This window comes from Variovorax sp. CF079, assembly GCF_900101545.1.
Classification (GTDB): domain Bacteria; phylum Pseudomonadota; class Gammaproteobacteria; order Burkholderiales; family Burkholderiaceae_C; genus Variovorax.
In genome coordinates this window covers 112,028-167,702 of the sequence record NZ_FMZU01000012.1, presented here as the reverse complement: position 1 = coordinate 167,702, position 55,675 = coordinate 112,028, and the positions used below count along the sequence as shown (strand labels likewise).

Sequence of the window (55,675 nt, the reverse complement as noted above, 5' to 3'; positions counted from 1 at the left end):
CTTCGGGCGCCCCGCCGCTTCGCTGCCGCCGCCTGCTTTCCAGGCACGACAACAGCAGCAATTCCAGTTCGAGCAGGCACGGCAACAGCAGCAGGCACAGCAAGCGCAGCAACAGCTCCAGCAGCGCGCAGCACAGGCGCAGGCGCAGCAGCAACTTCAGTCGCAGCAGGCACAGCGCTTCCAACAGGCCCAGCAGTTGCAACAAGCACAACAGGCGCAGCAACTCCAGCAGGCGCAGCAACTTCAGCAGATGCAGCAACGCGACGGGCTGCGCCAGCAGCAACAGGAGCGCGCCGCGCAGGCACAGGCACAGGCACAGGCACAGGCACAGGCACAACAGCAGATGCAGTTGCAGGCCATACGCCAGCAGCAGGAGATGCAGCAGCGTGCCGCTACCCAGGCACAAGCCCAACAGGCCCAACAGTTGCAACAGCAGCAGGCCTTGCGGGCACAGCAGCAAATGCAGGCGCAGCAACAGGCTCAACAGATGCAGCAGCTGCAACAGCAGCAGGCCCTGCGGGCACAGCAGCAGATGCAGGCGCAGCAACAGGCCCAGCAGATGCAGCAGTTGCAACAGCAGCAGGCCTTGCGCGCGCAGCAGCAGGTGCAGGCGCAGCAGCAGGCCCAGCAACACAACGCGATGCGCCAAGCGCAGGAAGCCCAGCAGCGTGCCTTGCAACAGCAGCAGTTGCAGCAGCGCGCCGGCGATCCGCGTGTGCAGCAGCGCTGGACGTCGCGGGACTCCGCGCAGCAGGGCGATCGCCCCTGAGTGAGCCGCGGCCGATCACGAAACCCGCGCGCAGCAGCCGCTCCTTCGGCCGGCTACAGTCGGCCGCAAGGAGCACCCATGCGCACATTCGACTTCGACCTTTTCGTGATCGGCGGCGGCAGCGGCGGCGTGCGCGCGGCGCGCATGTCGGCCCAGCGCGGCGCTCGCGTGGCGCTGGCCGAATGCGCCGAGCTGGGCGGCACCTGCGTTAACGTCGGCTGCATTCCCAAGAAGCTCTACAGCTATGCGGCCGGCTACGCCGAATCCTTCGAGGAAGCGGCCGGCTTCGGCTGGCAGGGCGGTGAACCGCGCCTCGACTGGAACCGGCTCAAGGTCAATCGCGCACGCGAAATCACGCGGCTCAACGGCGTCTACCGCAGCCTGCTCGAAGGCGCCGGCGTCACGCTGATCCAGGGCTGGGCGCAGCTGGCCGACGCCCACACGGTGCAGATCGGCGAGAAGAAGTACACCGCGCGTCATGTGCTCGTCGCCACCGGCGGCATGCCCTTCGTGCCCGAGGTGGCGGGTCGGGAGCACTTGGTGGTCTCCGACGCGATGTTCGACCTCGACCCTTTTCCGAAGCGGCTGCTGGTGGTGGGCGGCGGCTACATCGCCTGTGAGTTCGCCTCCATCTTCAACGGCCTGGGCGCACAGGTCACGCAGCTGTACCGCGGAGCGCACCTGCTCAACGGCTTTGACGAGGACCTGCGCCAGTTCCTGGCCAAGGAGATGACGCGCACCGGCATCGACATCCGCTTCAACTGCGAGATCGACATGATCACGCGCACGGACAGCGGCCTGTGCGCGCTGCTCTCGCGCGGCCAGCGCGTCGAGGCCGACAACATCCTCTACGCGACCGGCCGCGTGCCCAACACGCAGGGCCTGGGCCTCGAAGCCGCGGGCGTTGCGCTCGACGAGCGCGGCGGCGTGGTGGTCGATGCGCACTACCGCAGCTCGGTGCCCTCGGTCCTCGCGGTGGGCGACGTGTCGACGCGCCAGCAGCTGACGCCGGTGGCGCTGGCCGAGGCCATGGTGGTGGTGGACACGCTCTTCGGCAAGGGACCGCGGCAGCTCGACTACGAATTCACGCCGACGGCCGTCTTCACTCATCCGAACATCGGCACCTGCGGCTACACCGAGGCCGCGGCGCGCGCCAAGTTCGGCAAGGTCAGCGTATTCAGCAGCGAGTTCAAGGCCCTGCGCCACACGCTCTCGGGGAGCGGCGAGCGCACCTTCATGAAGCTGATCGTCGAGCACGCCAGCGACCGCGTGGTCGGCCTGCACATGGTGGGGCCCGACGCGGGCGAGGTGGTGCAGGGCTTCGCGGTCGCGATGCGCGCCGGCGCCACCAAGGCGATGTTCGACAGCACCATCGGCATCCACCCGACCGTTGCAGAGGAGTTCGTCACGATGCGGGAACCCATGCCAGGATAGCCCCGCGCAAGTCGCCGCCGGCACGCTGCACAATGAGCGGATGCCCTACATGCCCGCCTTCGTCGCACCCGCCCGCTTCACCGACCCCGACGCAGCCCTCGAACAGGTCCGGCTCATCTACAACGGCGGCCTGCAGCACCTGCGCGACGCGATGCAGCGCTTCGTGGCCGGCGACCGCCTGGCCGGCCGCGTGCGCGCCTGCTACCCCTTCGTCCGCGTTCATACGCACACGGTCTCGCGCCGCACGCCGGCGGCCAACGCCTGGCTGAGCTACGGCTTCGTCGCCGGGCCGGGCCGCTATGAAACCACGCTGACGCGGCCCGATCTGTTCCACCGCTACTACCGCGAGCAGTTCCGGCTCTTGCTCGAGAACCACGAGGTCGAGCTCGAAATCGGCACCAGCACGCAGCCGATCCCGGTCCACTTCTCCTTCGCCGAGAACGACCACATCGAAGGCACGATGAGCGCCGAGCGCCGCGCCCTGATGCGCGATGTCTTCGACCTGCCCGATCTCGGCGCCATGGACGACGGCATCGCCAACGGCACCTTCGAGCCCAAGCCCGGCGAGGCGCAGCCGCTCTCGCTCTTCACCGCGGCGCGCGTGGACTACTCGCTGCACCGGCTGCGCCACTACACCGGCACCGCGCCCGAGTGGTTCCAGAACTTCGTGCTCTTCACCAACTACCAGTTCTACATCGACGAGTTCGTGCGCCTCGGCCACGAAGCGATGACCGACGAGCAGAGCGAATACATTGCCTTCATCGAGCCCGGCAATGTGATCACGCGCCGGCGCGGGCTCGCGGCGGGTTCGAGCGGCACCTTCGGTGTGCTGCTCGACGGTACGCAAGGCACGCCGCCGGGGCGCCTGCCGCAGATGCCGGCCTACCACCTGGTGCGCGAGGACTACAGCGGGATCACGATGGTCAACATCGGCGTCGGCCCGGCCAATGCCAAGACCATCACCGACCACGTGGCGGTGCTGCGCCCGCACGCGTGGATGATGCTCGGCCACTGCGCCGGCCTGCGCCAGGGGCAGCAGCTCGGCGACTACGTGCTGGCCCACGCCTACGTGCGCGAGGACCACGTGCTCGACGAGGAGCTCCCGCTGTGGGTGCCGATCCCGGCGCTGTCCGAAATCCAGCTCGCGCTCGAGAAGGCGGTGGCCGACGTCACCGGCATGCAGGGCACGCAGCTCAAGAAGATCATGCGCACCGGCACGGTAGCCAGCACCGACAACCGCAACTGGGAGCTTTTGCCCGGCAACCAGCCGCAGCGGCGCTTCAGCCAGAGCCGGGCGGTGGCGCTCGACATGGAAAGCGCCACCATCGCGGCCAACGGTTTCCGCTTCCGCGTGCCCTACGGCACCTTGCTGTGCGTGAGCGACAAGCCGCTGCACGGCGAGATCAAGCTGCCCGGCATGGCCAACCAGTTCTACCGCGAGCGTGTGGAGCAGCACCTGCGCATCGGCATGGCCGCGATCGACGTGCTGCGCAGCGAAGGCTCGAGCCGGCTGCACAGCCGCAAGCTGCGCAGCTTCGCCGAAGTGGCCTTCCAGTAGGCGAAGCGCCGCTTTTCGAGATTTTGTTGGCGCGAGACTGGCGTTTCCTCGCGACAGTCGTCACCGAACTCTGCGGATCGTGGGCTAGGATTCCGCCTGTCAGAAACAAAATGACACAGCTTGTGTCCCCACTCCACCATGGTTGACCCGACGCGGCGCATCTTCACCTCGTGGCTTGCTGCCACCGCAGCCGGCGCCCTGCCGGCATCCGCATGGGCCCAGGCGGCGCGGCCCGCGCCCGCAGCAGCAGCAGCAGCAGCGACCGCCGCAGCAATCCCGCGCCTGCGCATCGTCATCCCGGCCAACGAGGGCGGCGGATGGGACCAGACCGGCCGCGCCCTCGGCGCCGCGCTGATCGCCGCTGGCGCGGTCGGCCAGATCGAGTACGAGAACGTCGGCGGCAAGGGCGGCACCATCGGCCTCGCGCGCTACGTCGAGAAGTACGACGCCGACCCCGACACCCTGCTGATGAGCGGCATGGTGATGGTCGGTGCCGTGGCGCTGCAGAAGCCGCCCGTCGACATGAGCCGCATCGCACCCGTGGCGCGGCTGACCAGCGACTACGAGATGGTGGTGGTCAAGAGCGACTCGCCGATCAAGACCGCGAAGGACCTGATCGCGAAGATGCGCGCCGAGCCCACCAGCGCCGCCATCGCCGGTGGCTCCGCCGGCGGGGTCGACCACATGTTCGCCGGCCTGCTGGCACGCGCGGCCGGCAACACCGCGGCACTCGTCTACCAGCCCTTCCCCGGCGGCGCCCAGGTGGTGTCGGCGGTGGAGTCCGGCCAGGCCGTCGCCGGCATTTCGGGCTACAGCGAGTTCAGCGAGCACATCGCCAGCGGCAAGCTGCGCGCGATCGGCGTGTCGTCGAAGAGCCCGTTCCAGGGCATCCCCTCGGTACGGCAGCAAGGCGTGGACGCGGATCTCGCCAACTGGCGCGGCGTCTTCACCGGTCGCGCGGTGCCGCCGCAGCGCCAGGCCGCGCTGCTCGAAGCCGTGCGGCGCGCGGTGGCCACGGACGCCTGGCAAAAAACCATCAAGCGCAGCAACTGGGACAGCTACTGGATGGAAGGGAAGGACTTCAAGTCCTTCCTCGAACTGGACGTGGCAACGGCCGGCGTCCTGACCTACATCCTCAAGCTCAAAGCCTGAAGAAGTCCCTCAGGCCAGGCCGAAGAGTTCCGGCATTTCGCGCTTTGCCTTGGGCGTGAGCGCGAGGGCCCGGCCGTCCAGTTCCTGGCGCACCCAGCCGCGCCGCAGCGACAGTTGCAGCCAGGCCGCGCCCAAAGCGCCGCCCAGGTGCGGTCGCCGCTCGCTCCAGTCGAGGCAGGCGCAGGCAAAACGCCGGCGCGAACTGCGCGCGCTCTCGATGTCCAGCCCCAAGCTTTCTAGCGCCATCGCGCCTTCGGCCGTGAGCTCGTAGGCGCCGCCCTCCGCCGTGGCCTGCAGCCAGCCCTGCGCATGCAGCCGGTCGTGCAGCGCGACGCCGGCCGTGCCGGCCATGTGGTCATAGCAGGTGCGCGCCGCACGCAGGCGGCTGGGTGCGGTCGGCTGGAATTCGCTGCGCGGCGCGCCGGCGACCACCAGCAGGCCTTCGAGCACGGCGGCGACCTCGCTGCCCGCGAGCCGGAAATAGCGGTGCTTGCCCTGCGCCACCGACTCCACCAGCCGCTGCTCCTTGAGCCGCGCCAGGTGCGCGCTCGCGGTCGAGGCCGCGACCTCGCCCACGGCCGCCAGCTCGGTCGCGGTGCGGGCGTGGCCGTCGAGCAGGCAGCACAGCATGCGCGCGCGGGCCGGTTCGGCGATGGCGCCGGCCAGGCGCGCCAAGTGAGTGTCGGCCGTGGATGCATCCATACTTCGATGCTAAGCGAAGTGTGTGCGTGCGGGAAGCATCACACTTCGGACATGAACCACGACATCGCCCCGCCAGCCGACGCCATCGCGGCCGTCACGCATCCCGACCCCTACCCCTGGTACGCCGTACTGCGCCAAGGACCCGCGCTGATCTACGACGAAGGCCTTCGCCTCTGGGTCGCGAGCCGTGCCGAGACCGTGCGCGAGCTGCTCGCCAACCCTGCGCTGCGCGTGCGGCCCGCGGCCGAGCCGGTGCCGCGCGCCATCGCCGGCACGCCGGCCGGCGAAGTGTTCGGCCGTCTCGTGCGCATGAACGACGGCGCGCCGCATGCCGCGCACAAGCCGGTGCTTCAGCGCGCGCTGGCCGGGCTCGATCTGCAGTCGGCGCACTCGGGCGTTCTGGAAGTCGCGACGCGAATGCCCGCCGCGTCGCTGTCCGACGCCTGCTTCGCGTTGCCGGTTGCGGGCGTTGCGCACCTGTTGGGCTTCGCCGACGAGGAGTTGCCGCGCATCTCGGACTGGATGCGCGACTTCGTCTCCTGCCTGTCATCGCTGTCCACCGCGGCGCAGCTGCAGGCCGCGAGCGAGGCCGCGCAAGCGCTGATGGCGCGCTTCGAGCAGCTCGTCGCCGCGCAGCCCGCGCGCGACGGCAGCTTGTTGGCTGCGGTGCGCGCCCAGGCGCCGGACGACAACTCGCGTGCCCTGCTGGCCAACCTGGCCGGCCTGCTGTCGCAGACCTGCGAGGCCACGGCCGGCCTGCTGGGCAACAGCCTGGTGGCGCTCGCACGCGAGCCGGGGCTCGGCCGAACGATCGAATCGCAGCCCGAGCTGTTGAACGCCCTCGTGCAGGAAGTCGCGCGACACGATCCCTCGGTGCAGAACACGCGCCGCTTCGTCGCCGAAACGACCCTCGTGGCCGGGACTGCGCTCGCGCCGGGCGATGCAGTGCTTTTGGTGCTGGGCGCCGCGAACCGCGACCCGGCGCTGAACCCCTCGCCGGCGACCTTCGAATTGGCGCGCCCCGATCGCCAGACCCTGGGTTTCGGCCATGGCCTCCACAACTGCCCCGGCCAGGCCCTGGCCTGCACCGTGGCAGCGGCGGGCGTGCAGGCGCTGCTGGCAGGCGGCGCCGACACCGCATCGCTGCGTGAACGCGGCTGGGATTACCGGCCCTCGGTCAACGCCCGCATCCCTGTCTTCCACTGAGCTGCTTCACGCGGGCGCCGGCCAGCGTCCCGTCGCCTCCAGATGCGGCGACAGGGCCGCGGGCCCGAAGCGCAGCGGCAGCGCGGCCGGCGCATGCTGCGCGGCCACCACCTGCATGCGCAGCAGGCGCTCTGCGCCGGCGAATACAGCGACCTCCGGCCCGTCCCAGACAATCTCGGCCTTGACGAAGAGCTGCAGCAGATCCCCGGTCTCGAAATCGATAAACAACAGGCCGGCGACCGGATTGATCGCGATGTTGCCCAGGGTGTTGAAGAAGGTGTTCCCGACGAAGTCCGGCACCGTGAGCGTGTCCTCGCCGCTGAACTGCACGAAGCCGGGGCGGCCGCCGCGGTGCGAGACGTCGATGCCATGGGCCGGCGAGCCTGCATCGCCGGCCGAAGGATGCGCAGTGGCGATGAAGAAGGTGTCGGCCGCGCGCACCATGCGCTGCGCCTTCATATCGAGCCGGTCGCTGCGGGGCCCGACATGCGCGTCCTGCGCACCGCCGACGAACAAGGGCTCGCGCGCCTGAATGTACTTGGGGCAGTTGCCGAAGCTCTGGCCCACCGCGACCGAGAAGCCCCGCGCGTCGAGCGCCTCGACCACGCCGTTCATGCGATTGCGCCGGCGCGTGTGCGGCTCGATGCCGAGCAAGCCGATCGGCGCGCCGGGCGCGAGCGCGGCGCCCAGCGGGTCGTCCCGCAGCGGCCGCGCATCGATACGCAAGTGCATCGGGTCGGGCGCATGCGCGAAGCCCGGCGGCGCCGCCAGCACGCTGGCCCAGGGACGGCCTTCGGCATCCAGGCTGCCCGCGATCAGGAAGGGCAGCTGCGCGAAGAAGCTGCGGTGCTGGTCGGGCATGTGATCGCGCACCACGCGCGGGCCGATCTCGGCCATGCGTTGGCCGATGCCGGCGCGCGACTGCAGCGCACGCTCGCCCTCGTGCCAAGTGGCGGCAGCGGCGTTCATGCTCTCAGCCCAATGCGCGATGCCACCATCGGCACGAAGCCCGGCAGCGCCTCGATGCGTGCCAGCCATTCGCGCACCTTCGGATAGGGCTCCAGCGACACATTACCTTCGGGCACATGCGCGACGTAGCTGTAGTTGGCGATGTCGGCGAGCGTCGAAGAGTCGCCTGCGAGGAAGGGGCGGTCGCAGAGTTCGGCCTCCATCACTTTCAGCAGGTTGTGGGAGCGCGCGATCACGTCGGACGGGTCGGTGGCCAGGCCGAACAACACGATCACGCGCGCCATCGAAGGGCCTTGCGCCAGCGGCCCGGCCGCGACCGAGAGCCAGCGCTGCACCCGCGCCGCGCCGAGCGCGTCGCGCGGCAGCCAGCGCGATGGATCGGGTGCGTAGCGTTCGTTGAGGTAGAGCAGGATCGCGTTCGAATCGGCCAGCGTGACCTCGCCGTCCTCGATCACCGGCACCTGGCCGAAGGCGTTGCGGCGCAGGAACTCGGGGCTGCGCTGCGCGCGCGCGGCGAGATCGATCTCGATGACTTCGAAAGGCAGCCCGAGCAGCCCGAGAAACAGACGCACGCGGTGCGAGTGGCCGGAGATCGACGAGCTGTAGACCGTGATGGGGCGGGCGGGACGGGTGGGCATGGCTTTCTCCTGTCGGGTGGGTGGATGAAGCCGATTCTTCTTTGATACGTCCTTCGGAGTAATAGGCTTTCCTGTATTTCACTGCTGCGATTTCCGGTCTAATCGCCTCATGGACCGACTCAAAGCCATGCAGACTTTCGTGCAGATCGCCGACCAGGGCAGTCTGACCAAGGCCGCCGATGCGCTGGACAGCTCGCTGCCCGCCGTCGTGCGCTCGCTGGCTGCGCTCGAAGCGCACCTCGGCGTGCGCCTGTTCCACCGCACGACGCGGCGCATCTCGCTGACCGAGGAAGGCCGCCGCTACCTCGACAGCGCACGCGAGGTGCTGGCTGCGGCCGATGCCGCCGACCGCGCGCTCACGGTCGATGCGGCTGAGCCCGCCGGGCAGCTCACGGTCACTGCTCCGGTGTTGTTCGGCCACATGTACGTGGCGCCGGCGATCGTTCGCTTTCTCCAGCGCTACGACAAGATGCGCTGCAGCGTGCTCTTGCACGACCGCAATGTGAACCTGCTGGAGGAAGGTATCGATGTCGGCATCCGCATCAGCCCGCTCGAAGATTCGTCGCTGGTCGCGCAGCAGCTCGGCAGCATCCGCCGCGTGGTGGTTGCGAGCCCGGCTTACCTGCGGCAGCACGGCATCCCGCGGCATCCGCGCGAGCTGCTGAAGGCCAACTGCGTGCGCATCCATCCGAGCGCCCCGGTTCACTTCCGGGAGAACGGCCGGAGCTTCGCGGTCGCGGCCAAGGGCAACCTGGAGTTCAACCACATCGCGCCCGCGGTCGAGGCCTGCGCCGCGGGCATGGGTTTCGGCATGTTTTTCTCCTACCAGGTGCAGCCCTTCGTGGCGCAGAGGCGGCTTGCGATCGTGCTCGAGGAGTTCGAGCTGGAGCCGAGGCCGGTGAGCGTGATCTATCCGCACGCACGGCTGCTGCCGGCACGCACACGCGCCTTCATCGACTGGATGAAGAAGGAGTTCGAGGGGTTGCATCTTTGATGCGCGAAGGCGCCGCCCGCTTGCGCCACAATGCCGCGGTGCCCAGCCCTGCTTCCCCTCTTTTCCACGCCAGCCACCTGCACAAGCGCTACGGCGCGACCACCGTGGTCGACGACCTGTCCTTCGAGATCGCGCCCGGCGAGTGCCTCGGCGTGATCGGCCCCAACGGCGCCGGCAAGACCACCACCATCCGCATGTGCCTGGGGCTCACCACGCCCGACGGCGGCACGATCGATGCGCTCGGCGGGCTCTCGATGCCGCGCGATGCGCGCGCCATCAAGGCGCAGCTCGGCGTGGTGAGCCAGTTCGACACGCTCGACCCCGACTTCAGCTGCGCCGAGAACCTGATGGTCTACGCGCGCTACTTCGGCATGCGCCGCGCGCAGATCGCACCGCGCATTCCGCAGCTGCTCGAATTCGCGGCGCTCTCGCACAAGGCCGATGCGAGGCCGGGCGAGCTGTCCGGCGGCATGCGGCGGCGCCTGTCTCTCGCGCGCGCGCTGGTCAACGATCCGAAGCTGCTGATGCTCGACGAGCCCACCACCGGCCTCGATCCGCAGGCGCGGCACCTGATGTGGGAGCGGCTGCAGCTGCTGCTGCAGCAGGGCAAGTCGATCCTGCTCACCACGCATTTCATGGACGAGGCCGAGCGCCTGTGCTCGCGCTTGCTGGTGCTCGACCACGGCCGCAAGATCGCCGAAGGGCGGCCGCGCGACCTGATCGCCGAGCACCTGGAGCCCGACGTGGTCGAGGTGTACGGCAACGGTGCGCTCGGGCTCGCGCATTCGCCGCTGAAGGAGTTCGCGGCCCGCGTCGAGGTCAGCGGCGAAACGGTGTTCTTCTACACGCAGGATGCGCGCGGCCTGCTGGCAGCCTTGGCGAGCCACAGCGGCTTGCGCACCTTCCATCGACCTGCCAATCTGGAGGACCTGTTCCTCAAATTGACCGGCCGCCAGATCCGCGAAGACGGCTAGTCGGAGCACATCATCATGTCGAGTCCAGCTTCTTCTCTGCCGGGCGCTTCCTCCGCCCCTCGAGCGCCGTCGGTCTGGCGACCGCCCGAGCTCTCGATGCGCTGGTGGCCCGTGTTCCTGCGCAACCTGCTGGTATGGCGCAAGCTCGCGATCCCGAGCCTGATCGGCAACATCGCCGAGCCGCTGATCTGGCTGGTGGCCTTCGGCTACGGCATGGGCGCGCTGGTCGGCCAGGTCGAGGTGGGCGGCAGCAGCGTGCCTTACATCCTGTTCCTCGCGAGCGGCTCGATCTGCATGAGCTCGATGAACGCGGCCTCCTTCGAGGCGCTGTACTCGGCCTTCTCGCGCATGCACGTGCAGAAGACCTGGGACGGCATCATGAACGCGCCGGTGGGGCTCGACGACGTGGTGCTGGCCGAAATGCTGTGGGCCGGCTTCAAGGCCATCTTCACGACCACCGCGATCCTGTTCGTGATGCTGGGGCTCGGCATCAGCCACAGCCCCAGGCTCCTCGTCGCCTGGTTCGTGCTGGCCGGCGTGGGGGTCACCTTCTCGTGCATCGCGCTGATCTTCAATGCGCTGGCGAAGGGCTACGACTTCTTCACCTACTACTTCACGCTCTTCATGACGCCGATGATGTTTCTCTCGGGCGTTTTCTTTCCGCTGGAGCAGTTGCCGGGGGCGGTGCGCGCAGTGGCTGGCTGGCTGCCACTCGCCAGCGCGGTGGAGCTGGTGCGACCGCTGTTCATGGATCAATGGCCCGTGGATTGGTGGCGGCATGCGGTGGTGCTTGTGGCCTACACCGTGGTGTCGTTCTGGGTGGCACTGGCCTTGACGCGCAAGAGGTTCAGGGCCTGATCCTGCCCCGGCGACCAAGAAAAGGAGACAACACATGCCCCGAATCCTCGACGCAGCGCTGCTCGCCTCGCTACTCATCCTCGGCGCCTGCACCACCACCGCCCCGCCCACCCGCCCCACGGGCTGGGCTCCACCCGAAGCGCTGGTCGCCCCCTCCTCCTTCAGCGGCGTCCACGGCCTGGCCGTCGACCGCCAGGGCCGCTTGCTCGCTGGCTCGGTGGTCAGCAATACGATGTGGGAAGTCGACCGCAACAGCGGCGCCACGCGGGTACTGATCGAGGGCCTCGAAGGCCAGGCCGACGACATCGCGGTCGGGCCCAAGGGGGAGCTCGCGTGGACCAACTACCTGATGGGCATGGTCCGCTACCGCGAGAACGACAGCGCTCCGATGCGCGTGCTCGCCAAGGACCTGCCCGGCATCAACTCGCTCGACTTCGACCGCCGCAACGGCAAGCTCTACGCCTCGCAGGTGTTCCTCGGCGACGCCCTGTGGGAGATCGACATCGCGGGCCAGAAGCCGCCGCGCCTGATCAAGAAGGACATGGGCGGCTTCAACGGCTTCGAGGTCGGGCCGGACGGCATGCTCTACGGCCCGCTGTGGTTCAAGGGCCAGGTCGCGAAGATCGATCCGGCCGACGGCAGGCTCACGGTGATCGCCGAGGGCTTCAAGATCCCGGCGGCCGCCAACCTCGACGGCAAGGGCAATCTGTGGGTGGTCGATACGAGGAGCGGCGAACTGGTGCGCGTCGATCTCGCGACCGGCCGCAAGACGGTCGCCAAGCAGCTCAAGCCCTCGCTCGACAACCTCGCCATTGCGCCCGACGGGACGATCTACGTCTCGAACATGGCCGACAACTCGGTCGAGGCCTTCAGCCCGGCGACCGGCGAGGTGCGCATGCTGACCAGCGGCAAGCTCGCGGTGCCGGCCGGCCTGAAGATCGACGGCAACGACTTGTGGGTGGCCGACATCTTCGGCTTCCGCCAGGTCGACGCGAAGACGGGCGCGGTGCGCGACATCTTCCGCATGCAGCGCGATCCGGAGCTCGAATACCCGTTCGGCGTGGGCCTGTCGGCCACCCACTTCGCGCTGTCGTCGTGGTTCACCGGCTCGGTGCAGCTGGTCGATCGCAAAACCTTCAAGACCACTGCGATGCTGCATGGCCTCAAGGCGCCGGTGGATGCGATCCCGATGCCCGACGGCAGCCTGGTCTATGCCGAGATCGCGACCGGCAGCGTGACGCGCGCGAGCGGCCCCAAGTTCGAGACCCGGCAGGTGCTGGCCAGCGGGCTCGGCGGGCCGGTGCAGATGATCCTCGGGCGCGACGGCGCGCTCTACGTCACCGAAGCCGCGGGCAAGCTGACGCGCATTCCGCTCGACGCCAGCGCGCCGCTGCGTGCCATCGCCGACGGGTTGGCGCTGCCCGAAGGCCTGGCACAAACGCCCTGGGGCAGCTTCATCGTGGCCGAGAGTGCGGCGCGGCGGCTGGTGGAAATCGATCCCGCGAACGGCACGCGCCGCACCGTGGCCCAGAACCTGCCGATCGGCCTGGTCGGCGGGCCCGGCATGCCGCCGCCGTACGTGCCGACCGGGGTGGCGGTGGGCAGCGACGGCACCATCTACATGACGGCCGACCGCAACAACGCGCTCTACCGGATCCGGGCGCAGCGCTAGAGCGGGCGGCCTTCACCGCCGCTGCAGTAGGCGGACAGCGCTTTCACCAGGTGGCCGAAGGTCGTGCGCACGCGCCGCACGCGCCGCAGGTCCTCGTGCATCGTGACCCAGGTTTCGAGATCGTGGGTGAACAGCTCGGGAAGCACCGGCACCAGCGCCGGGTCGCGCCTCGCCAGCGCCTTCTGGCAGATGCCGATGCCGAGTCCGGCCCGGATGGCGCCCAGTTGTGCCAGCTGGTTGTCGGCGCGGCAGCTGAACATCGCGCGGCGCAGATCCAGGCCCCGGGCTTGCAACGCGCGCAGGACACCGGTGTCGCGGTCGGGCCCGATCAGCGCGAAGCGGCCGAGCTCTTCGAGGGCGCGCGGCGTGCCGTGCTTCTCCAGATAGGCGGCCTTGGCAAAGAGGCCGAGCTGCACCGCGCCCACGTGCGTGGCGACGACCGCCGCCTGCGTGGGCCGCACCATACGCACCGCGATGTCCGCCTCGTGCCGCAGCAGATCTTCGGTGCGGTTGGTCAGGCTGAGTTCGAACACCAGCCCCGGCTGCGCCTCCTGCAGCTCGGCCAGCACCGCGGGCAGCACCTCGGCGCCCATCACATCGCTCGCGGTGATGCGCACCGTGCCGAAGGCAGCATCGGTGTCGGCCGAGGCCGCTCGCGCGAAGGCATCCGCGGCGGCCGCCATGGTTTCGGCATGGGCGCCGAGTTCGCGTGCGGCTTCGGTCGGCGAAAGACCGCTGGGCGAGCGCGTGAACAGCGCGACCCCGAGGGAGCGCTCCAACGCATCGAGCCGCCGCCGCACTGTCGGTTGAACGACGTTGAGCGCTCTTGCCGCCGCGGAGAGGCTTCCTTCGCGCAGTACGGCGAGGAAGGCGCGCTGATTTTCCCAGTCGAGATGACTTGTGCTCATCCATTTGATACTAGCCGATAGCACTGCTATGACAATTGTGTTTAGCGCGAGCCGCCTCAAGAATCGAGTCCTCGACATGAAAGGAACAGCGAAATGGAACAAGGTACGGCATTGGTGCTCGGTGCGACGGGCGGTATCGGCGGCGAAACGGTGGCGGCCTTGCTGCGGCGCGGCTGGCAGGTGCGGGCGCTGGCCCGCGACCCGGTCCAGGCTGCGGCGCAATGGCCGGCCGGCCTGGCACAGCCGGAATGGGTGGCAGGCGATGCGCTCGACGCCTCGAGCGTGGTGGCGGCGGCGCGCGGCGCGGCGCTGATCGTCCACGCGGTCAATCCGCCCGGCTACCGCAACTGGGAGACGCTGGTGCTGCCGATGCTGGAGAGCACGATCCGGGCGGCCGAGGCTTCAGGCGCCCGCATCGTGCTGCCGGGCACGGTCTACAACTACGGGCCGGATGCATTCCCCGACATCGCCGAGAGCGCACCACAGCGTGCGCTGACGCGCAAGGGCGCGATCCGCGTGCAGATGGAACAACGGTTGCGCGAGGCAGCGCAGCGTAGTGTGCGCACACTCATCGTTCGCGCCGGCGACTTCTTCGGGCCCAGGGCCCGCAACAACTGGTTCTCCCAGGGGCTGGTGAAGCCCGGCCAGGCGCTCGCGGCGATCAGCGACCCCGGACGACGCGGCGTCGGCCACCAATGGGCCTACCTGCCCGACGTGGCCGAAACCATCGTTCGCCTGGTCGAACGCGAAAGCGCGCTGGCGGTGTTCGATACCTTCCACATGAACGGCCACTGGGACGCGGACGGCACCCAGATGCAGGCCGCCATCCGGCGCGCCAGCGGACGGCCGGAGTTGCCGGTCAAGCGCTTTCCCTGGTGGCTGCTGACGCTGAGCTCGCCCTTAGTGCCGATGTTTCGCGAGCTGCGCGAGATGCGCTACCTGTGGCAGCAGCCGGTGCGCCTGCGCAATGCCCGGCTGCTGTCGGTGCTGGGGACCGAGCCGCATACGCCACTCGACGTTGCGGTAGGGGCCACGCTGGCCGGGCTGGGCTGTTTGCGCGGCACAGCCGTCCACGTTCAAGCGCCGCAAAAAGCGGAAATAAGTCACACGTCGGCATCGATCTGAGTAACAAGCGCTTAATTTACTTACAGAAATGGCTGTTACAGACTGGCGCAGCCCTCGGGCGCCGCGTCGGTCTTCTCATGTAGACCGACCTTTCTTGGTTTTTCTTGAAAGGAAAGTCATGGACCCCCTCATCGGCCAATTGCTGACCCCGAAATACGCCCTCGGGACGGTGGTGCTCTCCTACGTGATTTCGTTCTTCGGCTCCTTGCTGGCCCTGTTGTGCGCGAGAAAGATGGTCCGTGCCGACGGCACGGTGGACTTCGCCATGCTGGCCTCCGGCGCCGTGGCCCTGGGCGGCATCGGCATCTGGTCGATGCACTTCATCGGCATGGTGGCCTACCGCCTGCCCATTCCCATTGCCTACAACGTGCCGCTCACCGTCATTTCGCTGGTGGCTGCAATCGTCATCTCCGGCGTCGCCCTGTACCTGGCGGGCGGCAAACGCTTCAACGCCAAGGGCTGGGTCGCCGGCAGCCTGCTGGCGGCGGTGGGGGTCTGCGTGATGCATTACATGGGCATGTTCGCGATGAGCATGCGCGCGACGATGAGCCTCGACTGGAGCATCGTGGCGGGCTCGTTCGCCATCGCCGTCATCGCCGCCGCCTCGGCGCTGTGGCTGGCCTTCAACCTGACCGAGCTGACGCACCAGGTGGTGGCCGCGGCCGTGATGGGCGTGGCCGTCTGCTCGATGCACTACGTCGGCATGACGGCGGCCAGCATGGTTTGCATCGCGCCCACATCCCCCAGCGCCTTCGCCGTCGGCGGCAGCAACATCGGGCTGGGCGTGTTCGGCATCGCGGGCATCGTGCTGATCTTCATCCTCTGGGTGGTGACGGGCCGCGCGATCGACAACTCGCCACGGGCCACGGCGCACGCATAGCCAGTTGGCGCAAGCGGCGCGCCGCGCGGCGCGCCTAGAGTGGGGCATGCAGTACACCCACGAACACCTCGAGATCCAGAAGACGCTGCGGCGCTTCATCGACGAGGAGATCAACCCGCATGTCGACGCGTGGGAAGCGGCGGAGAGTTTTCCCGCACACGAGGTGTTCAGGAAGCTCGGTGCGCTGGGCCTGCTGGGCCTCAACAAGCCCGAGGAATACGGCGGCGCTGGGCTCGACTACTCCTACGCGATGGCGCTGGCCGAGGCGCTCGGCCATGTGAGCTGCGGCGGCGTGCCGATGGCCATCGGCGTGCAGACCGACATGTGCACGCCGGCGCTCGCACGCTTCGGCAGCGACGCGCTGAGGCGCGAGTTCCTCGCACCCGCGATCGCCGGCGAGACGGTGGGCTGCATCGGCGTCAGCGAACCCGGCGCCGGCAGCGACGTGGCCGGGCTCAAAAGCCATGCGCGCAAGGACGGTGGCGACTACCTGATCACCGGGCAGAAGATGTGGATCACCAACAGCCTGCAGGCCGACTGGATGTGCATGCTCGTCAACACCAGCGACGGACCGGCGCACCGCAACAAGTCATTGGTCATCGTGCCGATGGACAGCCCCGGCATCGAAAAGGCGAAGAAGATCAAGAAGATCGGCATGCACTCGAGCGACACCGGCCTCATCTACTTCGACAACGTGCGCGTGCCGCAGCGCAACCGCATCGGCGAGGAAGGCCAGGGCTTCGTCTACCAGATGCAGCAATTCCAGGAGGAGCGCCTGTGGTGCGCCGCCAGCTCGCTCGAACCGATGGAAGCCTGCATCGCCGACACCATCGAGTGGGCGCAGCAGCGCAAGCTCTTCGGCGGCACGCTTTCAGACCAGCAGTGGGTGCAGTTCAAGCTGGCCGAGCTCCAGACCGAAGTGGAGGCCTTGCGCGCGCTGACCTACCGCGCCTGCGACCTCCATGTGCAGGGCGAAGACGTGACCGCGCTGGCCTCGATGGCCAAACTCAAGTGCGGGCGCCTCACGCGCGAGGTGGCCGACACCTGCCTGCAGTTCTGGGGCGGCATGGGCTTCACCTGGGAGAACCGCGTGTCGCGCCTGTACCGCGACGGCCGGCTGGCCTCGATCGGCGGCGGCGCCGACGAGGTGATGCTGGGCATCCTGGCCAAGACCATGGGGATCGCAAAGCGGCCACCGCAGTCATGATGCGGATGCCTTGGCCGCCCTCAGCTTGTCTTTCTTGCTCGGCCTCTTTCCCTTGACGCCGCCGTTGCTGTCCGGCGCTCTTGCAGGCGCTTGGGTTTCCACCGGCTCGAAGCCCGCCACCCGCTCCCGCGGCACGTTCAAGCCCTGGCGCTTCTCGATGAGCCGGAAATGCGCCTCGCTGTCCGCGCTCACGAAGCTCAGCGCCACGCCGCTCTCGCCCGCGCGTCCCGTGCGGCCGATGCGGTGCAGGTAATCGACGGCCGAGCGCGGCAGGTCGTAGTTCACCACCGCCGGCAACTGCACCACGTCGATGCCGCGCGCGGCGAGGTCGGTGGCGACCACCACCTGCACCCTCGAAGCCTTGAAGTCGGTCAGCACCTGCGTGCGCTTGCCCTGGCTCAGCACGCCGTGGAAGGGTTCGGCATCGATGCCGGCCTTGCGCAGCTTGTCGGCCACGATCTCGGCCGCGTGCTTGGTGGCAACGAAGACCAGCACCCGCGCCCAGCCCTCGTGCTGGACCAGGTGGCGCAGCAGCTGCGTGCGCCGTCCGGCATCGACCTCGATCGCGCGCTGCAGAATGGCGGGCGCTTCGGCCGGTTCGGCCTGCACCTCGACGCGCACCGGCTCGCGCAACAGCCCCTCGGCCAGCGAACGCACCGCCTGCGCGAAGGTGGCCGAGAACAGCAGGTTCTGGCGCTCTGCCGGCAAGAGCGCGAGGATGCGCGCGAGCTCGTCGGCAAAACCGAGGTCCAACAGCCGGTCGGCCTCATCGAGCACCAGCATCGACACCGAGGAGAGCTTCAGCGCGCGATGGTCGACCAGGTCCAGCAGCCGGCCCGGCGTGGCGACCATGACATCGGCGCCGCCGCGCAGCGCCATCATTTGCGGGTTGATGGAGACACCGCCGAATGCCACGGCAATCCTGATCGGCGCCGACAGATGCCGCGCAAGGCCGCGCATCGATTCGCCAACCTGCGCCGCAAGTTCGCGCGTCGGCACCAGGATGAGCGCGCGCAGCCGGCGCAGCGCGGCCGGGCGCTCGCTCGCGAGCCGCTGCAGCAGCGGCAGCGAGAAGGCGGCGGTCTTGCCGGAACCGGTCTGGGCCGCGCCCAGGATGTCGCGGCCCTGCAGGATCGGCGGAATGGCCGCGGCCTGGATCGCGGTGGGCACCGCATAGCCCTTGTCGGCCGCGGCGCGCGCCATGGCAGGATCGAGGCCCAGAGAGCTGAATGGCATGAATGAGGAAGTTGGAGAGAGTGAAGGAGCATAGCCAGCATGAAGCCCGATGACCTCGTACGCTTGGTCACGCTCGAAATGCCCTTCGGCAAGCACAAGGGCTGCGTAATCGCCGACCTGCCGGGCAACTACCTCCAGTGGTTCGCGCGCGAGGGCTTTCCCAAGGGCGAGATCGGCCGCCTGCTGGCGCTGATGCACGAGATCGACCACAACGGGCTGAAGGGCCTGCTGGATCCGCTGCGCAGGCCGCGTTAACCCTTAAAAAAGCATTTCTGACAAATTCGGAATAGTGAACGACAATACCGGGACGTCCTGGCATTTTTTCTGCCAAAGACGTGATCCGGTGATCGGTCAGTTTCGCGCCACAGCGCTGCTTTAGTTTGTTGTGATACAGGGACTCCATCGCTTTGTTTTGTTGGTTTGAATTAGGAGTCCTTCTATGGGCAAGAAACTTTACGTAGGCAACCTCGCTTACTCCGTGCGCGACGACACACTCGAACAGGCTTTCGGCCAGTACGGCTCGGTCGCCAGTGCCAAGGTCATGATGGAACGCGACAGCGGTCGCTCCAAGGGCTTCGGCTTCGTCGAAATGAGCAGCGACGCGGAAGCGCTCGCAGCCATCGAAGGCCTGAACGGCCAATCGCTCGAAGGCCGCAGCCTGACCGTCAATGAAGCCCGTCCGATGGAGCCCCGTTCGCCCGGCGGCTTCGGCGGCGGCGGTGGCCGCAGCGGCGGCGGTGGTTACGGCGGCGGCGGTGGTGGCGGTTACGGCGGCGGCGGTGGCAACCGCAGCGGCGGTGGCGGCTATGGCGGCGGCGGCGGTGGCCGCGGCGGCTACTAAGCACACAGCTCACGCTTCACAGCGTCGATGAAAAGGCTCCTTCGGGAGCCTTTTTCGTTGCGGCCGCGACAGGGAGAGAAGGGCCGATACGTGGAAGTCCGTACAGTACTGGTCAGCAAGCAGTCAGGCACGGGCGACGACCCTCGGGTGCACATCAACGAGGGTCGAGACAATGCGCATCAAGAGTCAGGCTGACTTCTATTCGGGAGTCATGTTCACCGCGGTGGGAGGGGCCTTCGCCATCGGCGCCACCACCTACAACATCGGCGACGGGGCCCGCATGGGGCCCGGCTACTTCCCCCTCATGCTGGGAATCCTGCTGGCGATCCTGGGCGCCGCGATCATATTCCAGGCGCTGGTGGTCGAGACCAACGACGGCGACAAGATCGGCAAGTGGGCCTGGAAGCCGCTTGCCTTCGTGCTCGGCGCCAACCTCGCCTTCGGCGTGCTGCTGGGCGGCCTGCCCAGCATCGGGCTGCCGGCGATGGGAATGATCCTCGCAATCTACGCGCTGACCATCATCTCCAGCCTGGCCGGCGCGCATTTCAAGCTGCGCGACGTGCTGATTCTTTCGACCATCCTGGCGGCCGGCAGCTACGTGGCCTTCATCTGGGCGCTCAAGCTGCAGATCCAGGTCTGGCCCACTTTCATTTCGGGCTGAGGACCGGCGCACCATGGATCTAATTCACAACCTGGCGACCGGCTTCGGCGTCGCCTTCACGTTCACCAACCTGCTGTACTGCCTGGTGGGTTGCATCCTGGGCACGCTGATCGGCGTGCTCCCCGGCATCGGCCCGGTCGCCACCATCGCGATGCTGCTGCCGGCGACCTACGCGCTGCCGCCGGTGTCGGCGCTGATCATGCTGGCCGGTATCTACTACGGGGCGCAGTACGGCGGCTCCACCACCGCGATCCTGGTCAACCTGCCGGGAGAGTCCTCGTCAGTCGTGACCTGCATCGACGGCTACCAGATGGCGCGGCAGGGCCGTGCCGGTCCGGCGCTGGCGGCCGCGGGCCTGGGCTCCTTCTTCGCGGGCTGCGTCGGCACGCTGATCCTTGCCGCCTTCGCGCCACCCTTGACCGAGCTGGCCTTCAAGTTCGGCCCGGCCGAGTACTTCTCGCTGATGATCCTGGGCCTGATCGGCGCCGTGGTGCTGGCCTCGGGCTCACTGCTCAAGGCGGTCGCGATGATCGTGCTGGGCCTCCTGCTCGGCATCGTCGGCACCGACGTCAATTCGGGCGTGGCGCGCTACAGCTTCGACATCCCCGAACTAACCGACGGCATCGGCTTCGTGGTGATCGCCATGGGCGTGTTCGGCTACGGCGAGATCATCGGCAACCTCTCGCAGCCCGACGACGAACGCGAAGTGTTCACCTCCAAGGTCAAGGGCCTGTGGCCGACCAAGGAGGACTTCAAGAACATGGCGCCCGCTGTGCTGCGCGGCACCACGCTGGGCTCGGCGCTGGGCATCCTGCCGGGCGGCGGCGCGCTGCTGGCGGCCTTCGCGGCCTATGCGCTCGAGAAGAAGATCAAGATGCGCCCCGGCGAAATTGCCTTCGGCAAGGGCAACATCCGCGGCGTGGCCTCGCCCGAATCGGCCAACAACGCCGGCGCGCAGACCTCCTTCATCCCGCTGCTCACGCTCGGCATCCCGCCCAATGCGGTGATGGCGCTGATGGTCGGCGCGATGACCATCCACAACATCCAGCCCGGCCCGCAGGTGATGACCAGCAACCCCGAACTGTTCTGGGGCCTGATCGCCTCGATGTGGATCGGCAACGCGATGCTCATCATCCTGAACCTGCCATTGATCGGGATGTGGATCAAGCTCTTGACCGTGCCCTACAAGTTCCTGTTCCCGGCCATCGTGCTGTTCTGCGCGATTGGCGTGTACTCGACCAACAACAACACCTTCGATGTCTGGATGGTCGCGATCTTCGGCTTCGTCGGCTATCTCTTCCTCAAGCTGCGCACCGAGCCGGCCCCGCTGCTCTTGGGCTTCATCCTCGGGCCGATGATGGAAGAGAACCTGCGCCGCGCGCTGCTGCTGTCACGCGGAACCTGGAGCGTGTTCGTCACGCGGCCGTTGTCGGCCGGGTTGCTGGTGGCGGCGCTGGCGCTGCTGGGCATCGTGCTGCTGCCCTCGATCAAGGCGAAGCGGCAAGAGGCTTTCGTCGAGGACTGAGCAGTCCCAGCAGTTGCAAGGCCCGCCGATGCGTTGGCGAGTGCGGGTCCGCCAGCTCGTTGAGCACGTCCATGTGGTTGCGCTGCGGAACGCGTTCTGCAGCGATGACGACGCGCGGACCCCAAGCCTGCGAGATCAGCGCCGCCTGCCGCAGAAACTCCTCGCTCTCGTCGCCGCCGACCACCGTCACCAGCGATCCGCGCGACGGCGGTGGCATCGCGGCCGGGCTCAGGCGCTGCGCCGGTGCTGCGCTCAGGCATAGGTCTGGAGCCAGGAAGGGCGCGTGCCGCAGCGGTTCGAGCTCGTACAGCCCCGAGATGGCCAGCGCCGACTTCACCAGGTCCGCAGGCAGGTCGGGCGCCACGGCGCGCCAGTCGCAGGCCAGCAGCATCGTTGCCAGGTGTCCGCCCGCGGAGTGGCCGGCCACCACGATGCGCTCGGGATCGCCGCCGTGTTCCGCCGCATGCCGATAGACCCAGACCAGTGCCTGCACGAGCTGCAGCAGGATGTGCTCGATGCTGACCGCCGGGCACAGCGCATAGTTCGCCAGCACCACCATCGCCCCGGCATCGACGAAGGGCGGGGCCACGAAGCTCTGGTCGCGCTTGTCCAGAGCACGCCAATAGCCGCCGTGGATGTACACCAGCACCGGCGCACCGGGACAAGGCGCCGCCGATCGAACGCTATTCACTGAACGCCGCGGCAGAGGCGCACGCGCGGCTCGAATCGCGCGCCACCATCGGCGCGCTGGTGTTGCTGCCATGAACAAGGAGAGAGCGAAATGATCGTCGGGAGAATCACTTCACCGTCACGGCCGAGGACGAGAAGAAGACCCTGGATTTCTACACGGGCCTGCTCGGGCTCACCATCGGCCATCGACCGGACCTCGGCTTTCCCGGCGCATGGCTCTACGGCGAGGGGCCGCAGGCGGTGCTGCACCTTTACTTCGAGCGGCCGGTGCCGGCGCAGCGCACCGGCGTCATCGACCACATGGCTTTCACCGCACGCGACCTGCGTGCCGTGAAAGCCCGCTTCGACCAGAGCGGCACGAAGTACGAGCTGCGGCAGCAGGCGGGTGCGGGCACCTGGCAGCTGTTCTGCCACGACCCCAACGGAGCGAAGGTCGAACTCGACTTCGACGCCTCCGAGAAGCCGTAGCGGCAATCGCGTTTTGGCAAGGCTTGTCAATGAGACTAAAGTCGAGTCTTCCCAAATCTCGGAACCAAGGTCAATGACTCAAAGCTACAAGCAGATCCAAAAGCAAATCGAGACTCTCCAGCGCCAAGCTGAGAAGTTGCGCAAGCAGGAGGTCGATGGAGTAGTTGCGCGCATCAAGGTGGCCATCGCCCACTACGGGCTCACTCCAGAGCAGTTGGGCTTCGGAGCGACTGCCGGCAGTGTGAAGGCGAAAGTAGGAAAGACTGCCCCAACTCGGTCAACGAAGTACAGCGACGGTCAAGGCAATTCCTGGTCAGGCATTGGGAAACGCCCGTACTGGCTGCGCGACGCTCTCAATGCCGGCAGGGCGCTTGAAGAGTTCGCCACCGCGGCTTCGTCGTCGGGCACGTCGAGCGCAAAAAAGCTCAATAAGTCCAAGAAGCGGAAGTCCAAGGTTGTGTATCGAGATGAGGCTGGACACACATGGTCGGGAATGGGCCCACGGCCGCGCTGGTTGAAAGAGGCGCTGGATGCGGGAAAGACACTCGATGAGATGACTGCCTGAGACACGGCTGACGCGCCGCACCGGGTGTCTGCAATGCAGGTTCTGAGGAGTTTCAATGGCAGTGTTCGTAGCGACCGACCCTGAGGGCTATGAAGCATATGTCGGTCGAGGAAGCCAACGCCTTGCACCGTCCGTTGTTCGATTCGCAGGTGTTTCGGCAAACGAGGCCGTCCTTGACGTGGGTTGCGGCACAGGCCATCTGACGCGTGCCATATCGCTCGCCGGGGCGCGCGCAACCGGGGTCGATCTGTCTCCCTCTTACGTTGAATTTGCACAGCGTGTGACCGCAAGGCAGGACGTGGTCTTCGAAGTCGGCGATGCCCTTAACCTTTCGTACCAGGATGGGGTTTTCGACCGCGCCCTATCCATGCTCGCGCTGGACGTGCTTCCGGACTCCGCCCAGGGCCTGCGCGAGATGAAGCGGGTCACGCGCAAGGGCGGCATGGTCACTGTGGTCGTCAACAATTTCCGCTGCGGCTGGACGCCATTCAGCCTGGTTTGGGACGCCGCTGCCGTCCTCGATGCAGACGGCGCTGCAATGCGCGACGAAATGGTCTCGAAGGCGCTCGGTTGGCCCGGAGGACTCGCGGACTTGTTCGAAGCTGCGAGCTTCACCGCCGTCGTGGAAGACCAACTTGCCGCCCTATTCGAGTACCAGTCGTTTGATGACTACTGGTCTACGTTCCTCACCGGGCAAGGAAAGACGGGCAACTACGTGACGCAGCTTGCAATGTCGAAACGCGACGAACTGAAGCATCGTGTCCGAGCAGCGTATCTCTGCGGCTTGCCTGACGGACCACGCGCCCTGACAACGTCGTTTTGGGCTGTACGCGGAGTTGTCTAGGGCGCGTTGCAGCAAGAGCAATGTCTGTTTAGGGCCAGAAGCTCGCCGGCCGCGACCGGCGACAGTCGGCCAACAGATGCTATGTGGACTACCCGAGTCATCCCCGTTTAGTTAGAGTCAAGGCGCAGGCGCCCCTAACTCGCAATCAGGACGCGAACAAGAATGACGAGGAACCCCACAGCAACGAGCGCGGTGACTGCCGCCGTCACGGGGTTGGGCGATCCGTCGTCCGCGTTTTGTCGTGTCGACGTGGCGTAGGCGTGAGGTGTTGACGCGGCCATGTCAAAAGCGGTGCTGAACGGGCTATAGAGCGCGCCGCCATAGCTTGCCAAGCCAGACTCGTCGACCTGGACTTCGACGCCGGCTGATTGTTCGATCCGATCGGCTTCAGTGGAGGAAGGCCGTCGAGCTTCGGCTGCGAACAGCGGTGCACCCGCGGTTGCCGACAGGGCTGCCAGGCAAATACCTGCAAGCGCTAGGCGCGCTCCACGTTGTCCATGCACCACGACGATGTCCTTGGTGTTGGCCGAGATGGCCGTTATTACTTGCTGCCGGTTGCCTGGTGCGCTTGATGAGTGTCGAAGATCAGGACGTTGGCTCGATCGCATCCGGGCACGGCGAAACCACAACGGGGAAGGGCCCCGAGCTTGCCCAGGGTCCCTTGCGACGCGGACTCTTGCTTAGTTGGGACAAGAGCCTGGGATGCTGAAGAAGTTTCTGGAGAAGGTGCCAGTTGGCACAATCGAGACGCCGTTGGTCAAGTCAGTGAGCAGCACGTCTGTGTATCTGACGCATGCGATGATGAGATCTTGACCGGATGGGCAGGCAAAGTTGCCCTCGTCCGGAGGGCCGGCTTCCAGGCTCCCCCTGACTCGGCCGTTCTTGGTGGCCGGGAATGTGCCGTCAGCCCGAACGGCTCCCGTGACGGTGGTCTTGTTGCTGGCGCTCGGATTCTTTCCCCCGTGGTTGATGCACGCGTACACCGCCGTGCCCTGAGCTGTAAGGCTTTCAAGCACTGTTGCATTCCCCACTCCGGCTTCATCAAAACTGACCACTAGGGCCCCATTCGAATTTACGGATGCGTCGGCACTGAAGAAGTGTGCCGCGGCGAGCGCCTGTCCGGCTCCAAACGTCAGCATTGCCGCTATCAGTAGTGTCTTCTTCATATTGAGCCTCCAAGTAAGATTGAAAAATCATCTGTTCTTGGGTGCGTCTCGGTGCTGGCGATGAGGTCAACGTCGCGGCGACCTGAGAACACATGGCATGCTGAACTTAATAATAAAGTTTGACATCGGACAAACGAAATAGGCGCTGGCGGAACTTATCCCCGTTGAAACACGCAACAGATTCCGGACGCAAATTCCTTGCATGCGCAAACTCATTGCCTGCGAGACAGGTATCGTTTCGGTGTACTGCGCTCTATGGGTTCAACAGGAAGCCTTGCAGCTCAATACCCGTTGGCGCCCGGAGCCGGGACGCAGTGCATGTTGGACCTCCTCGGGCCAGTTACACGCGTTGTAGCCGGTTACGGCAGTTTCGTTTTGTCGGTTGCGAATTGATGCCTGCCGTTTCGAAAAGCTACGAGTCGCAGACGCGGTCGTTTACGTTGGCACGTTCGAAAACTCGATTTATGGACGCTGCCTCTTTGCAGCCGCACGGCGACCCTTCACTCTGATGCGTTGGTGCCAGTGACGGCGTACACCTCGACCGGCGCCGCCTTGCCCCGGAACGACGCCGCCCCGAGGGGCTCGACCGGAATGCGTCCACCGAGTGCCATGCAGGTTGCCGGATCGATCAGGATCGTCCGCTTCGCAAGCTTGGTGTGCGCCTCGAGTCGTGCGGCAAGGTTCACCGTGTCGCCGATGCAGGTGTAGGTCGCGCGCTGCTGCGTGCCGGTGTAGCCCGCCACCATTTCGCCGGTGGCGATTCCCACGCCGATGCGGATCGCAGGCTTGTCCGCAGCGATGCGCTCTGTGTTCAGCAGCTCGATCATCTCGACCATGTCGAGCGCCGCGCGCACCGCGGCCGCGCTGTGGTCGGGCAGCGGCAGCGGGGCGCCGAAGATGGCCATCAGCCCGTCGCCGATCATCTGGTTCACCACGCCGCCATGGCCGTTGATCGCGTCGAACATCAGCGTGTAGTACGTGTTCAGCAGTTCGATCGTCTCTTCGGGCGGCTGCGACTCGACCAGCGCGGTGAAGCTGCGAATGTCGGAGAACATCACCGCGCCTTGCACGCGTCGCCCGCCGAGCGCGAAGCCGGATTGCTGCAGGTCCTGCGCGACCTCGGAGGTGGCGAAGCGGCGCACCAGTTCCTTCTGCTGGTCGCGCAGGCGCTTCTTCTCGAGGCTGGCGCCGATGCGCGCCTTCAGCAGTACCGCATTGACCGGCTTGTGCAGGTAGTCCTCAGCGCCGAGCTCGATGCAGCGCACGATGGTGGCCACGCCCTCGAGCGACGAGGTCACGATCACGGGCAGGTCGTGCAGCTTCGGATCGGCGGTCAGTTGCTCCAGCACCTGGAAGCCGTCCATCTCGGGCATTTCCATGTCGAGCAGCAGCAGGTCGTAGGTGTCGCGCCGCAGCAACTCCAGGGCGAGACGTCCGTTCTCGGCGCTGTCGACGCGGTGGCCCTGCAGTTCGAGGCTGCGGGTCAGCAGCAGGCGATTGACCTTGTTGTCGTCCGCCACGAGGAGGCGGGCTGGCGCATGGCGCAAGTCAACCATGAGTCAGCTCCGTCAGAGCCGCGGCGACCCGGGCGTACTCCAGCGCCAGCGCGTCGAGTGCATTCGATTGCTGCGCGGCCGCCAGCCCCCCGAGTTCCTGTTCTCGCGCCATCGCGCCCAGCCTATGCGCGCCGAAGGTGAGACTGTTCGACTTGAGCGAATGCGCCGCGCGGCGGAAGTCATCCGCATTGCCCGAGTCAATCGCGTCGCGAAGCTCCTTCAGCATCGCCGGTGCCTCTTCGAGAAAAGTCTGTACGAGTTCCTTCACGAAGTCGCCCCCCGCGGTGTCCTGAAGTTCCGCGAAAGTCGCGAGGTCGATAGTCGCAGCGCTCATGTCATCGCTCCTTTCATCGGTCCTTTCGTGCGGGCACGCTGTTCAGCGCTTCGACCAGCCGATCGACGCGGATCGGCTTGGTCAGGTAATCGTCCATGCCTGCGGCCATGCACATCTCACGGTCGCCCTGCATGGCGTTGGCCGTCATCGCCACGATGCGCGGCCGTTGCGGCGCCTCCAGCAGCTTGCAGATCTGCCGCGTCGCGTCCAGTCCGTCGAGTTCGGGCATCTGCACATCCATGAGCACCACATCGTAGGCCTGGCGCTGCACCGATTCCACCGCCTCGATGCCGTTGGAGGCGAGGTCGGCCCGGTAGCCCATCTGCTGCAGCAGGCGCATGGCGAGCTTCTGGTTCACCGCGTTGTCTTCGGCGAGCAGGATGCGCAGCGGGTGGCGTGCGGCCATCGTCGGGTCGATCTGCGGCTTGGCCGCATCGGCGGCTGCAGGTTTCGCAGGCGTGTCGTGCGCGAGCAGGCTCGTCAACGTGTCGAACAGGTGCGACTGGCGGATCGGCTTGGCCAGGTACGCATTGAAGAACGATTCGGTGGCATGCGTCTCGTGCCGCCCCAGCGAGCTGAACAGCACGAGTGGCAGCACGGCGTGGCTCGCCCGGATGCGTCGCGCGAGGTCGATGCCGTCCATCTCGGGCATGTGCATGTCGAGGATCGCGAGGTCGAAGCGCTCGCCCTGTTCGAGCCAGCGCAAGGCTTCGAGCGGCGATTCCGTGTCGCGCGAACTCATGCCCCACTTGCCGGTCTGCAGCGAGAGCACGCGCCGGTTCGTCGCGTTGTCGTCGACGATCAGCACGCGCTTTCCCTGCAGTCCGGCCTGCACGCCGACATAGTCGCGGCGCCGGCTCGGCGGCAGGTTCGCGGTCGGCGCCTCGATGGTGAAGAGGAACGTCGAGCCTTTGCCCACACCCTCGCTTTCCACCCACATGCGTCCGCCCATCAGTTCGGCCAGCCGCCTGCTGATCGCCAGGCCCAGGCCGGTGCCGCCGTACTTGCGCGTGGTGCTCGAGTCGGCCTGCGTGAACGACTGGAACAGCCGGCTCATGCCTTGCAGCGACAGGCCGATGCCGGTGTCGCGCACGGCGAAGGTCAGCGCCACCTTGCCGGCGGAGGCGGCCTCCGAACTCACCGTCAACACCACCTCGCCGGCCTCGGTGAACTTCACCGCGTTGCTCAACAGGTTCAGCAGGATCTGCCGCAGCCGCGCGAGGTCGCCGCTCACGGCCGCGGGCACGTCACCCTCGAACACATAGGCAATGTCGAGCTGCTTCTCGGTCGCGCGCGTGCTGACGAGGTCGAGCGCCGCCTCCACGCAGTCGCGCAGGTCGAACGAGTGCGATTCGATGTCCATGCGCCCGGCCTCGATCTTCGAGTAGTCGAGGATGTCGTTGATGATGGTCAAGAGCGCATCGCCCGAATCGCGGATGGTCGCGACGTAGTCCTGCTGCTCGGTGTCGAGCCTCGTGTCGAGCAGCAAGCCGCTCATGCCGATCACCGCGTTCATCGGCGTGCGGATCTCGTGGCTCATGGTCGCCAGGAACGAACTTTTCGCGTCGTTGGCGGCCTCGGCCGCGGCACGCGCCTCCTGCGTCTGATTGAACATTCGGGCGTTCTGTATGGCAATCACGGCCTGGTCAGCGAAGGTCTTGAGAAGTTCCACCTGGTGGCTGGAGAACGGCCCGGCCGCGCTGCGGGTCACGCTGATCATGCCGATGGGAACGCCCTCGTGCACCAGCGGGACGCCGGCCTGGCCGCGCCATCCCCTGCGGCGCGCCAGCTCTCGCAATGCATCCGAGACTTCAGCATTCGCCTCGATGTCTTCCATGACAAGCGGCTTGCCCGTCACCAGGGGCTGGTAGATATAGTCCGACGTCACCGGGGCGGGAAAGTAGTTCTTCAGCGCCTGGTCGCCCTCCTCGCTGGTGGGTGTGTATGCGGCAAGATGGATCGAATCGTCGATGAGCCGCAGCAATGTCGCGGAGAACCCGCCAACCAACTGCCGCGCGCTTTGAACGATGGCGCTGAAGACAGGTTGCACGTCGGCGGGCGAACTTGCAATGACCTTCAGGATTTCCGCTGTCGCCGTCTGCCGTTCCAGCGCTTCCTGGGTCTCACGGAACAGGCGCGCGTTCTCGATCGCGATCACGGCCTGGCTGGCGAAGGTCTGCAGCAGGGCGACAGACTTGGCGGGGAAGGTACCGGGCTGCTCACGCGCAACGCCGACCGTGCCGATGGGGCGGCCCTCGCGCAGCAAGGGCACCGACAGCACACTGCGAAAGCCCGCTTGCCTGGCCTGTTCATTCAGTTCGTAATCAGCGTCCGCGTGCACATCGGGAATCTGCACTGGCGCGCGTTCCATGATGGCGCGGGCGTTGCTGGAGCCGCGCCCGAGCTTCATCGGAAATGCGGCGCGCATGGACGCCTCCGCTTCCGGTGTCGTGCCGTGGTAGCCCACCATGTGCAGCAGTTGGCCGTCGAAACGCGTGGCCGTGCCGATGGTCGCGCCGCACAACGCCCTGGCGCGCTCCGCGATCGCTTCGAACACGGGCTGCGCATCGGTGGGCGAACTGCTCATCACGCGCAGGATCGCCGCCGTGGAGGTCTGCTGCTCCAGTGCCTCCTTGGTCTCATTGAACAGTCGCGCGTTCTGGATCGCGATCACGGCCTGGTCGGCAAAGGTCTTCAGCAGCCCGGCCTCCTGCTCGCTGAAGGGCACGGGCGGGTTGCGGGTCACGTACAGCATGCCGATGCCCCGCCCTTCCCACTGCATCGGCGCGAAGACCTGCGAGTAGTTGCCGGTCCCGAGCATCACCGCGGCGTTGCGCACGCTCTTGGGCGTGTCGGCCCCGTTCATCACGTCGGCGTAGCGCAGCACGCGGTTTTCGCGGATCGCCTGGTGGACCGGCTCCTCGCGCAGCGGGAGCGGAAAGATGCGCGCCACCGCCGGCGCCGACTCGCCGCGGTAGGCCGCGGAGCGCAACAGCTGCTGCTCCTCGTCGATGATCACGATGCCGAGCTCGGAGCTGCGGAACAGGCGGGCGCAGCTCTCCAGGATCTTGTCGAACACCGGCGCGGCGTCGGCCACCGAGCCGCTGATGACCTGCAGGACTTCGGCGCTTGCCGTCTGCCGCTCCAGCGCCTGCCTGGTCTCGTTGAACAGACGCACGTTCTCGATGGCGATCACCGCCTGGTCGGCGAAAGTCTGCACCAGGCCGATCTCCGCTGGCGCAAAAGGCCGTACCTGGTTGCGCAGCAGCGCGATCACGCCGATCGATTCGCCATCGCGAATCATCGGCACGGCCAGCACCGTGCGAAAGCCATTGCGCGCCTGAAGTTCGCGCACGTCCGGATATTCGGTGTCGAGAAGGGGGACGACGTCTTCGACATGCACGCTACGGCGCTCCAGGAACGCACGGCCGCCGATCGAGCTGGCGCGCAGCGGCAGTTCTGTGCCCCGTGAGTCTTCGTACGCCGGCCCGTAGCTCGTCATCGCGCGCAGGTGCTCGCCGGCGGCCAGCCACACCCGGCTGCCGTCGGCTCGACACAACAGGCCGGCGCGCTCGGCCACCGTGTCGAGCACCGGCTGCACGTCGGTCGGCGAGCCGCTGATGACCTTCAGCACCTCGGACGTTGCGGTCTGGCGCTCCAGCGCCTCCCGGGTCTCATTGATCAGCCGCACGTTCTCGATCGCGATCACGGCCTGGTCGGCAAACATCTTGAGCAGGTCGAGCTGCCGTCGCGGCGTCTTGCCGGGTTCCAGCCACGCGGTGACGATCACGCCGATCGGCGCGCCATCCTTGAGCATCGGTGCAGCGATCATCCGGCGCCAGTTTCCGGTCTTCGCCATCGTGCGGTCGTAATTCGGGTCTGACCCCGCATCCTCGTTGCTCAGGGCCCTTCGCTCGATGATGGCGCGACCGCTCATCAGGTGCGAATCGGGAGGCGCCGGGTACCGGGTGCGTGCCGCCTCCAGCGCCGATGCAGCCCAGTTCCGGGTGGCTGCCAGATGAACCAGGCGGCCGTCGAAGCTCAAGATCGCGGAAGTCGGGCTGCCGAGCAGCCGCGTCGCGCAATCCAGGATCGCCTCGAACACGGGAGCCACATCGGTCGGCGATTCGCTGATGACGCGCAGCACCTCACTGATCGCGGTCTGGTACTCGAGGGACTCTGTCAGCTCGGCGGTGCGTTCCTCGACCTTGTGCAGCGCCTCCTGGGTCTCGTTGAACAGCCGCGCGTTCCGGATTGCGATCACCGCCTGGTCGGCGAATGTCTTGAGCAGAGCGCGCTCACTGGGCCTGAACGGACCCACCTCGTCGCGCTGCATGCTGAGGATGCCGATGCCGCGGCCCTCCCACATCAGCGGAGCGGCCAGGTTCGCGAAGCTTCTTCCCAGATGCTCGGCGTTGCGGCGCAACACCAGTGGCGCCCCGACGTCGTTCAGCACGTCGGCAAACTCCACCAGGTCTCCGGTGCGGAACGCGGGTTCGGCAGACGTATCGGCCAGCGGCATCGGGTAGTTCGACTGCATCAATGGCTCGAGCTCGGCTGCGCGTGCCTCGCCGATCGCGGCGCGGCCGGCCGCCGTCATCCGCCAACGCGTCAGCGCGAGCTGGCCCTGAGCGTCGACCATCAACAAGGCGAATGAACCGGCGTCGAACAAACGGTCGCAGCACTCGAGGATCTTGTCGAACACGGGCCCGGTGTCGGCCACCGAGCTGCCGATGACCTGCAGCACCTCGGCGGTCGCGGTCTGGTGCGCCAGCGCCTCCTTCAATTCGCGGGCGCGGCGCTGCGTCTCGTCGAACAGGCGGGCGTTCTCCAGCGCCAGGCCCATGCTCGCCGCCACCGTTTCGAGCAGCCGGACCTCGTTGCTCCCGAAGGCGTATTCGCGCTCGTGGTTCTGCAGCACGATGGCGCCCAGAGCGCGATCGCTGCCGATGATGGGGACCGCGACGATCGAGTGCGCCCAATCGGTTCCCGGTGCCGGGCTCATGCCGATCCGGGTCTGTTCCTCGCGCGTGTTCGCCACGCCGGTCCGGCGTTCGCGGAGGATTCGTTCTGCCGCCTCGCCGGGCTTCAACGGCCGCGCCGGCGGGAGCGGCAACGGCACGTTGTGTTCGTAGCGATACAGCGCCTGGATCAGGTTGGTCTTGTCATCCCACCACACGATGTTCAGGTCGCCGGTGGCAAACACTTCCCGCAGCTTGTCGCCCACCAGGTTGATGATGGCCTGAAACTCCAGCCTTGCGGCCACGCCTTGCTGGATACTGTTGATGAGTGTGAGCTCCCCGGCGCGTTGCGCGAGCTCGCCCGTGCGCTCAGCCACCTTGCGCTCCAGGCCCTCACGGAAGCGGATATTGGCCAGGGCCACGGAGGCCTGGCTCGCAAGCATGGCCAGCAGGTCGCGGTCCGCGTCATGGAAGCGACCGGCCGCGCCTTCGATGTCGGCGTAAAGGTAGCCGATCAGCTCGTGCCGGGCGATCAGCGGAGCGATGAGGCACGAGCGCTGGGCGGCGGGTTCGGCACCATCGGGCCCGTGCCGCAGGCTCACGGCGCGGGTGCGGCGGGTTTGGGCGAGCCAGGGTCCAATGGCGCTGAGCAGGCCGGCGGCGTCTTCGCCTTGCGGCAGCATCGAGGCGACGATGCGCGGGCCGTCGTCGCTGTCGAGCACCAGCAGCACGCGCTGCGCGCCGCTGAGTTCGATCGCCTCGTCGATCAGGAATTCGTGCAGCTCACTCTCGCGGCGCAATTCATTCAGGCGCAGCCCGCTGTAGACCAGGCGCTCGAAGGGCTCGCGCCGGTGGGTGTCGGCGCGCAACGCGCGCATCGACAGTGGCCGGGACCGGGACCTTGCCATATGGCAATTGCCTCCTGCGATCAGGGGGTGATGCGCGAGTGGCGCACACGGCGTGGAGTCTAACGGCGAAGCGGCGAGCGGGTGTGAGGCCCTATGGCCGGTGCTTCAATTGCTTGAAACCCCATTGCCCACGCGGCCAGACCTTCAAGGCAAGCGCGCAGGAGTAAGCTGGCACAAAGGGGACAGGAACATGCTGGCGGCCGAATGCGCGTGGATCATCTTGCGTGCCGAGCACACTCGCATTCGTGAGCTGTTGGCGCTTGTCGACGGCACGCTGAAAACAGGGGATTGGACACGACCGGGGCCGCAGGCGGCGTCGCTCGTCGAACTCATCGAACGCCTTCAGGCATTCGACGAAACGACGCATCGCCCGAAGGGCGTCGTCCTGCTCGAGATACTGCGCGGCAGGTCGGCAGAGGCCGACCAACTGCTCGATGAGCTCGAACTGGAAAGCAAGCACTGTGACGGCCTGCTCTCACGGGCAAAGGCCATGTTGAAGCCTGCCGAATCGGGGGAAATGGGCGACGCCGGGACCGTCGAAGCCCTGTTGCAAGAGCACCGCCAGCTGATGCATGCCCATCTGGACCGAGAAGACACGCTGCTCCATTCCCAAACGGCGCTGTTGCTGACGGGCGAGGAGTGGGCTGCCGTGGTGTCGTCGATGTCCGCGGCCATGGAGGCCGCGAAAGAACGCGACCGTGGCCGCCCGCCCTCCTGAGAATGGCGCCGCCGCTATTGCGGCTGCAAGCCGATTTCCTTCGCCACCTTCTGCCAGCGTTCGGCTTCCGCGCGCATGAAGGCGCGCAACTCGCCACTGCTGGACGCTTTCAGTTCCACGGCCAGGGCCGACAGCCGCTCCTTGACGGCCGGCTGAGCCAGGGCTGCCGCGGCCTCCTTGCGCAGGTGTTCGGTCACCTCGAGCGGCGTGGTGGCCGGCGCCACCATGGCCCACCACTGGTCGATCTCGACGCCCTTGATGCCGGCCTCCGACAGCGTGGGCACGCCCCGCAGCGCCGGCAGGTCCACACGCTGCGGGCTGGCCACGGCCAGCGCGCGGATCTTGCCGGCCGCGAGCAGGCTGGAGCCGCTTGCCAGCGTGGCGAAGTGGCCCGCCACCATGCCCGCCGCCACGTCGTTGAGCGCAGGCGCCGAACCTCGGTACGGCACCATGTTGAACCTGATCCGGCTGCGGGTCGCCAGCAGCTCCGCGGCCAGGTGGCTGACGGTGCCGGCGCCGCTGTGCGCGATGGCGGGCGGCGACGCAGCAGCGGCCGCGGCCGCCTTCATGAAGCTCCTGAAATCCTTGCTGTCGGCACCGGTGCCGCCGAAGAAAACCAACGGCGAGGTGCCGATCATCGTCATCGGCGTGAAGTCGCGCAGCAGGTCGTAGGGCAGGCGGGTCATCACCGCCGGCGCGATGGCATGCGGGAGTTCCACGATGGCGATTGTGTAGCCGTCCGGCGCGGCCCGGGCGGCGGCTTCGGTGCCGATCTGGCCCGCGGCGCCGGGCCGGTTGTCCACGATGACCGAGATGCCCATCGCGCTGCTCATGCCCTGCGCCATGGCACGCGCAATGGCATCGGTGCTGCCGCCGGGAGCCCAGGGCACGATCAGCTTGATCGGCTTGTCGGGAAAGGCGGCCCAGGCCTTCGGCCCAGCGGCCATCAGCGCGGCTGCGCTCAGGAAGGTGCGGCGATGCATCGGCGACATGGGAAGCTCCTTGAAACTCAAACAGGATCGGGCCAGCTCGGATCGCGCGAGGCGTCCGCGGTGAGCATCAGCAGCACGTGTTCGTCCGCCGCGATCGCGCTGCGTTCGCGCAATTGCGAAAGCGCAGCCAGGCCGCCCGCGGCGCAGAGCTCCGCGCTGACGCGCGCCTGCGCGAGCAGGCGCCGGGATGCGCGCGCCTGGTCGTCGCCCACGACCACGGCGCCGCCGCCGGTGGCGGCGACCGCCTGCCATTGAAGATACGTGACGGTAGCGCCGGCCGTGGAGAACTGCGCGGTGCGGCCGGGGTAGTCGGCATCCAGCGCGCCGCCTTCGAGCACGCGCGAGAGCCGCGCGAAAGGCTCGACCGCCCAGATGCGCGGCAGCTTCGCGATGCGGCCGGCGACCAGCAGATCGCGAAAGCCGGCAAAGAGGCCCCATGCCAGGTCGCCGCGTGCCGTCGGCACCACCACATGGTCGGGCAGGCCGCCCTGCTCCAGGCATTCGTCGGCGATGGGCTTGTAGCCTTCGATGGCCAGCGGTGCGCTGCCGAGCGCTGGCAGGCTGTAGTTGGTGAGCGCGAAATAGCCCGCGAGCGCCGCACGCTCGCGCACGAAGGCCCAGCGGCCGGCGTTGTCGGCGAAGGCGAAACGCCTGGCGCCCGCGGCGTCGAGTGCGCGCGCGTAGGCGGCGGGCATGCCGTCGTAGGTCGCGACCTCGCAGGCCAGGCCCGCCGCCTGCGCGTAATGCGCGGCCGACACCGCGGCGTTGCCCGAGGAGGCGAGCACCAGCGTGTGAGCGCCGAAGTCCAGCGCCTGCGTGACGCCAATCGCGGTCATCCGGTCCTTGTGCGAGCCGGTCGGATTGCAGGACTCGTCCTTGAAGCTGAGGCGCGCGACGCCGAAGCGACGTGCGAGATCGGGCATCGCGTACAGCGGCGTGCCGCCCTCGCCCAGGCTGAAGCCCCGTGCATACGGCATGAGAGGCGCTGACGTCGCGTCGGCCCGATAGCTCGCGCGCAGGCCGACATGCACGCCCTCCGCGCGGCAGGCCGGGCAGCCCTCGTGCGCAAGGCGGATCGGGTACTCGGCGTCGCAGCGCAGGCATTGCAGTCCGCGCAGCAGCGGATTCCTGATCGGCCGGATCGGCTGGGCCAGGGCGCAAACCGGGTGGGTCATCTCTTTGGCCTTGTCGCTGAAATCGATGCCCGAATGCTAGGCGCAGATAAATAAAATAAAGTCGATTGATCTATTCATCCGATAACCAAACTTATCAATGCGATTCACCGAGATCGAGACCTTCCGGGCCCTGATGCGCAGCAGCACCACGCGCAAGGCAGCGGCTCAGCTGCATGTGACGCAGCCCGCCGTCAGCCAGTCGCTCAAGCGACTCGAGGCGCAGGCGGGCATGGTGCTGTTCCAGCGCAGCGGCGGGCGGCTGGTGCCGACACCGGAGGCGAACGCGCTCTGGACCGAGGTGGAGCGCGTGTTCATCGGCATGGACGCGATCGAGCACCGGCTGCGCAGCCTGCGCGACTTCGGCGTCAACCAGCTCGAGCTCAGCTGCTATCCGGCCTTCGGGCTCGGCTTCATGCCGCGCGCGCTGGCGCGGCTGAAGGCGCAACGCGGGGACGGCGCGTGGCCGCAGGTGTCGCTGCAGGTGCTGAGCTCGAAGGATGTGCGCGACCGCGTGGCCATGGGCATTTCGGATTTCGGGCTCATGGCCGACGAGCTGTCGCTGGAGGGCATCGAGCATTCGACCTTTGCGCGCATGCCCGGCGTGATCGTGATGCGAGAGGGCCACGCGCTGGCGCGCTTCAAGACCGTCAAGCCCCAGCAGCTCGCGGAGCTTCCCTTCCTGGCCTTGAACCCCGAGGACCCGGCGCATCGCCGGCTCGAGGCCGCCATGGCGCAGCAGGGCATCGCGCTGCGCGTGGCCGCGCAGACGCCTTATGCGGCCAGCGTCTGCGAGATGGCGCTGCGCGGCCTGGGCGTCGGCCTGGTCAATCCGATCACCGCACTCGACTACGCCGAGCGTGGGCTGGTCGTGCGCAAGCTGTCGATCGACGTCTCGTTCGCCTGCCTGCTGGCCCTGCCGGCGGGCAAGGTGCTGTCGGCCACGGCCAGGGAATTCCTGTCCGTCATGCGCCAGCAGCTCGAGGAGGATAGTCAGCGGCTGCAGCGCCATTTGCGCTGAACCGCCGCGTGAACCACACTGCCGGAAGCATCGACATGGTGACCGAACTTGCCCACTCCTGGTTGACCCGCAGCGCACCCGTGGCCGCTGCGCAGGCCGCCGGCCGCCCGCTCGTGGCGCTGGAGTCGACCATCATCGCCCACGGCATGCCCTATCCGGAGAACGTTCGCACGGCACGCGAAGTGGAGGCCTTGATCCGCAGCCTGGGCGCCGAGCCCGCGACCATCGCGCTGATCGGGGGGCGAATCCGCATCGGCCTCGCGGACGACGAGCTCGAACTGCTGGCCCGCTCGGGCGATGCGCACAAGGTCAGCCGCCGCGACCTGCCGGCCGTCCTGGCCGGCGGCGGGCTCGGCGCCACGACGGTGGCCGGCACGATGATCTGCGCGGCGCTGGCCGGCATCGAGGTCTTCGTCACCGGCGGCATCGGCGGCGTGCACCGCGGCGCGCCGGAGAGCTTCGACATCTCGGCCGACCTGCAGGAACTGGCGAAGACCTCGGTGGCCGTGGTGTGCGCCGGTGCGAAGTCGATCCTGGACATCGGGCTCACGCTGGAATACCTGGAAACGCACGGCGTGCCGGTGCTCAGTTGCGAGCAGGACAACTTCGCCGCGTTCTACACGCGCGACAGCGGCTTTCGCGCGGACTTCAGGCTAGACGACGCGGCGGCGCAAGCGCGCTTCATCCGCACCAAGTGGGACCTGGGCCTCGCGGGCGGCGTGGTGTTGAGCACGCCGGTGCCGGAAGCGGCCGCGATGCCGCGCGAGGAGATCGACGCGCTGACCCGGCAGGCGCTCGCCGAGGCCAAGGCGCAAGGCATCACCGGCAAGGCGGTGACACCCTTCCTGCTGGCTCGCATCAAGGCGCTGACGGGCGGACGCAGCCTGGCGACCAACATCGCGCTCATCAAACACAACGCCGAGGTGGGGGCCAGGCTGGCGCTGGCGTTGGCACGTGCGGGACGGGGAGCAGGCGCACAATGAGTGCCTCATGCGCCAGCTCCTCTTTCTTGCCATCCTGAGCACGCTCGCTCCCCTCTCCAGCGCGGAGGTGATCCGCTGCGCAGACGCGGCCGGCAACGTGAGCTATACCGACGGCAAATGCCCGCCGGGCGCCACGCCGGTGGGACGCGTGTCGGAACCCCCGCCTCCGGTACGAGACACAGCCGAGCGGCAGCGTGAGGAGCGCGGCCCGACGGCAGCGGCCCCGAGCCCGTCTCAGGCGCCGGCAGGCCCGGCCATCATCGACTCTCGCGGCGCCAGCAGCAACGAGCGGCCCGGCGATTCGCGCTGGAGCGAGCGCGGCAGCGATCCCGTGGCGATCGACGATGGATATCCCTACCCCGGCACCTATCGCCAGCCCATCCCGCGTCGCGACATGCGGCCGCGCATCCGCAACTGCGATGCGGCGGGCTGCCAGGACACACAGGGCAACCATTACAACCGCTCCGGCCGGCTGGACCGCTACCAGACCCCCGATGGAAAGACCTGCCGGCCGGTGGGTACCACCACGATCTGCCGCTGAGCCGGAGCTTCACGCTGCTCTTGCTGCGGCGCCTCAGGGCGCCACGTAGTCCGACACCACCTTCCACTTGCCATCCACGATCTGCGACAGGCGCGACTGGTCGTTGCCCAGGCGCTTGGTGGCGGTGTAGCTGCTCTTGGGACCGCCGAACATGTCGGGCTCGAAGGTCATGCTGTCCATCGCCTTGATGAAGCTGTCGGTCGTGAGGTTGGGGCCGGCCTTCTGCGCGGCCCTGATGAACTGGTCGATGATGGTGTAGCCGTAGACCGAGAACACGGTCGGGTCCTCGTTGAACTTGGTCTTGTACTTGTTGGCCCAGAAGCGGATCGGTTGCGACTGCTCGTCGGTGTAGGGATTTTGCGCGGTCATGGTCGCGTAGAGGCCGTCCATCGCCTTGCCGCCGAGCTTGTGGATCAGGTCGGTGTAGGCCGCGCTGGAGCCCAGGAAGGTCGGGTTGAAGCCGGTCTTGCGCGCCTCGCCGATGGTGCCGATGGTTTCGCGGATGATGGTGCCCATCACCACGAGATCGCAGTTGGCCGCCTTCATCTTCGCGACCTGCGAGGAGAAGTCGGTCGCGCCGCGCTTGAACGAAGTCTTCTCGGTCAGCTCCATGCCGGCGGTCTTGAGGCCGGCTTCGGCGCCGCGCTGCACTTCGAGCCCGAACTCGTCGTCCTGGTAGATGGTGCAGACCTTCTTGGCGCCCTTCTCCTTGATCATCTTGGGCAGCGCGTTGCGGATCTGGTCGTAGTAGGTGGCGGCGAAGGAGTACTTGAGCCGGTGGAAGGGCTCGTACATTTCGCGCGCCGCCGTGATCGGCATGAAGTTGATCACGTTCTTGTCGAACTGCACCGGCATCGCCGCCATGTTCTGCGCGGTGCCGATGTGGCCGGCCATGATGAAGATCTTGTCCTGGTTGACCAGCTTCTGCGCCGCCAGCACCGCCTTCTTGGGGTCGTAGCCCGAGTCCTCGACGAAGAGCTTGAGCTTGCGGCCATGCACGTTGCCCTGCTCGTTGAGCTCGTCCACGCGCAACTGCATGCCGTTGCGCGACTGTTTGCCGAAGCCCGCGATCGGGCCCGAGAGATCCTGGATGGTGCCGATGCGGATCTCGTCCTTGGTGACGCCCTGCGATTGCGCGCCGGCCAGGCCGCAGCCCAGCGCGAGACCGGCGACTGCGGCCAGGGGAAACAGTGTCTTGATCTTCATACAGGAATCTCCTTGGTTGACGAACTGAACGAGTCGGCTATCGGTACATGGCCTCGATGCGGGGGGAGTATTTGGTCTGCACCAGCTTCCGCTTGAGCTTCATCGTCGGCGTGAGCTCTTCGTCCTCGGCGCTGAGCTGCGTTTCGAGCAAAAAGAACTTCTTGATCTGCTCCACCCGCGCGAACTTGGCGTTGACGCGGTCGATCTCGCCCTGGATCAGGTCCTGTACTTCCTGTGCGCGCGTGAGGCTCTCGTAGTTGCTGAAAGGCACGTCGTGGTCCTGCGCGAATTTCTCGACGTTCTCCTGGTCGATCATGACGATCACCGTCAGGTAGGGCCTGGCATCGCCGATCACCACGGCATCGGTGATGTAGGGGCTGAACTTGAGCTCGTTCTCCAGCTCGCTCGGCGTGATGTTCTTGCCGCCTGCCGTGATGATGATGTCCTTCATGCGGTCGGTAATGCGGAAATACCCGTCCTCGTCGACGGTGCCGACGTCGCCGGTGTGCAGCCAGCCGTCGGCGTCGATGGTCTCCGCCGTCTTCTCGGGCAGGTTGAGGTAGCCCATGAAGACGTTGGTGCCGCGCACCAGGATCTCGCCGGTGGCCGGATCGAGCCGTACCTCGTTGTAGCCGGCGGCCGGGCCGATGGAACCCGGCTTGATGCGCGCGGCCGGCACGCCGGTGGAAGCGCCACAGGACTCGGTCATGCCCCAGACCTCGAGCATCGGCACACCGAGCGCCAGGTACCACTTGACCAGCTCGGGCGAGATCGGCGCCGCGCCGGTGACCAGGAAGCGCGCGCGGTGGATGCCGATCAGCTTGCGCGCGTTGTCGAGCGCGAGCCAGCGCGCGAGGCGGAACTTGAAGCGCAGCAGGCCGCCCACCGGCTGCCCCGCGAGCACGCGCTCGGCGATGGCGCTGCCCACGCCGATGCTCCAGCGGTAGGCCGCCTGCTGCACGCTGCTCGCTTCCTTCAATGCGATCATCACGCCCGAGTAGAACTTCTCCCACACGCGCGGCACGGCGGTGAACACGGTGGGCGCGATCTCGCGCACGTTCTCGGGCACGGTCTCCGGGTTCTCGACGAAGTTGAGGATGGCGCCGGTGTACATCGCGAAGTACTCGCCACCCATGCGCTCGGCGATGTGGCACAGCGGCAGGAAGCACATGCGCTCGTCGTGCTCGTCCTGCGCGACCAGCATGTTGTAGCCGCGCATGGTGTGGACCAGCCCGCGATGGCTGTGCATCGCGCCCTTGGGCTTGCCGGTGGTGCCCGAGGTGTAGACCAGGATCGCCAGGTCTTCGGGGCGGCAGGCGGCGATGCGCCGTTCGAGTTCCTGCGGGTGGCTCTGGAGGTAGTCGCGGCCCAGGGCGCGCAACGCATCGAGGCTCATGACGCCCGGATCATGAAGCTCGCGCAGGCCTTCCATGTCGAACACGATCACGCGGCGCAGAAGCGGCAGCCCGGCGCGCACTTCGAGCGCCTTGTCGAGCTGCTCGTCGTCCTCGACGAAGAGCACGGTGGTGCGCGAGTCCTCGCACAGGTACTTCACCTGCGAGGCCGCGTCGGTCGGATAGATGCCGTTGGCCACGCCGGCGCAGCTGAGCACCGCCAGGTCGCACAGCACCCATTCGACGACGGTGTTGGCCAGGATCGATGCGCACTCGCCGGGCGCGAAGCCGATCGCCATCAGCCCGCCGGCGATCTCGCGCACCGCCTCGGCGGTCTGCCGCCAGCTCCAGCTGTGCCAGATGCCGAACTCCTTCTGCCGCATCCAGACCTGGTCGCCACGCGCGCGCTCGGCGTTCCAGAAGACCGCGGGAACGGTGTCGCCCTGCACCACGATCTCCTGCCGCGGCTGGATGTGAGAGAGGTCCCAGAGTCCTTGCTGCTGCTGATGCTGCTTGGCCATGGTCTTACCTCCAGGTCTTCTTCTTTTTCCAGCGCCGCTCGCCGCGCACGCCCTCGTCCTTGAGGCCGAGGTAGAACTCCTTGATGTCCTCCTTTTCGCGCAGGCGCTCGCAGGTGTCTTCCATCACGATGCGGCCGTTCTCTAGCACGTAGCCGTAGTCGGAAGCGTTGAGCGCCATGTTGGCGTTCTGCTCCACCAGCAGGATGGTGGTGCCGCGCTCGCGGTTGATGCGCACCACGATCTCGAAGATCTCGCGCGTGAGCTTGGGCGAAAGGCCGAGGCTGGGCTCGTCGAGCAGGATGAGCTTGGGCGCCGCCATGATGGCGCGCGAGATCGCGAGCATCTGCTGCTGGCCGCCGGAGAGCAGGCCGGCGTCCTGCGTGGCGCGCTCGCGCAGGATCGGGAAATAGCCATAGACGGTTTCGATGTCGCGCGCGACGCCGTCGCGGTCGGTGCGAGTGTAGGCGCCCATCAGCAGGTTGTCTTTCACCGACAGCAGCGGGAACACTTCGCGGCCTTCGGGGACGTGCGAGAGGCCTTGCTGGACGATATGGGCAGGATCCTTGGCGGTGATGTTCTGACCTTGGAATTCGATGCTGCCTTTTCTCGGATCGATGATTCCGGAGATCGTCTTGAGGATGGTGGTCTTGCCGGCGCCGTTGGAGCCCAGCACGGTGGCGATCTCGCCCTGGCGCACCTTGAGGCTGACGCCGCGGATGGCCTTGATGGGGCCGTAGGCGCTTTCGACGTTGAGGAGCGCAAGGACGACGTCGCTCATGCCGTCCTCCTCAATCCGCTCACATCCCCCACAGTCCCCAGATAAGCCTCGATAACCTTCACATCCGACTGCACCTCGCGCGGCGTCCCCGAGGCCAGCGCCTCGCCCATGTTCATCGCGAGCACGCGGTCCGACACCTTCGACACCAGCGACATGTCGTGCTCCACCATCAGCACCGAGATGCCGAGCTCCTGCTGGATGTCCTGGATCCAGAAGGCCATGTCCGCCGTCTCCTCGACATTGAGCCCGGAAGACGGTTCGTCGAGCAGCAGCAGCTTGGGCTCGGTGCATAGCGCGCGCGCGAGTTCCACCACCTTGCGCACGCCGTAGGGTAGCCCCGCCACCATCGAATCGCGGTGATGCTGCAGGTCCAGCAGGTCGATCACCCGCTCCGCTTTTTCGCGCGCCTCGATCTCGGCGCGGCGCGTGGCGGGCGTGAAGAAGACCTCGCTCCAGAAGCCGGTCTGGCGATGCGTGTGGCGGCCGATCAGGAGGTTGTGCAGCACGGTCGCATGCTCGAACAGCTCGATGTTCTGGAAGGTGCGCGCGATGCCGAGCGCGGCAATGGCATGCGGCGCCTGCTGCGTGAGCGAGAGCGCTGCGCCCTCGCCGTGCCAGACGATCTCGCCCGTGGTCGGCGTGTAGATGCGGCTGATCAGGTTGAAGACCGTGGTCTTGCCGGCGCCGTTGGGCCCGATCAGCGTGAACACCTCGCCGCGCCGCACGTCGAAGCTCACCTTGTTCACGGCCAGCACCCCGCCGAAGCGCACGCTCAGGTCTCGGGCTGCAAGCAAAACGTCCGCGCTCATTGGCTGTCCATTCCAGGAACACCGCGGAACCGGCTTTGCCGGGCCGCTGGTGTTGCCCCCGGTGAGGTGGTTGGCGAAGCGACACGAAGTGCGCGAATCCTGGGGGAGAGCTTCATCTCAATCTGTCCGACTTGGTGAAGGACTTCTGCCGCCTGAACAGTCCGCGGCGGTAGAACGGAAAGAGCTGGAGGTAGGTGCGGATCTTGAGCCAACGCCCGTACAGGCCCAGCGGCTCGAACAGCACGAAGCCGATCAGCACCAGCCCGTAGACCAGCCCCTGCAATCCGGGCGCCTGGCCGATCACCGGCGGCAGCCAGTCCTTGCCGAGCGCGATCAGCTGCGGCATCGCGATCAGGAAGATCGCGCCGAGGAAGGCGCCGTGCACCGAGCCCAGCCCGCCGATCACCACCATCAGCAGCAGGTCGATCGATTGCAAGATGTTGAACTGGTCCGGCGAGATGAAGCTGAGCTTGTGTGCATAGAGCGCCCCGCCGAGCCCTGCCAATGCGGCCGAGATCGCGAAGGACATGGTCTTGTAGCGCGCCAGATGGATGCCCATGCTCTGCGCCGAGATCTCCGAATCCCGGATCGCGACGAAGGCGCGGCCGGTCGGCGAGCGCAGCAGGTTCAGGATGGCCAGCGTGCAGACCACCGCGATCACCAGGCACACGATGTAGAAGCCTTCGCTCGAACTGATGTCCAGCCCGAAGAGCTTGGGCGACTTCACGTGCAGTCCCGAGTTGCCGCCGGTGACGCTCTCCCAGCGCGCGAACACCTCCTCGACGATGAAGCCGAAGGCCAGGGTCGCGATGCCGAGATAGATGCCCTTGACGCGCAAGGCAGGCAGCGCGACCACCACGCCGACCGTGGCCGAGAGCGCGGCGGCCGCCACCATCGCGATCGGAAAGGGCACCCCCATGTTCGCGAGCACGGCCTGCGTGTAGGCGCCGGTGCCGAGAAAGGCCGCATGCCCGATCGAGAACTGCCCGGTGAAGCCGGCCAGGAGCATCAGGCCGAGGCCCACGATGCCGTAGATCAGCACGAAGGTCAGCTGCGCGAGCCAGTACTCGGGCAGCAGCCATGGCGCCGCGATCAGCGCCGCGCCGAGCAGGCTGTACCAGAACACGTGGCCGCCGTGCTTGGCCAGGCCGATGTCCTGCGCGTAGGAGGTCTTGAAGATGAAGCGCATTCAGACTTTCTTGCGCAGCTTCTCGCCGAACAGGCCGTTGGGCTTCACCATCAGCATGATCAGCACCACGATGTAGGGCGCCGTGTCCTTGAACCCGTCGGGCAAATAGAAGCCGGCGAAGGATTCGACGATGCCGATCACCAGCCCGCCGACGATCGCGCCCGGCAGGCTGCCGAAGCCGCCCACCACCGCGGCCGGAAAAGCCTTGAGGCCGATGAAGCCCATGTTGGCGTGCACGAAGGTGATCGGCGCGAGCAGCATGCCGGCGATGGCGGCCACCGCGGCCGCGAGCCCCCACACCAGCCCGTTGAGCCGCTTGACCGGAATGCCCATGTAGTAGGCCGCCAGCTGGTTCTGCGACGAGGCCTGCATCGCGATGCCGAGCTTGCTGTAGCGGAACATCGCGAACAACAGGCCGCACAGCAGCGCGGTGGAAAGGATGATGGCCATCTGCTCCACGTTGACCACCAACTCGCCCAGCTTCCAGATCTGGTCCTTGTAGGGCACAGGCAGCGTGTGCGTCTCGGTGCCGATGGCGGGAATCATGGTGATCAGCCCGCGCGCCACGTAGCCGATGCCGATGGTCAGCATCACGATCGAGAACTGCGGCTGCCCGAGGATTGGCCGGATCACGACCAGTTCGAGCAGCACGCCGAAGGCGGCCATCGCCGCCACGGCCAGCAGCGCCGCCAACCAGAAGGGAAGGCCGAACAAGGACATGCCGGCGAAGGCACAGAAGGCGCCCAGCATCATGAGCTCGCCCTGGGCGAAGCTCACGGTTTCGGTGGCCTTGTAGATCAGCACGAACCCCAGCGCGATCAGGCCGTAGATGCAGCCTTGCGCAATGCCTGAGAGCAGGAGCTGGAGGACTTGCAATCAGGCCTCTTTCATTGATACACCGCGAGTCGTCGCGAGCCGGCGAGGATGTCGCTGGGACGCAGGCCGTAGACTTGGCGGATCGAGTGGCTGAAATGGGTCGAATCGGGATAGCCGGTGTCGAGCGCGATGTCGGTCAGCGTGGCGGACTCCCGCACATGGCGCAGCAGGCTGCGGGCCCGCTTCCAGGCGCGGAAGGCACGGAAAGGCACGCCGATCTCCTGCTTGAACAGATGCAGGAAGCGCGAGAAGGAGAGCTGCACCGAGGCCGCGCATTCCTCGGCCGAGGCCGGCAGCGCCGGGTCGGCGACGATGCGCTCGACCACCTGGCGGATGCGCGCGTCGATCGGCCGCACGACGAGCGGCTGGCCGAAGAACAGCGTGTCGAAGTCAAGGGCGTCGAAGCCGTCGCGGCCGGCGGCGGCAAGCAGTTGCGCGTGGGCCGCGCGAACGCGCTGGACGAAGTCCGGCGCCTCGACCGCGCCGCAGTGCTGCAGAAAGTCTGGCAGCTGCGCTGGATCGACCGACTCCGATTCGATCAGCAGGTTGAGGATCAGCGGCTCTTCGCTCACGACCTGGTGCGGCACCTGCGGCGGCACCACCAGCAGCTCGCCGCTTTGCCAGGCGCCGCCGCCGATGCGGATGCGCATCGGCTGTCCCGTCGGCGACACGTAGACGCCATGGCCTCCCAGGCTGCGCTCGGCCGCCGCGCCCAGCAGGCCGGCGTAGAAAACGCGCTCGCGGGTCAGCCACATGAGGCGCTCGCCCCTGGTGCCGTTGCCGCTGCGGTCGGTGTCCGTCCTGGTGCCCAAGATGAATGTCTCCTGCGCTCGCGTCGCGCTCGCAGGATCGTAGCGGCGCCGCAGCGGCGCGGCGATGTCGAGGTGCGGGGACTTTCCCTACATGCGCCCTGACTTCGACAAGCTCAGTCCGAACGGTTCCTGGTCATGCTGCCAGCGCCCGCCGCAGTTCGCCGGCGCACAGCGCCACCGCCGCGTTCGCCTCGTCGAGCAGCCGGCCCATGGTGATGAAGCCATGGATCTGGCGCTCGAAGCAGACGTAGACCGCGCGGTTGCCGGCCGCAGTCAGCGCCCGCGCGTAGTCCAGCCCCTCGTCGCGCAGCGGGTCGTAGCCGGCGGTGAGCACCAGCGCCGGCGGCAGGCGCGACAGGTCGGGGTGCAAGAGCGGCGAGGCGCGCCAGTCGAGGTCGTGCTGCGGGTCGGTGATGTAGTGGTCGTGGAAATACTTGATCGTGTCGCTGGTCAGCACATAGCCCTGACCGTTGCTGGTGTGCGAAGGGTGCACGCAGCGCATGTCGGTTGCCGGGTAGATCAGCAACTGGAAGGCGATGGGCAGATCGCCCGCATCGCGCGCCGCGATCGCCACCACCGCCGCGAGGTTGCCCCCGGCGCTGTCGCCGCCGACCGCGAGGCGATTCGCGTTCACGCCGAGCGAATCCGCTTCCTTGCGCACCCAGTAGGTGGCGGCGAGCACGTCGTCCACCGCGGCCGGGAAGCGATGCTCCGGGCCCATGCGGTAGTCGACTGCGATCACCGCGCAGCCCGAGAGGTTGGCAAGCTCGCGGCACAGCGTGTCGTGGGTGTCGAGGTCGCCGATGGTCCAGCCGCCGCCGTGGTAGTAGACCAGCACCGGCACCGAGGCGCCGGCCGTGCTGCCCAGTGGACGGTAGAGCCGCAATGGGATCGCGCCGTGCGGGCCGGGCGCGCTGAGCTCGCGCACCTCCGCCACTTCGCCGGGCTCCGGCTGCGTGACCGCGCGCCGTTCACGGTAGAACTTGCGCGCATCGGCCGGCGTCAGCGTGTGGGTCGGCGGCACGCCGCGCTGCACCAGCAGGTCGATGAAGGCTTGGGCTTGGGGATGCAGCATGGCGGACTCCTGGAAGGGCCGGAACTCAGGCCTTGCGCGGCTTGACGCGCGAAGCGGCTTCCTTCGCGTTGCGGCGCGCCGTCTCCACATCCGCCGCATGCGCCAGCGCTACGCCCATGCGCCGCTTGACGAAACTTTCGGGCTTGCCGAACAGGCGCACCTCGCTGCCCGGCACCTGCAGCGCGTGGGCCACGCCTTCGAAGGCAATGCCGGTCGCGTCCACGCCGCCGTAGATCACCGCGCTGGCGCCCGGGCTCTTGAGCGCGGTGTCCACCGGCAGGCCCAGGATGGCGCGCGCATGCAGCTCGAACTCGTTTTGCCACTGGGTCGCCATGGTCACCATGCCGGTGTCGTGCGGCCGCGGGCTGACTTCGCTGAACCAGACCTCCTCGCCTTTCACGAAAAGCTCGACGCCGAAGAGCCCCTGCCCGCCGAGATCTGCCGTCACCGCCTGCGCGATCTGCTGCGCTTTTTGCAGCGCGGCCGGCGCCATCGGATGCGGTTGCCAGCTCTCGACGTAGTCGCCGCTCACCTGCACGTGGCCGATGGGCTCGCAGAACTGCGTCTGGACCCGGCCTGCCGCGTCGAGCGCGCGCACGGTCAGGAGCGTGATCTCGTAGTCGAAGTCGATGAAGCCCTCGACGATCACGCGGCCGTGGCTCACGCGGCCGCCGGCCATCGCGTAGTCCCAGGCCTTCTGCACGTCGGCCGGGCCGTCGATCTTGCTCTGGCCCTTGCCCGAGCTGCTCATCACCGGCTTGACGATGCACGGATAACCGATGCCGGCGTCGATCGCCGCCTGCAGCTCGGCCACCGAATCGCAGAACTTGTAGGGGCTGGTCGGCACACCCAGCGTTTCGGCGGCGAGGCGGCGGATGCCCTCGCGGTCCATCGTGAGGCGCGCCGCGCGCGCGGTCGGGATCACGCGCACCGTGCCCGCGTCTTCCAGCTGCTGCAGCATGGGCGTAGCGATGGCCTCGATCTCGGGCACCACGAGCTGCGGCTTCTCGGCCTCGATCAGCGCCTTCAGCTGATCGGGGTCGCTCATCGTGATGGTGCGCGCGTGGTGCGCCACCTGCTGGCCGGGCGCGTTCTCGTAGCGGTCGACGGCGATGGTCTCCACGCCCAGGCGCTGGAGCGCGATCAGCACCTCCTTGCCGAGTTCGCCGGAGCCGAGCAGCATCACGCGGGTTGCAGAGGGGGAAAGAGGGGTTCCGAGGGTCGTCATGGTGACCACTTTAAATCACGGGCTGACCCACAATGGCGGATTTTCAAGGAGCATTCGAAATGACGATTCAGACGGTCGGCATCATCGGCGCGGGCACGATGGGCAACGGGATCGCGCAGGCCTGCGCTGTCGCAGGCGTGAAGGTGGTGATGGTCGACATTGCGCAAGCCGCGGTCGACAAGGGCTTGGCCACCGTGGCCGGCAGCCTCGAGCGCCTGATCAAGAAGGACAAGCTCACCGCCGCCCAGAAGGACGCGGCGCTGGCGCTGATCAAGGGCTCGACGAACTACGAGGACCTGAAGAGCGCAGAGCTCGTGATCGAGGCCGCGACCGAGAACCACGAACTCAAGCTGAAGATCCTGAAGCAGGTCGACGCCATGCTCGCGCCCGAGGTCATCATCGCGTCCAACACCTCGTCGATCTCGATCACCCAGCTGGCGGCGGCGACCTCGCGGCCCGACCGCTTCATCGGCATGCACTTCTTCAACCCGGTGCCGATGATGGCGCTGGTGGAGATCATCCGCGGCTACCTGACCAGCGACGCCACGCACGATGCGGTGAAGGCGCTGGCCGAGCGGCTGGGCAAGTCGCCGATCACCGTGAAGAACGCGCCGGGCTTCGTGGTCAACCGCATACTGGTGCCGATGATCAACGAGGCCTTCTTCGTGCTGGCCGAAGGCATTGCGAGCGCGGAAGACATCGACGCCGGCATGAAGCTGGGCTGCAACCAGCCCATCGGTCCGCTGGCGCTGGCCGACATGATCGGGCTCGACGTCTGCCTGGCGGTGATGGAGGTCTACCTCGAGCAGTTCGGCGATTCGAAGTACCGGCCCTGCCCGCTCTTGAAGGAGATGGTCGCGGCAGGCCAGCTCGGCCGCAAGACGGGTCGCGGCGTCTACACCTACTGAGGCCGCCATGACCGCCATCCCCACCACGCCCCCGCCCGAAGGCTGCATCGACACCCAGGTGCTCGATCACGTGCTGCTGATCGGCATCAACCGCCCCGCCAAGCGCAACGGCTGGACGCCGCGCATGTTCCGCGAGCTGGCCGAGGCCTACACGCGGCTCGACGACGACCCGGGCCTGCGCGTGGGCGTGCTGCATGCCTTCGGCGATCACTTCACGGCCGGGCTCGACCTGCCGGCCGTGGCCGAGTACATGAAGCGTGGCGAGAAGGCGATTCCTGAAGGGCTGGTGGAGCCGCACGACTTCGGCCTGCCCGGCTACCGGCGCCGCGAGAAGCCGATGGTGGTCGCGGTCAAGGGCATCTGCTTCACCGTCGGCATCGAGCTGATGCTGGGTGCCGACATCGTGGTGGCGGCCGACAATTGCCGCTTCTCGCAGATGGAGGTGCAGCGCGGCATCATGGCCACCGGCGGCGCCACGCTGCGCATGGCCGAGCGCGCCGGCCTGGGCAATGCGATGCTGCATCTGCTCACGGCCGACGAGTTCGACAGCGCCGAGGCTTATCGCCTGCATTTCGTGCAGAAGGTGGTACCGGCCGGGCAGGAGCTGGACGAGGCGCTGCGCATCGCCCAACGCATTGCGGCCCAGGCACCGCTCGCGGTGGTCGCGACCCGGCTCAACGTGATGAAGGCGATCGAACAGGGGCCGCTCGCGGCGGTGGCGGATTTCATTCCGGTCCAGCAACGGCTCGCCAACAGCGAGGACGCGGCCGAAGGCGTGCGCTCCTTCGTCGAGCGGCGGCCGGCGCGTTTCAGCGGGCGGTGAGCACGGCGGCGCAGGACGCCGCCTTTTCCGGCAACATGCGCTTACCATTTGAATTGCGCACAATTCAATTGACAGCTACAATTCGGCCCATGCCTTCCACGCCCTCCGCCGACGACATGCTGCGGCTCGACAACCAGCTCTGCTTTGCGGTCTATTCCGCCTCGCTGGCGATGACCAAGCTGTACAAGCCGCTGCTCGACAAGCTCAAGCTCACCTATCCCCAGTATCTTGTGATGCTGGTGTTGTGGGAGCGTGACGGTCTCATGGTGTCGGAGCTGGGCGAGCGGCTCTCGCTCGATTCGGGCACGCTGACGCCGCTCCTGAAGCGCCTCGAAGCCAACGGCCTGGTGGCGCGCATCCGCGACGTGGCCGACGAGCGGCGCGTGCACGTCAGTCTCACGGCCGCCGGCCGCAAGCTCAAGGCGCGTGCGGCGAGCGTTCCCGCCTGCCTGATGGCCGCCTCCCAGTGCTCGGTCGAGGAGCTGGTGGCGCTCACGCAGCAGATCCAGCAACTGAGGGATCGCGTCAAGGCCGCCGCATAGGTTTTCCCCCGCTTCGGCCCACCGAAGCATTTTTTCTCCCCCCAACCAACCTGAAGGAATCACCATGGCCACGAAGCTCGACAAAGTCCTGTACACCGCCCAGTCCCACACCACCGGCGGCCGCGACGGCGGCGCCGGCAAGTCCAGCGATGACGCGCTCGACGTCAAACTGAATCCGCCCGGCTCCGGCAAGCCCGGCACCAACCCCGAGCAGTTGTTCGCGGTCGGCTACTCGGCCTGCTTCATCGGCGCGATGAAGGCCGTGGCGCCCAAGATCAACGTCAAGGTGCCCGAAGACGTGGCGGTGGATGCCAGCGTTTCGCTCGGCCCGATCAACGAGGGCAAGGCCTACGGCATCGCGGTCAAGTTGGCGATCACGCTGCCGGGCCTCGACGACGCGCAGAAGAAGCTCCTGGTCGACACCGCCCACCAGGTGTGCCCGTACTCGAACGCCACGCGCGGCAACATCGACGTCGAACTCTCGATCGCCTGATCGCTCCCGTCGGAACTGCGGCCGGCGTCACGCAGGTGACGCCGGCCGCAGCTTTGGACATGACAGGCGTCATGCGCCTGCGCTAAGGTGGTTTCCATGAACACCACCACCCTCCTGATCCGCAAGGACGATCTCTCTGCCACTCGCGTGCGCGCCGACGACGACGCGCCCCTGGCCGACGGCCAGGTCCGGGTGCGCATCGACAGCTTCGCCCTCACCTCCAACAACATCACCTACGCCGCCTTCGGCGAGTCGATGAACTACTGGCAGTTCTTCCCGACCGGTGAAGAGGGCTGGGGCTCGATCCCGGTCTGGGGTTTCGGCTCGGTGGTGCAGTCGCTGCACCCGGGTGTCGCGGTGGGCGAGCGGCTCTACGGCTATGTGCCGATGGCATCGAGCGTGGTGCTGACCCCCGAGCGACTGTCTGCCGCCCGCTTCACCGACAGCGCGCCGCACCGCGCGGCGCTGCCGGCCGTCTACAACCAGTACTTCCGCTCCGCGAGCGATCCGCTCTACGGCGCCGACACGGAAGACCTGCAGGCCCTGCTGCGGCCGCTGTTCATCACCTCCTGGCTGATCGACGACTTCTTCGAGGACAACGATTTCTTCGGCGCCAGGCCGGGCGTCGCCCTGCTTTCGAGCGCGTCGAGCAAGACGGCCTACGGCACCGCCTTCCAGATGCATCAGCGCCCCGGCATCGAGGTGATCGGCCTCACCTCCTCTGCCAACAAGGCCTTTTGCGAAAGCCTCGGCTGCTACCACCGCGTGCTGGCCTACGAGGAGCTCGACCAGGTGGCGGCCGATGCACCCTGCGTCTACGTGGATTTCGCGGGCAACGGCGAACTGCGGCGCGCCATCCACACGCGCTTTACCCAGTTGAAGTACAGCTGCTCGATCGGCGGCACGCACGTCGAGCAGCTGGCCGCGAGCGGCAGCGGCAAGGACCTGCCCGGCGTGCGCGCGACGCTGTTCTTCGCGCCGGCCCAGATCAAGAAGCGCACCGGGGAATGGGGCGGCGACGAATTCGGACGGCGGATGGTCGAGGCCTGGCGCGATTTCATCGCGCAGGTGACCCGGCCCGCCACGCCGTGGCTCGTCGCCCAGCACCACGAGGGGCCCGAAGCGGTGCAGGCCGCTTACGCGCAGGTGCTGTCGGGCCGCGGCGATCCGCGCACCGGGCACATCTTGTCGCTTTCCAGGGCTTTGAGCTAGCGACAATGGGCGGATGACCTCATCCGCCGAGAAAGCCAGCGCCCATCCCTACCAAAGCCTCACGCCCGACGTGGTACTGGACGCGCTCGCCGGGCTCGGCCTGCACGGCGATGGGCGGCTCATGGCGCTGAACTCCTACGAGAACCGCGTCTACCAGGTGTACTTGGAGGACCGCAGCGCGGTGGTGGTCAAGTTCTACCGGCCCGGCCGCTGGAGCGATGAACAGATCGCCGAGGAGCACGCCTTCTCCATCGAGCTCACGGCCGCCGAGGTGCCGGCCGTCGCGCCGCTCGAGTTGCAGGGCGCCACGCTGCACCACCACGGCGGCTTCGCCTTCAGCGTCAGCCCCTACCGCGGCGGGCGCGGGCCCGAGCTCGACGACTTCGAGGTGCTCGAATGGGTGGGCCGCTTCCTGGCGCGCATCCACACGGTCGGCGCCGCGCGGCCCTTCGAAGTGCGGCCGGCGCTGGACCTGCAGAGCTTCGGCATCGCCTCGCGCGACTGGCTGCTGGGCCACGAGATGATCCCGCTCGACGTGCAGCGCGACTGGGAGAAGGCCTGCAACACCGCCTTCGAGATGATCGAGGGCACCGCGCTGGGAACGGCCGCCGATACCGACCTGAAGAAGCTCCGCCTGCATGGCGACGTGCACCCCGGCAACATCCTCTGGACTCCGACCGACCGTCCCGACGGCGGCCCGCACTTCGTCGACCTCGACGACGCGCGCACCGGCTTCGCGGTGCAGGACCTGTGGATGCTGCTGTCGGGCGAGCGCCCGCAGCGCACCGCGCAGCTGAGCGGCCTGCTCGAGGGCTACGAGCAGTTCCGCGAATTCGACCGCCGCGAGCTCGCGCTGATCGAGCCGCTGCGCACGCTGCGCCAGATCCACTACAGCGCCTGGCTCGCACGGCGCTGGCGCGACCCGATCTTCCCGATCAACTTCCCCTGGTTCGGCTCGAGCGATTACTGGAAGGAGCAGATCAACATGTTGCACGACCAGTGCGAGGCGATGGCGGAAGAACCGCTCTACGCGTGAGCATTCGGACGTAGCCCTGGGCCGAGGCCTCACCTTCAGCGCGGCCGCACGAATCCCATTCCAGGAACACCACGGAACCGGCTTTGCCGGGCCGTTGGTGTTGCCCCCGGTGAGGGGTTGGCGGCCACACGAAGTGGGCAAGCCTGGGGGTGAGCTTCATGACTCGATCGGCAGCCCCAGGCTCAGCGGCACATGCAGGTAGCCGCGAAAGCGCGCACGGCCGCCACGCACCACCGGCCCGCAGAGCCCGTAGTCGGGAAAGCGCGCCAGGAAGGCCGCAATCGCGACCCGGCCCTCGAGCCGCGCGAGGTTCATGCCCACGCACTGGTGCGTGCCCGAGCCGAAGGCCAGATGCCGGTTCGGCGAGCGCGTGATGTCGAGCCGATCGGGCGCATCGAACACCGCCGGATCGCGGTTCGCCGCGCCGATGGCGAGCGTGATCTGCGTGCCGGCCGGCACCTCGATGTCGCCGACCTTGGCGGCGACGGTCGTGATGCGATTGCCCAGCTGGTTGGAGCTCTCGAAGCGCAGGAATTCTTCGATCGCGCTTCGGATGAGCGAGGGGTCATCCAGCAGACGATGCTTCTCCTCGGGCCATTCGAGCAGCGCGACCAGGCCGTTGCCGATCAGGTTGGTCGTGGTCTCGTGGCCGGCGTTGAGGATGAAGATGCAGTTCTGGTAGAGCTCGTTCTCGCTCAACCTGTCCTGTCCTGAGCCGGTCGAAGGAGCCTCCTCGCCCTGGATCAACCGCGTGAGCACGTCGTGCGCCGGATCGCCGGGATGGCGCCGCCGCTCGGCCACCAGCGCGCGCAGATAGGCCACCATCTCGGTCACGGCACGGTTGCCGGCTTCCATCTGCGCCTCGGTCAGCCGCGGCTCCAGCGCGCCGAGGATCGCGAGCGACCAGTTGCGCAGCGGCTCGCGCTCGTCGCGCGGCACGCCCAGCAGGTTGCCGATGATCTCCACCGGAATCGCGGCCGCGAAGTCCTCGATCAGGTCGACCTCGCCGCCGGCGCGCTGCCGCTCTTCCATGCGGTCGAGCAGGCCGTTCACCAGGTGCACGAGCCCATCCTCCAGCGACTCGATGGCCTTGGGCGTCAACGCACCGGCGATCAGCCGGCGCACGCGCGTGTGCAGCGGCGGGTCGTTGAACACCAGGCTGGTCGTGTGATGCGCGTAGAGCGGACTGCCGGCGCCGTACTTGGGCGCGTACTCGGCGCGCTTGTCGGAGCTGAAGGTGTGCGTGTCCTTGTAGACCGCCACGCAGTCGGCATGCCGCGTCAGCAGCAGCGAACCGTCGGGCATGCGCCGCACCGGCGTCGATTCGCGCAGCGCGGCGTACCAGGGATAGGGGTTCTCGTAGAAGGCCGGGCCGAGGCTGCGCAAGTCGAAGCCCGACAGGTCGGGCGTTTGCGAGGACTCGGCCAAAGTCATTGGATCACCTCCGTGCTCCGCACTGCGGTGCGAGCCCCTTCGGGCGGCCGGGCGGGCTCATGTCACACCAGCAAAGCGTTGACGCGCCGCACGTACGCGGCCGGGTCGGCCGGCAAGCCGCCCTCGGCCAGGAGCGCCTGGTCGAACAGGATGTTGGCCAGGTCCTCGAAGTGCTCGGAGCCATCGAGCTTCTTGACCAGCGGGTGCTCGGCATTCACTTCCAGCACCGGCTTGAGTTCCGGCGCCGGCTGGCCGGCCTGCTTGAGCATGCGCGCGAGCTGGGTGCTCATGCCGCCGTCCTGCACCACCAGGCAGGCCGGCGAATCGACCAGGCGCGTGGTCACGCGCACGTCTTCGGCCTTGTCCTTGAGGGTCAGCTTGAGCCGCTCCAGCATCGGCTTGAAGGATTCGGCCGCCTCTTCTGCAGCCTTCTTCTCGGCCTCGTCCTGCAGCTTGCCGAGGTCGACCGCGCCCTTGGCCACGCTCTGCAGCGGTGTGCCATCGAACTCGGTGAGGTAGTTGAGCGCCCACTCGTCGACGCGGTCGGTCATCAACAGCACCTCGATGCCCTTCTTCTTGAAGATCTCGAGCTGCGGGCTGTTCTTGGCCGCGGCCGGGGTGTCGGCCGTGATGTAGTAGATCGCTTCCTGGCCTTCCTTCATGCGCGACTTGTAGTCCGCGAAGCTGACGCTCACGGTGTCGCTGGTGCTCGATGCGAAGCGCAGCAGCTTGGCGATGCGCTCGCGGTTGCCGAAGTCTTCGCCCAGGCCTTCCTTGAGCACGGCGCCGAACTCGGCGTAGAACTTGGCGTACTTGCCCGATTCGTCGCTGTACTCGGCCGCGGCTTCGGCGGCCAGCGTGGTGTCCGCGTCCTTCTTGTCGACCGCATCGGTCACACCCTCGCCCGGCTCGGGCGCCGGCACGCTCTCGCCGGAGCCGACATCGAGCTTGCCCTCGTGGCTCTGGCCGGCCGCCTTCTGCTTTTTCGCCAGGTCTTCCAGCATGCCGAGCACGCGCTTGGTGCTGCCTTCGCGGATCGCCTTCACATCGCGGCTTTCCTGCAGCAGTTCGCGGCTCACGTTGAGCGGCAAGTCGGCCGAATCGATCACGC

At 67.3% G+C, this 55,675-nt stretch carries 52 protein-coding genes and 1 pseudogene (2 of these 53 cut by a window edge); 29 read left to right on the top strand and 24 right to left on the bottom strand.

Annotated features, from left to right (window positions below; all coding sequences use genetic code 11):
- The 4 genes from BLS74_RS17670 to BLS74_RS17655 all read left to right on the top strand — a co-directional run.
- Positions 1-769 carry the 3' end of a DUF6600 domain-containing protein gene (locus tag BLS74_RS17670; RefSeq protein ID WP_093108439.1) on the top strand. The gene continues 1,298 nt to the left of window position 1, outside the view, so 769 of the gene's 2,067 nt are visible here — the last part of the coding sequence; the start codon falls outside the window, past its left edge; its stop codon occupies positions 767-769.
- Positions 770-847: 78 nt separating this feature from the next.
- A complete protein-coding gene (gene gorA, locus BLS74_RS17665; RefSeq protein WP_093108438.1) occupies positions 848-2,203 on the top strand; it encodes a glutathione-disulfide reductase in 1,356 nt (451 codons plus the stop codon).
- A 40-nt stretch (positions 2,204-2,243) separates the two neighbouring features.
- Complete coding sequence (locus BLS74_RS17660) at positions 2,244-3,761, top strand: AMP nucleosidase (protein WP_093108437.1); 1,518 nt, start codon at positions 2,244-2,246, stop codon at positions 3,759-3,761.
- Between the two features lie 138 nt (positions 3,762-3,899).
- On the top strand, positions 3,900-4,913 hold the full coding sequence (locus tag BLS74_RS17655; protein ID WP_093108436.1) for a Bug family tripartite tricarboxylate transporter substrate binding protein: 1,014 nt from the start codon (positions 3,900-3,902) through the stop codon (positions 4,911-4,913).
- 9 nt (positions 4,914-4,922) lie between these two features.
- Here BLS74_RS17655 and BLS74_RS17650 read toward each other — a convergent pair whose 3' ends face one another.
- The gene (locus tag BLS74_RS17650; protein ID WP_093108435.1) at positions 4,923-5,615 is read right to left on the bottom strand and encodes an ArsR/SmtB family transcription factor; all 693 of its coding nucleotides are present in this window, start codon (positions 5,613-5,615) and stop codon (positions 4,923-4,925) included.
- Between the two features lie 51 nt (positions 5,616-5,666).
- Between BLS74_RS17650 and BLS74_RS17645 the strand changes: the two genes are divergently transcribed.
- On the top strand, positions 5,667-6,821 hold the full coding sequence (locus tag BLS74_RS17645) for a cytochrome P450 (RefSeq protein ID WP_093108434.1): 1,155 nt from the start codon (positions 5,667-5,669) through the stop codon (positions 6,819-6,821).
- A 6-nt stretch (positions 6,822-6,827) separates the two neighbouring features.
- Here BLS74_RS17645 and BLS74_RS17640 read toward each other — a convergent pair whose 3' ends face one another.
- Positions 6,828-7,790 carry a pyridoxamine 5'-phosphate oxidase family protein gene (locus BLS74_RS17640; RefSeq protein WP_093108433.1) on the bottom strand — a complete coding sequence of 321 codons (963 nt, stop codon included), beginning with the start codon at positions 7,788-7,790 and terminating at the stop codon, positions 6,828-6,830.
- The gene (locus BLS74_RS17635) at positions 7,787-8,428 is read right to left on the bottom strand and encodes a glutathione S-transferase family protein (RefSeq protein WP_093108432.1); all 642 of its coding nucleotides are present in this window, start codon (positions 8,426-8,428) and stop codon (positions 7,787-7,789) included. Before BLS74_RS17635 ends, BLS74_RS17640 begins: the two co-directional genes overlap by 4 nt.
- Positions 8,429-8,537: 109 nt before the next feature.
- Here BLS74_RS17635 and BLS74_RS17630 point away from each other — a divergent pair, with 109 nt between their 5' ends.
- The 4 genes from BLS74_RS17630 to BLS74_RS17615 are packed head-to-tail and all read left to right on the top strand — an operon-like array spanning position 8,538 to position 12,926.
- Positions 8,538-9,422, top strand: a complete 885-nt coding sequence (locus BLS74_RS17630; protein ID WP_093108431.1) for a LysR family transcriptional regulator — start codon at positions 8,538-8,540, stop codon at positions 9,420-9,422.
- Entirely contained in the window at positions 9,422-10,396 is a 975-nt protein-coding gene (locus BLS74_RS17625; protein ID WP_093108430.1) for an ATP-binding cassette domain-containing protein, read from the top strand. The genes BLS74_RS17630 and BLS74_RS17625 overlap by 1 nt, the downstream gene beginning before the upstream one ends.
- Positions 10,397-10,411: 15 nt before the next feature.
- Positions 10,412-11,254 carry an ABC transporter permease gene (locus tag BLS74_RS17620; protein ID WP_093108429.1) on the top strand — a complete coding sequence of 281 codons (843 nt, stop codon included), beginning with the start codon at positions 10,412-10,414 and terminating at the stop codon, positions 11,252-11,254.
- A 34-nt stretch (positions 11,255-11,288) separates the two neighbouring features.
- Positions 11,289-12,926, top strand: coding sequence for a hypothetical protein (locus BLS74_RS17615; protein ID WP_093108428.1), 1,638 nt, complete (start codon positions 11,289-11,291; stop codon positions 12,924-12,926).
- Here the strand turns inward: BLS74_RS17615 and BLS74_RS17610 are convergent.
- Complete coding sequence (locus BLS74_RS17610; protein ID WP_093108427.1) at positions 12,923-13,834, bottom strand: LysR family transcriptional regulator; 912 nt, start codon at positions 13,832-13,834, stop codon at positions 12,923-12,925. The two genes, BLS74_RS17615 and BLS74_RS17610, sit on opposite strands and share 4 nt — an antisense overlap.
- 93 nt (positions 13,835-13,927) lie before the next feature.
- Between BLS74_RS17610 and BLS74_RS17605 the strand changes: the two genes are divergently transcribed.
- From BLS74_RS17605 to BLS74_RS17595, 3 genes are all read left to right on the top strand, one after another.
- A complete protein-coding gene (locus tag BLS74_RS17605) occupies positions 13,928-14,959 on the top strand; it encodes an NAD(P)H-binding protein (protein WP_093108426.1) in 1,032 nt (343 codons plus the stop codon).
- A 118-nt stretch (positions 14,960-15,077) separates the two neighbouring features.
- Positions 15,078-15,839 (top strand): MHYT domain-containing protein, encoded by a 762-nt coding sequence (locus tag BLS74_RS17600; RefSeq protein ID WP_093108425.1) that lies wholly within the window; start codon positions 15,078-15,080, stop codon positions 15,837-15,839.
- A 46-nt stretch (positions 15,840-15,885) separates the two neighbouring features.
- Positions 15,886-17,046 (top strand): acyl-CoA dehydrogenase family protein, encoded by a 1,161-nt coding sequence (locus BLS74_RS17595; RefSeq protein ID WP_093108424.1) that lies wholly within the window; start codon positions 15,886-15,888, stop codon positions 17,044-17,046.
- Here the strand turns inward: BLS74_RS17595 and BLS74_RS17590 are convergent.
- Positions 17,041-18,282, bottom strand: coding sequence for a DEAD/DEAH box helicase (locus tag BLS74_RS17590; RefSeq protein WP_093108423.1), 1,242 nt, complete (start codon positions 18,280-18,282; stop codon positions 17,041-17,043). The two genes, BLS74_RS17595 and BLS74_RS17590, sit on opposite strands and share 6 nt — an antisense overlap.
- A 39-nt stretch (positions 18,283-18,321) precedes the next feature.
- On the opposite strand from BLS74_RS17590, the gene BLS74_RS17585 reads away from it, so the two are divergent.
- The 4 genes from BLS74_RS17585 (at position 18,322) to BLS74_RS17570 (ending at position 21,309) form a co-directional block, all read left to right on the top strand.
- The gene (locus BLS74_RS17585) at positions 18,322-18,537 is read left to right on the top strand and encodes a DUF3820 family protein (protein ID WP_093108422.1); all 216 of its coding nucleotides are present in this window, start codon (positions 18,322-18,324) and stop codon (positions 18,535-18,537) included.
- Positions 18,538-18,721: 184 nt separating this feature from the next.
- Entirely contained in the window at positions 18,722-19,123 is a 402-nt protein-coding gene (locus tag BLS74_RS17580; protein WP_093108421.1) for an RNA recognition motif domain-containing protein, read from the top strand.
- A 172-nt stretch (positions 19,124-19,295) separates the two neighbouring features.
- Positions 19,296-19,784, top strand: coding sequence for a tripartite tricarboxylate transporter TctB family protein (locus BLS74_RS17575; RefSeq protein WP_093108420.1), 489 nt, complete (start codon positions 19,296-19,298; stop codon positions 19,782-19,784).
- Positions 19,785-19,797: 13 nt separating this feature from the next.
- The gene (locus BLS74_RS17570; protein WP_093108419.1) at positions 19,798-21,309 is read left to right on the top strand and encodes a tripartite tricarboxylate transporter permease; all 1,512 of its coding nucleotides are present in this window, start codon (positions 19,798-19,800) and stop codon (positions 21,307-21,309) included.
- Here BLS74_RS17570 and BLS74_RS17565 read toward each other — a convergent pair.
- Positions 21,272-22,000 carry an alpha/beta hydrolase gene (locus BLS74_RS17565; protein ID WP_244503910.1) on the bottom strand — a complete coding sequence of 243 codons (729 nt, stop codon included), beginning with the start codon at positions 21,998-22,000 and terminating at the stop codon, positions 21,272-21,274. The two genes, BLS74_RS17570 and BLS74_RS17565, sit on opposite strands and share 38 nt — an antisense overlap.
- Positions 22,001-22,116: 116 nt before the next feature.
- Here BLS74_RS17565 and BLS74_RS17560 point away from each other — a divergent pair.
- From BLS74_RS17560 to BLS74_RS17550, 3 genes and pseudogenes are all read left to right on the top strand, one after another.
- Positions 22,117-22,467 (top strand): annotated as a pseudogene (locus BLS74_RS17560) (VOC family protein); the annotation flags it as partial.
- 73 nt (positions 22,468-22,540) lie between these two features.
- The gene (locus BLS74_RS17555; RefSeq protein WP_093108416.1) at positions 22,541-23,032 is read left to right on the top strand and encodes an H-NS family nucleoid-associated regulatory protein; all 492 of its coding nucleotides are present in this window, start codon (positions 22,541-22,543) and stop codon (positions 23,030-23,032) included.
- Between the two features lie 55 nt (positions 23,033-23,087).
- Positions 23,088-23,876 (top strand): class I SAM-dependent methyltransferase, encoded by a 789-nt coding sequence (locus BLS74_RS17550; RefSeq protein ID WP_093108415.1) that lies wholly within the window; start codon positions 23,088-23,090, stop codon positions 23,874-23,876.
- A gap of 134 nt (positions 23,877-24,010) precedes the next feature.
- Here the strand turns inward: BLS74_RS17550 and BLS74_RS33895 are convergent, their stop codons facing one another.
- The 5 genes from BLS74_RS33895 to BLS74_RS34810 all read right to left on the bottom strand — a co-directional run bounded on the left by BLS74_RS33895 (position 24,011) and on the right by BLS74_RS34810 (position 32,771).
- Entirely contained in the window at positions 24,011-24,382 is a 372-nt protein-coding gene (locus tag BLS74_RS33895) for a hypothetical protein (protein ID WP_139191706.1), read from the bottom strand.
- Between the two features lie 174 nt (positions 24,383-24,556).
- Entirely contained in the window at positions 24,557-25,042 is a 486-nt protein-coding gene (locus tag BLS74_RS17545; protein ID WP_093108414.1) for a hypothetical protein, read from the bottom strand.
- Between the two features lie 500 nt (positions 25,043-25,542).
- The gene (locus BLS74_RS17540; protein WP_093108413.1) at positions 25,543-26,598 is read right to left on the bottom strand and encodes an adenylate/guanylate cyclase domain-containing protein; all 1,056 of its coding nucleotides are present in this window, start codon (positions 26,596-26,598) and stop codon (positions 25,543-25,545) included.
- The gene (locus BLS74_RS17535; RefSeq protein ID WP_093108412.1) at positions 26,591-26,932 is read right to left on the bottom strand and encodes an Hpt domain-containing protein; all 342 of its coding nucleotides are present in this window, start codon (positions 26,930-26,932) and stop codon (positions 26,591-26,593) included. The genes BLS74_RS17540 and BLS74_RS17535 overlap by 8 nt, the downstream gene beginning before the upstream one ends.
- Positions 26,933-26,945: 13 nt before the next feature.
- Positions 26,946-32,771 (bottom strand): GAF domain-containing protein, encoded by a 5,826-nt coding sequence (locus BLS74_RS34810; protein ID WP_212733676.1) that lies wholly within the window; start codon positions 32,769-32,771, stop codon positions 26,946-26,948.
- A gap of 220 nt (positions 32,772-32,991) precedes the next feature.
- On the opposite strand from BLS74_RS34810, the gene BLS74_RS17525 reads away from it, so the two are divergent.
- Complete coding sequence (locus tag BLS74_RS17525; RefSeq protein ID WP_093108410.1) at positions 32,992-33,519, top strand: hemerythrin domain-containing protein; 528 nt, start codon at positions 32,992-32,994, stop codon at positions 33,517-33,519.
- Positions 33,520-33,533: 14 nt separating this feature from the next.
- Here the strand turns inward: BLS74_RS17525 and BLS74_RS17520 are convergent, their stop codons facing one another.
- Positions 33,534-34,511, bottom strand: coding sequence for a Bug family tripartite tricarboxylate transporter substrate binding protein (locus tag BLS74_RS17520; RefSeq protein WP_093108409.1), 978 nt, complete (start codon positions 34,509-34,511; stop codon positions 33,534-33,536).
- 17 nt (positions 34,512-34,528) lie between these two features.
- A complete protein-coding gene (locus BLS74_RS17515) occupies positions 34,529-35,686 on the bottom strand; it encodes a threonine synthase (protein ID WP_093108408.1) in 1,158 nt (385 codons plus the stop codon).
- Between the two features lie 97 nt (positions 35,687-35,783).
- Between BLS74_RS17515 and BLS74_RS17510 the strand changes: the two genes are divergently transcribed.
- The 3 genes from BLS74_RS17510 to BLS74_RS34805 are packed head-to-tail and all read left to right on the top strand — an operon-like array spanning position 35,784 to position 38,228.
- Entirely contained in the window at positions 35,784-36,704 is a 921-nt protein-coding gene (locus BLS74_RS17510; RefSeq protein ID WP_093108407.1) for a LysR substrate-binding domain-containing protein, read from the top strand.
- A gap of 35 nt (positions 36,705-36,739) precedes the next feature.
- A complete protein-coding gene (locus tag BLS74_RS17505) occupies positions 36,740-37,687 on the top strand; it encodes a pseudouridine-5'-phosphate glycosidase (RefSeq protein WP_093108501.1) in 948 nt (315 codons plus the stop codon).
- A 7-nt stretch (positions 37,688-37,694) separates the two neighbouring features.
- Positions 37,695-38,228 (top strand): DUF4124 domain-containing protein, encoded by a 534-nt coding sequence (locus BLS74_RS34805; protein ID WP_093108406.1) that lies wholly within the window; start codon positions 37,695-37,697, stop codon positions 38,226-38,228.
- A gap of 33 nt (positions 38,229-38,261) precedes the next feature.
- On the opposite strand, the gene BLS74_RS17495 is transcribed toward BLS74_RS34805, so the two are convergent.
- The 9 genes from BLS74_RS17495 to purT form a co-directional block, all read right to left on the bottom strand.
- The gene (locus tag BLS74_RS17495; protein WP_093108405.1) at positions 38,262-39,434 is read right to left on the bottom strand and encodes an ABC transporter substrate-binding protein; all 1,173 of its coding nucleotides are present in this window, start codon (positions 39,432-39,434) and stop codon (positions 38,262-38,264) included.
- Between the two features lie 37 nt (positions 39,435-39,471).
- A complete protein-coding gene (locus tag BLS74_RS17490) occupies positions 39,472-41,349 on the bottom strand; it encodes an AMP-dependent synthetase/ligase (RefSeq protein ID WP_093108404.1) in 1,878 nt (625 codons plus the stop codon).
- Between the two features lie 4 nt (positions 41,350-41,353).
- Complete coding sequence (locus BLS74_RS17485; protein WP_093108403.1) at positions 41,354-42,127, bottom strand: ABC transporter ATP-binding protein; 774 nt, start codon at positions 42,125-42,127, stop codon at positions 41,354-41,356.
- The gene (locus BLS74_RS17480; protein ID WP_093108402.1) at positions 42,124-42,936 is read right to left on the bottom strand and encodes an ABC transporter ATP-binding protein; all 813 of its coding nucleotides are present in this window, start codon (positions 42,934-42,936) and stop codon (positions 42,124-42,126) included. Before BLS74_RS17480 ends, BLS74_RS17485 begins: the two co-directional genes overlap by 4 nt.
- A 112-nt stretch (positions 42,937-43,048) precedes the next feature.
- Positions 43,049-44,125, bottom strand: coding sequence for a branched-chain amino acid ABC transporter permease (locus BLS74_RS17475; protein ID WP_093108401.1), 1,077 nt, complete (start codon positions 44,123-44,125; stop codon positions 43,049-43,051).
- Positions 44,126-45,001: a branched-chain amino acid ABC transporter permease gene (locus BLS74_RS17470; RefSeq protein ID WP_093108400.1), complete on the bottom strand. Its 876-nt coding sequence runs from the start codon at positions 44,999-45,001 to the stop codon at positions 44,126-44,128.
- 11 nt (positions 45,002-45,012) lie between these two features.
- Complete coding sequence (locus BLS74_RS17465; RefSeq protein ID WP_244503909.1) at positions 45,013-45,813, bottom strand: helix-turn-helix domain-containing protein; 801 nt, start codon at positions 45,811-45,813, stop codon at positions 45,013-45,015.
- A 133-nt stretch (positions 45,814-45,946) separates the two neighbouring features.
- Entirely contained in the window at positions 45,947-46,888 is a 942-nt protein-coding gene (locus BLS74_RS17460; protein WP_093108399.1) for an alpha/beta hydrolase, read from the bottom strand.
- A 25-nt stretch (positions 46,889-46,913) separates the two neighbouring features.
- Complete coding sequence (gene purT, locus BLS74_RS17455; RefSeq protein WP_093108499.1) at positions 46,914-48,116, bottom strand: formate-dependent phosphoribosylglycinamide formyltransferase; 1,203 nt, start codon at positions 48,114-48,116, stop codon at positions 46,914-46,916.
- Between the two features lie 59 nt (positions 48,117-48,175).
- On the opposite strand from purT, the gene BLS74_RS17450 reads away from it, so the two are divergent.
- From BLS74_RS17450 to BLS74_RS17425, 6 genes are all read left to right on the top strand, one after another.
- Positions 48,176-49,024: a 3-hydroxybutyryl-CoA dehydrogenase gene (locus tag BLS74_RS17450; RefSeq protein ID WP_093108398.1), complete on the top strand. Its 849-nt coding sequence runs from the start codon at positions 48,176-48,178 to the stop codon at positions 49,022-49,024.
- A 7-nt stretch (positions 49,025-49,031) separates the two neighbouring features.
- The gene (locus BLS74_RS17445; protein WP_093108397.1) at positions 49,032-49,847 is read left to right on the top strand and encodes a crotonase/enoyl-CoA hydratase family protein; all 816 of its coding nucleotides are present in this window, start codon (positions 49,032-49,034) and stop codon (positions 49,845-49,847) included.
- Between the two features lie 89 nt (positions 49,848-49,936).
- Positions 49,937-50,389, top strand: coding sequence for a MarR family winged helix-turn-helix transcriptional regulator (locus BLS74_RS17440; RefSeq protein ID WP_093108396.1), 453 nt, complete (start codon positions 49,937-49,939; stop codon positions 50,387-50,389).
- Between the two features lie 64 nt (positions 50,390-50,453).
- Positions 50,454-50,882, top strand: coding sequence for an organic hydroperoxide resistance protein (locus BLS74_RS17435; RefSeq protein WP_093108395.1), 429 nt, complete (start codon positions 50,454-50,456; stop codon positions 50,880-50,882).
- Positions 50,883-50,978: 96 nt separating this feature from the next.
- Positions 50,979-52,094 carry a DUF2855 family protein gene (locus BLS74_RS17430; protein WP_093108394.1) on the top strand — a complete coding sequence of 372 codons (1,116 nt, stop codon included), beginning with the start codon at positions 50,979-50,981 and terminating at the stop codon, positions 52,092-52,094.
- 13 nt (positions 52,095-52,107) lie between these two features.
- On the top strand, positions 52,108-53,130 hold the full coding sequence (locus BLS74_RS17425; protein ID WP_093108393.1) for a serine/threonine protein kinase: 1,023 nt from the start codon (positions 52,108-52,110) through the stop codon (positions 53,128-53,130).
- A 156-nt stretch (positions 53,131-53,286) separates the two neighbouring features.
- Here BLS74_RS17425 and BLS74_RS17420 read toward each other — a convergent pair whose 3' ends face one another.
- Entirely contained in the window at positions 53,287-54,564 is a 1,278-nt protein-coding gene (locus BLS74_RS17420; protein WP_093108392.1) for a cytochrome P450, read from the bottom strand.
- Between the two features lie 62 nt (positions 54,565-54,626).
- Positions 54,627-55,675 carry the 3' portion of a molecular chaperone HtpG gene (gene htpG / locus BLS74_RS17415; RefSeq protein WP_093108391.1) on the bottom strand. It continues 994 nt past the right edge of the window, so 1,049 of the gene's 2,043 nt are visible here — the last part of the coding sequence; its start codon lies off the right edge, out of view; it ends in the stop codon at positions 54,627-54,629.

Bases quoted from the DNA above. Each gene is read 5' to 3' on its own strand.
- gorA (WP_093108438.1), top strand. From the start codon at position 848: ATGCGCACATTCGACTTCGACCTTTTCGTGATCGGCGGCGGCAGCGGC.
- BLS74_RS17660 (WP_093108437.1), top strand. From the start codon at position 2,244: ATGCCCTACATGCCCGCCTTCGTCGCACCCGCCCGCTTCACCGACCCC.
- BLS74_RS17655 (WP_093108436.1), top strand. From the start codon at position 3,900: ATGGTTGACCCGACGCGGCGCATCTTCACCTCGTGGCTTGCTGCCACC.
- BLS74_RS17650 (WP_093108435.1), bottom strand. From the start codon at position 5,615: ATGGATGCATCCACGGCCGACACTCACTTGGCGCGCCTGGCCGGCGCC.
- BLS74_RS17645 (WP_093108434.1), top strand. From the start codon at position 5,667: ATGAACCACGACATCGCCCCGCCAGCCGACGCCATCGCGGCCGTCACG.
- BLS74_RS17640 (WP_093108433.1), bottom strand. From the start codon at position 7,790: ATGAACGCCGCTGCCGCCACTTGGCACGAGGGCGAGCGTGCGCTGCAG.
- BLS74_RS17635 (WP_093108432.1), bottom strand. From the start codon at position 8,428: ATGCCCACCCGTCCCGCCCGCCCCATCACGGTCTACAGCTCGTCGATC.
- BLS74_RS17630 (WP_093108431.1), top strand. From the start codon at position 8,538: ATGGACCGACTCAAAGCCATGCAGACTTTCGTGCAGATCGCCGACCAG.
- BLS74_RS17625 (WP_093108430.1), top strand. From the start codon at position 9,422: ATGCGCGAAGGCGCCGCCCGCTTGCGCCACAATGCCGCGGTGCCCAGC.
- BLS74_RS17620 (WP_093108429.1), top strand. From the start codon at position 10,412: ATGTCGAGTCCAGCTTCTTCTCTGCCGGGCGCTTCCTCCGCCCCTCGA.
- BLS74_RS17615 (WP_093108428.1), top strand. From the start codon at position 11,289: ATGCCCCGAATCCTCGACGCAGCGCTGCTCGCCTCGCTACTCATCCTC.
- BLS74_RS17610 (WP_093108427.1), bottom strand. From the start codon at position 13,834: ATGAGCACAAGTCATCTCGACTGGGAAAATCAGCGCGCCTTCCTCGCC.
- BLS74_RS17605 (WP_093108426.1), top strand. From the start codon at position 13,928: ATGGAACAAGGTACGGCATTGGTGCTCGGTGCGACGGGCGGTATCGGC.
- BLS74_RS17600 (WP_093108425.1), top strand. From the start codon at position 15,078: ATGGACCCCCTCATCGGCCAATTGCTGACCCCGAAATACGCCCTCGGG.
- BLS74_RS17595 (WP_093108424.1), top strand. From the start codon at position 15,886: ATGCAGTACACCCACGAACACCTCGAGATCCAGAAGACGCTGCGGCGC.
- BLS74_RS17590 (WP_093108423.1), bottom strand. From the start codon at position 18,282: ATGCCATTCAGCTCTCTGGGCCTCGATCCTGCCATGGCGCGCGCCGCG.
- BLS74_RS17585 (WP_093108422.1), top strand. From the start codon at position 18,322: ATGAAGCCCGATGACCTCGTACGCTTGGTCACGCTCGAAATGCCCTTC.
- BLS74_RS17580 (WP_093108421.1), top strand. From the start codon at position 18,722: ATGGGCAAGAAACTTTACGTAGGCAACCTCGCTTACTCCGTGCGCGAC.
- BLS74_RS17575 (WP_093108420.1), top strand. From the start codon at position 19,296: ATGCGCATCAAGAGTCAGGCTGACTTCTATTCGGGAGTCATGTTCACC.
- BLS74_RS17570 (WP_093108419.1), top strand. From the start codon at position 19,798: ATGGATCTAATTCACAACCTGGCGACCGGCTTCGGCGTCGCCTTCACG.
- BLS74_RS17555 (WP_093108416.1), top strand. From the start codon at position 22,541: ATGACTCAAAGCTACAAGCAGATCCAAAAGCAAATCGAGACTCTCCAG.
- BLS74_RS17550 (WP_093108415.1), top strand. From the start codon at position 23,088: ATGGCAGTGTTCGTAGCGACCGACCCTGAGGGCTATGAAGCATATGTC.
- BLS74_RS17545 (WP_093108414.1), bottom strand. From the start codon at position 25,042: ATGAAGAAGACACTACTGATAGCGGCAATGCTGACGTTTGGAGCCGGA.
- BLS74_RS17540 (WP_093108413.1), bottom strand. From the start codon at position 26,598: ATGGTTGACTTGCGCCATGCGCCAGCCCGCCTCCTCGTGGCGGACGAC.
- BLS74_RS17535 (WP_093108412.1), bottom strand. From the start codon at position 26,932: ATGAGCGCTGCGACTATCGACCTCGCGACTTTCGCGGAACTTCAGGAC.
- BLS74_RS34810 (WP_212733676.1), bottom strand. From the start codon at position 32,771: ATGCGCGCGTTGCGCGCCGACACCCACCGGCGCGAGCCCTTCGAGCGC.
- BLS74_RS17525 (WP_093108410.1), top strand. From the start codon at position 32,992: ATGCTGGCGGCCGAATGCGCGTGGATCATCTTGCGTGCCGAGCACACT.
- BLS74_RS17520 (WP_093108409.1), bottom strand. From the start codon at position 34,511: ATGTCGCCGATGCATCGCCGCACCTTCCTGAGCGCAGCCGCGCTGATG.
- BLS74_RS17515 (WP_093108408.1), bottom strand. From the start codon at position 35,686: ATGACCCACCCGGTTTGCGCCCTGGCCCAGCCGATCCGGCCGATCAGG.
- BLS74_RS17510 (WP_093108407.1), top strand. From the start codon at position 35,784: ATGCGATTCACCGAGATCGAGACCTTCCGGGCCCTGATGCGCAGCAGC.
- BLS74_RS17505 (WP_093108501.1), top strand. From the start codon at position 36,740: ATGGTGACCGAACTTGCCCACTCCTGGTTGACCCGCAGCGCACCCGTG.
- BLS74_RS34805 (WP_093108406.1), top strand. From the start codon at position 37,695: ATGCGCCAGCTCCTCTTTCTTGCCATCCTGAGCACGCTCGCTCCCCTC.
- BLS74_RS17495 (WP_093108405.1), bottom strand. From the start codon at position 39,434: ATGAAGATCAAGACACTGTTTCCCCTGGCCGCAGTCGCCGGTCTCGCG.
- BLS74_RS17490 (WP_093108404.1), bottom strand. From the start codon at position 41,349: ATGGCCAAGCAGCATCAGCAGCAGCAAGGACTCTGGGACCTCTCTCAC.
- BLS74_RS17485 (WP_093108403.1), bottom strand. From the start codon at position 42,127: ATGAGCGACGTCGTCCTTGCGCTCCTCAACGTCGAAAGCGCCTACGGC.
- BLS74_RS17480 (WP_093108402.1), bottom strand. From the start codon at position 42,936: ATGAGCGCGGACGTTTTGCTTGCAGCCCGAGACCTGAGCGTGCGCTTC.
- BLS74_RS17475 (WP_093108401.1), bottom strand. From the start codon at position 44,125: ATGCGCTTCATCTTCAAGACCTCCTACGCGCAGGACATCGGCCTGGCC.
- BLS74_RS17460 (WP_093108399.1), bottom strand. From the start codon at position 46,888: ATGCTGCATCCCCAAGCCCAAGCCTTCATCGACCTGCTGGTGCAGCGC.
- purT (WP_093108499.1), bottom strand. From the start codon at position 48,116: ATGACGACCCTCGGAACCCCTCTTTCCCCCTCTGCAACCCGCGTGATG.
- BLS74_RS17450 (WP_093108398.1), top strand. From the start codon at position 48,176: ATGACGATTCAGACGGTCGGCATCATCGGCGCGGGCACGATGGGCAAC.
- BLS74_RS17445 (WP_093108397.1), top strand. From the start codon at position 49,032: ATGACCGCCATCCCCACCACGCCCCCGCCCGAAGGCTGCATCGACACC.
- BLS74_RS17440 (WP_093108396.1), top strand. From the start codon at position 49,937: ATGCCTTCCACGCCCTCCGCCGACGACATGCTGCGGCTCGACAACCAG.
- BLS74_RS17435 (WP_093108395.1), top strand. From the start codon at position 50,454: ATGGCCACGAAGCTCGACAAAGTCCTGTACACCGCCCAGTCCCACACC.
- BLS74_RS17430 (WP_093108394.1), top strand. From the start codon at position 50,979: ATGAACACCACCACCCTCCTGATCCGCAAGGACGATCTCTCTGCCACT.
- BLS74_RS17425 (WP_093108393.1), top strand. From the start codon at position 52,108: ATGACCTCATCCGCCGAGAAAGCCAGCGCCCATCCCTACCAAAGCCTC.
- BLS74_RS17420 (WP_093108392.1), bottom strand. From the start codon at position 54,564: ATGACTTTGGCCGAGTCCTCGCAAACGCCCGACCTGTCGGGCTTCGAC.